At 68.9% G+C, this 53,916-nt stretch carries 55 protein-coding genes and 1 pseudogene (1 of these 56 running past the window's edge); 33 read left to right on the top strand and 23 right to left on the bottom strand.

The features are described from left to right. Window positions 1-741 carry the 5' portion of a hypothetical protein gene (locus A4F85_RS19375; RefSeq protein WP_063327473.1) on the bottom strand. Its footprint begins 705 nt before the window's first position, so only the first 741 of its 1,446 coding nucleotides appear in the window; the start codon lies at window positions 739-741; the stop codon falls past the left edge of the window. Between the two features lie 143 nt (window positions 742-884). Here A4F85_RS19375 and A4F85_RS19370 point away from each other — a divergent pair, with 143 nt between their 5' ends. The 9 genes from A4F85_RS19370 to A4F85_RS19330 all read left to right on the top strand — a co-directional run bounded on the left by A4F85_RS19370 (window position 885) and on the right by A4F85_RS19330 (window position 8,558). Next, complete coding sequence (locus A4F85_RS19370) at window positions 885-1,376, top strand: Lrp/AsnC family transcriptional regulator (protein WP_016449824.1); 492 nt, start codon at window positions 885-887, stop codon at window positions 1,374-1,376. A gap of 81 nt (window positions 1,377-1,457) precedes the next feature. Further along, entirely contained in the window at window positions 1,458-2,048 is a 591-nt protein-coding gene (locus A4F85_RS19365) for a TetR/AcrR family transcriptional regulator (protein ID WP_013804518.1), read from the top strand. Between the two features lie 136 nt (window positions 2,049-2,184). Then, window positions 2,185-3,069, top strand: a complete 885-nt coding sequence (locus tag A4F85_RS19360) for an NAD(P)-dependent oxidoreductase (protein ID WP_016449823.1) — start codon at window positions 2,185-2,187, stop codon at window positions 3,067-3,069. A gap of 22 nt (window positions 3,070-3,091) precedes the next feature. Then, on the top strand, window positions 3,092-4,288 hold the full coding sequence (locus A4F85_RS19355) for an MFS transporter (protein ID WP_063328035.1): 1,197 nt from the start codon (window positions 3,092-3,094) through the stop codon (window positions 4,286-4,288). Window positions 4,289-4,469: 181 nt separating this feature from the next. Beyond that, entirely contained in the window at window positions 4,470-5,000 is a 531-nt protein-coding gene (locus A4F85_RS19350; protein WP_012202881.1) for a cupin domain-containing protein, read from the top strand. Between the two features lie 173 nt (window positions 5,001-5,173). Further along, a complete protein-coding gene (locus tag A4F85_RS19345) occupies window positions 5,174-6,004 on the top strand; it encodes an alpha/beta fold hydrolase (RefSeq protein ID WP_231890581.1) in 831 nt (276 codons plus the stop codon). A gap of 22 nt (window positions 6,005-6,026) precedes the next feature. After that, window positions 6,027-6,833 (top strand): IclR family transcriptional regulator, encoded by an 807-nt coding sequence (locus A4F85_RS19340; protein WP_012202883.1) that lies wholly within the window; start codon window positions 6,027-6,029, stop codon window positions 6,831-6,833. Window positions 6,834-6,887: 54 nt separating this feature from the next. Then, window positions 6,888-7,685 carry an aspartate dehydrogenase gene (locus A4F85_RS19335; RefSeq protein ID WP_043825460.1) on the top strand — a complete coding sequence of 266 codons (798 nt, stop codon included), beginning with the start codon at window positions 6,888-6,890 and terminating at the stop codon, window positions 7,683-7,685. A gap of 111 nt (window positions 7,686-7,796) precedes the next feature. Next, complete coding sequence (locus A4F85_RS19330) at window positions 7,797-8,558, top strand: 5'-methylthioadenosine/adenosylhomocysteine nucleosidase (protein ID WP_063327471.1); 762 nt, start codon at window positions 7,797-7,799, stop codon at window positions 8,556-8,558. Window positions 8,559-8,570: 12 nt separating this feature from the next. Here A4F85_RS19330 and A4F85_RS19325 read toward each other — a convergent pair whose 3' ends face one another. Together A4F85_RS19325 and A4F85_RS19320 are read right to left on the bottom strand one after the other, a co-directional pair. Next, the gene (locus tag A4F85_RS19325; protein ID WP_013804512.1) at window positions 8,571-8,879 is read right to left on the bottom strand and encodes an XRE family transcriptional regulator; all 309 of its coding nucleotides are present in this window, start codon (window positions 8,877-8,879) and stop codon (window positions 8,571-8,573) included. Then, the gene (locus tag A4F85_RS19320; protein ID WP_063327470.1) at window positions 8,876-9,223 is read right to left on the bottom strand and encodes a type II toxin-antitoxin system RelE/ParE family toxin; all 348 of its coding nucleotides are present in this window, start codon (window positions 9,221-9,223) and stop codon (window positions 8,876-8,878) included. Before A4F85_RS19320 ends, A4F85_RS19325 begins: the two co-directional genes overlap by 4 nt. A 309-nt stretch (window positions 9,224-9,532) precedes the next feature. Between A4F85_RS19320 and A4F85_RS19315 the strand changes: the two genes are divergently transcribed. Further along, the gene (locus A4F85_RS19315; protein WP_063327469.1) at window positions 9,533-10,720 is read left to right on the top strand and encodes an IS481 family transposase; all 1,188 of its coding nucleotides are present in this window, start codon (window positions 9,533-9,535) and stop codon (window positions 10,718-10,720) included. Window positions 10,721-10,882: 162 nt separating this feature from the next. On the opposite strand, the gene A4F85_RS29800 is transcribed toward A4F85_RS19315, so the two are convergent. Beyond that, window positions 10,883-11,158: a hypothetical protein gene (locus A4F85_RS29800; protein ID WP_082848235.1), complete on the bottom strand. Its 276-nt coding sequence runs from the start codon at window positions 11,156-11,158 to the stop codon at window positions 10,883-10,885. Between the two features lie 654 nt (window positions 11,159-11,812). Here A4F85_RS29800 and A4F85_RS19310 point away from each other — a divergent pair. The 12 genes from A4F85_RS19310 (at window position 11,813) to A4F85_RS19255 (ending at window position 24,277) form a co-directional block, all read left to right on the top strand. Continuing rightward, complete coding sequence (locus tag A4F85_RS19310) at window positions 11,813-12,583, top strand: SDR family oxidoreductase (protein WP_012202888.1); 771 nt, start codon at window positions 11,813-11,815, stop codon at window positions 12,581-12,583. Window positions 12,584-12,594: 11 nt separating this feature from the next. Next, window positions 12,595-13,494 carry an IclR family transcriptional regulator gene (locus tag A4F85_RS19305; protein ID WP_063327468.1) on the top strand — a complete coding sequence of 300 codons (900 nt, stop codon included), beginning with the start codon at window positions 12,595-12,597 and terminating at the stop codon, window positions 13,492-13,494. Then, window positions 13,487-14,284 carry an SDR family oxidoreductase gene (locus A4F85_RS19300; protein WP_063327467.1) on the top strand — a complete coding sequence of 266 codons (798 nt, stop codon included), beginning with the start codon at window positions 13,487-13,489 and terminating at the stop codon, window positions 14,282-14,284. Before A4F85_RS19305 ends, A4F85_RS19300 begins: the two co-directional genes overlap by 8 nt. Before the next feature lie 34 nt (window positions 14,285-14,318). After that, entirely contained in the window at window positions 14,319-16,025 is a 1,707-nt protein-coding gene (locus A4F85_RS19295; protein WP_063327466.1) for a thiamine pyrophosphate-binding protein, read from the top strand. A 35-nt stretch (window positions 16,026-16,060) separates the two neighbouring features. Beyond that, entirely contained in the window at window positions 16,061-17,536 is a 1,476-nt protein-coding gene (locus tag A4F85_RS19290; protein WP_063327465.1) for an aldehyde dehydrogenase, read from the top strand. 12 nt (window positions 17,537-17,548) lie between these two features. Next, window positions 17,549-18,511, top strand: coding sequence for a VOC family protein (locus A4F85_RS19285; protein WP_013804506.1), 963 nt, complete (start codon window positions 17,549-17,551; stop codon window positions 18,509-18,511). Window positions 18,512-18,563: 52 nt separating this feature from the next. Further along, window positions 18,564-19,541 (top strand): Bug family tripartite tricarboxylate transporter substrate binding protein, encoded by a 978-nt coding sequence (locus A4F85_RS19280; RefSeq protein WP_013804505.1) that lies wholly within the window; start codon window positions 18,564-18,566, stop codon window positions 19,539-19,541. Between the two features lie 38 nt (window positions 19,542-19,579). Further along, window positions 19,580-19,801 (top strand): recombinase-like helix-turn-helix domain-containing protein, encoded by a 222-nt coding sequence (locus A4F85_RS19275; RefSeq protein WP_063327464.1) that lies wholly within the window; start codon window positions 19,580-19,582, stop codon window positions 19,799-19,801. A 24-nt stretch (window positions 19,802-19,825) separates the two neighbouring features. After that, entirely contained in the window at window positions 19,826-20,851 is a 1,026-nt protein-coding gene (locus A4F85_RS19270) for an aromatic ring-hydroxylating oxygenase subunit alpha (protein ID WP_063327463.1), read from the top strand. After that, the gene (locus A4F85_RS19265; RefSeq protein WP_063327462.1) at window positions 20,848-21,807 is read left to right on the top strand and encodes a PDR/VanB family oxidoreductase; all 960 of its coding nucleotides are present in this window, start codon (window positions 20,848-20,850) and stop codon (window positions 21,805-21,807) included. The genes A4F85_RS19270 and A4F85_RS19265 overlap by 4 nt, the downstream gene beginning before the upstream one ends. A gap of 77 nt (window positions 21,808-21,884) precedes the next feature. Further along, a complete protein-coding gene (locus A4F85_RS19260) occupies window positions 21,885-22,952 on the top strand; it encodes a porin (RefSeq protein WP_013804504.1) in 1,068 nt (355 codons plus the stop codon). Window positions 22,953-22,981: 29 nt separating this feature from the next. After that, window positions 22,982-24,277 (top strand): MFS transporter, encoded by a 1,296-nt coding sequence (locus A4F85_RS19255; RefSeq protein ID WP_026062203.1) that lies wholly within the window; start codon window positions 22,982-22,984, stop codon window positions 24,275-24,277. 6 nt (window positions 24,278-24,283) lie between these two features. Here the strand turns inward: A4F85_RS19255 and A4F85_RS19250 are convergent, their stop codons facing one another. Then, on the bottom strand, window positions 24,284-25,192 hold the full coding sequence (locus A4F85_RS19250; protein ID WP_063327461.1) for a LysR family transcriptional regulator: 909 nt from the start codon (window positions 25,190-25,192) through the stop codon (window positions 24,284-24,286). 72 nt (window positions 25,193-25,264) lie between these two features. On the opposite strand from A4F85_RS19250, the gene A4F85_RS19245 reads away from it, so the two are divergent. From A4F85_RS19245 to A4F85_RS19235, 3 genes are read left to right on the top strand one after another with little or no spacing between them, the layout of a single operon-like run. After that, window positions 25,265-25,939, top strand: a complete 675-nt coding sequence (locus A4F85_RS19245) for an HAD-IA family hydrolase (RefSeq protein WP_063327460.1) — start codon at window positions 25,265-25,267, stop codon at window positions 25,937-25,939. A gap of 28 nt (window positions 25,940-25,967) precedes the next feature. Next, window positions 25,968-27,110, top strand: a complete 1,143-nt coding sequence (locus tag A4F85_RS19240; protein WP_063327459.1) for a DSD1 family PLP-dependent enzyme — start codon at window positions 25,968-25,970, stop codon at window positions 27,108-27,110. Then, window positions 27,100-27,495 (top strand): RidA family protein, encoded by a 396-nt coding sequence (locus tag A4F85_RS19235; protein WP_012202904.1) that lies wholly within the window; start codon window positions 27,100-27,102, stop codon window positions 27,493-27,495. Before A4F85_RS19240 ends, A4F85_RS19235 begins: the two co-directional genes overlap by 11 nt. 31 nt (window positions 27,496-27,526) lie before the next feature. Here A4F85_RS19235 and corA read toward each other — a convergent pair whose 3' ends face one another. From corA to tsaB, 4 genes are all read right to left on the bottom strand, one after another. After that, window positions 27,527-28,513 (bottom strand): magnesium/cobalt transporter CorA, encoded by a 987-nt coding sequence (gene corA / locus A4F85_RS19230; RefSeq protein ID WP_013804498.1) that lies wholly within the window; start codon window positions 28,511-28,513, stop codon window positions 27,527-27,529. Between the two features lie 173 nt (window positions 28,514-28,686). After that, complete coding sequence (locus tag A4F85_RS19225; RefSeq protein ID WP_063327458.1) at window positions 28,687-29,601, bottom strand: uracil-DNA glycosylase family protein; 915 nt, start codon at window positions 29,599-29,601, stop codon at window positions 28,687-28,689. Further along, on the bottom strand, window positions 29,592-30,116 hold the full coding sequence (gene rimI / locus A4F85_RS19220; protein WP_013804496.1) for a ribosomal protein S18-alanine N-acetyltransferase: 525 nt from the start codon (window positions 30,114-30,116) through the stop codon (window positions 29,592-29,594). Before rimI ends, A4F85_RS19225 begins: the two co-directional genes overlap by 10 nt. Beyond that, entirely contained in the window at window positions 30,113-30,853 is a 741-nt protein-coding gene (tsaB, locus tag A4F85_RS19215; RefSeq protein ID WP_063328034.1) for a tRNA (adenosine(37)-N6)-threonylcarbamoyltransferase complex dimerization subunit type 1 TsaB, read from the bottom strand. Before tsaB ends, rimI begins: the two co-directional genes overlap by 4 nt. A 102-nt stretch (window positions 30,854-30,955) precedes the next feature. On the opposite strand from tsaB, the gene dacB reads away from it, so the two are divergent. The 3 genes from dacB (at window position 30,956) to A4F85_RS19200 (ending at window position 34,580) form a co-directional block, all read left to right on the top strand. Further along, complete coding sequence (gene dacB, locus A4F85_RS19210; protein WP_231890579.1) at window positions 30,956-32,491, top strand: D-alanyl-D-alanine carboxypeptidase/D-alanyl-D-alanine endopeptidase; 1,536 nt, start codon at window positions 30,956-30,958, stop codon at window positions 32,489-32,491. A gap of 252 nt (window positions 32,492-32,743) precedes the next feature. Beyond that, the gene (locus A4F85_RS19205) at window positions 32,744-33,877 is read left to right on the top strand and encodes an SGNH/GDSL hydrolase family protein (protein ID WP_063327456.1); all 1,134 of its coding nucleotides are present in this window, start codon (window positions 32,744-32,746) and stop codon (window positions 33,875-33,877) included. A 31-nt stretch (window positions 33,878-33,908) separates the two neighbouring features. Next, entirely contained in the window at window positions 33,909-34,580 is a 672-nt protein-coding gene (locus A4F85_RS19200; RefSeq protein ID WP_013804492.1) for an OmpW/AlkL family protein, read from the top strand. Window positions 34,581-34,644: 64 nt separating this feature from the next. On the opposite strand, the gene A4F85_RS19195 is transcribed toward A4F85_RS19200, so the two are convergent. Continuing rightward, window positions 34,645-36,183, bottom strand: a complete 1,539-nt coding sequence (locus A4F85_RS19195; protein WP_063327455.1) for a CoA-acylating methylmalonate-semialdehyde dehydrogenase — start codon at window positions 36,181-36,183, stop codon at window positions 34,645-34,647. Between the two features lie 82 nt (window positions 36,184-36,265). Between A4F85_RS19195 and A4F85_RS19190 the strand changes: the two genes are divergently transcribed. Beyond that, window positions 36,266-37,240 carry a LysR family transcriptional regulator gene (locus A4F85_RS19190; protein WP_063328033.1) on the top strand — a complete coding sequence of 325 codons (975 nt, stop codon included), beginning with the start codon at window positions 36,266-36,268 and terminating at the stop codon, window positions 37,238-37,240. A 10-nt stretch (window positions 37,241-37,250) separates the two neighbouring features. Here A4F85_RS19190 and A4F85_RS19185 read toward each other — a convergent pair whose 3' ends face one another. The 4 genes from A4F85_RS19185 to A4F85_RS19170 are packed head-to-tail and all read right to left on the bottom strand — an operon-like array spanning window position 37,251 to window position 42,111. Next, window positions 37,251-38,231 (bottom strand): tripartite tricarboxylate transporter substrate binding protein, encoded by a 981-nt coding sequence (locus A4F85_RS19185; protein WP_043822529.1) that lies wholly within the window; start codon window positions 38,229-38,231, stop codon window positions 37,251-37,253. A 42-nt stretch (window positions 38,232-38,273) separates the two neighbouring features. Further along, window positions 38,274-39,293: a Bug family tripartite tricarboxylate transporter substrate binding protein gene (locus tag A4F85_RS19180; RefSeq protein ID WP_081816209.1), complete on the bottom strand. Its 1,020-nt coding sequence runs from the start codon at window positions 39,291-39,293 to the stop codon at window positions 38,274-38,276. A gap of 44 nt (window positions 39,294-39,337) precedes the next feature. Next, window positions 39,338-40,141 (bottom strand): 5-deoxy-glucuronate isomerase, encoded by an 804-nt coding sequence (gene iolB, locus A4F85_RS19175; protein WP_063327454.1) that lies wholly within the window; start codon window positions 40,139-40,141, stop codon window positions 39,338-39,340. Beyond that, a complete protein-coding gene (locus A4F85_RS19170) occupies window positions 40,138-42,111 on the bottom strand; it encodes a bifunctional 5-dehydro-2-deoxygluconokinase/5-dehydro-2-deoxyphosphogluconate aldolase (RefSeq protein WP_063327453.1) in 1,974 nt (657 codons plus the stop codon). Before A4F85_RS19170 ends, iolB begins: the two co-directional genes overlap by 4 nt. Window positions 42,112-42,211: 100 nt before the next feature. On the opposite strand from A4F85_RS19170, the gene A4F85_RS19165 reads away from it, so the two are divergent. Beyond that, the gene (locus tag A4F85_RS19165; RefSeq protein WP_063327452.1) at window positions 42,212-43,108 is read left to right on the top strand and encodes a MurR/RpiR family transcriptional regulator; all 897 of its coding nucleotides are present in this window, start codon (window positions 42,212-42,214) and stop codon (window positions 43,106-43,108) included. A gap of 15 nt (window positions 43,109-43,123) precedes the next feature. Here A4F85_RS19165 and A4F85_RS19160 read toward each other — a convergent pair whose 3' ends face one another. From A4F85_RS19160 to A4F85_RS31440, 6 genes and pseudogenes are all read right to left on the bottom strand, one after another. Then, complete coding sequence (locus A4F85_RS19160) at window positions 43,124-44,122, bottom strand: L-threonylcarbamoyladenylate synthase (protein ID WP_063327451.1); 999 nt, start codon at window positions 44,120-44,122, stop codon at window positions 43,124-43,126. 11 nt (window positions 44,123-44,133) lie between these two features. Beyond that, window positions 44,134-45,297, bottom strand: a complete 1,164-nt coding sequence (locus tag A4F85_RS19155) for a 5-(carboxyamino)imidazole ribonucleotide synthase (RefSeq protein ID WP_013804484.1) — start codon at window positions 45,295-45,297, stop codon at window positions 44,134-44,136. Further along, complete coding sequence (gene purE / locus A4F85_RS19150; protein WP_012202922.1) at window positions 45,294-45,791, bottom strand: 5-(carboxyamino)imidazole ribonucleotide mutase; 498 nt, start codon at window positions 45,789-45,791, stop codon at window positions 45,294-45,296. The genes A4F85_RS19155 and purE overlap by 4 nt, the downstream gene beginning before the upstream one ends. A gap of 83 nt (window positions 45,792-45,874) precedes the next feature. Next, window positions 45,875-47,263 (bottom strand): hypothetical protein, encoded by a 1,389-nt coding sequence (locus tag A4F85_RS19145; protein ID WP_063327450.1) that lies wholly within the window; start codon window positions 47,261-47,263, stop codon window positions 45,875-45,877. Then, complete coding sequence (locus A4F85_RS31445) at window positions 47,260-47,826, bottom strand: AAA family ATPase (RefSeq protein WP_442856618.1); 567 nt, start codon at window positions 47,824-47,826, stop codon at window positions 47,260-47,262. The genes A4F85_RS19145 and A4F85_RS31445 overlap by 4 nt, the downstream gene beginning before the upstream one ends. Further along, a pseudogene (locus A4F85_RS31440) lies at window positions 47,827-48,180 on the bottom strand (ATP-binding cassette domain-containing protein); the annotation flags it as partial. Between the two features lie 341 nt (window positions 48,181-48,521). On the opposite strand from A4F85_RS31440, the gene trxA reads away from it, so the two are divergent. Next, the gene (gene trxA / locus A4F85_RS19135; protein ID WP_012202925.1) at window positions 48,522-49,478 is read left to right on the top strand and encodes a thioredoxin; all 957 of its coding nucleotides are present in this window, start codon (window positions 48,522-48,524) and stop codon (window positions 49,476-49,478) included. A gap of 64 nt (window positions 49,479-49,542) precedes the next feature. Here trxA and A4F85_RS19130 read toward each other — a convergent pair whose 3' ends face one another. Then, window positions 49,543-50,349: an aminotransferase class IV family protein gene (locus A4F85_RS19130; RefSeq protein WP_063328032.1), complete on the bottom strand. Its 807-nt coding sequence runs from the start codon at window positions 50,347-50,349 to the stop codon at window positions 49,543-49,545. Window positions 50,350-50,445: 96 nt separating this feature from the next. On the opposite strand from A4F85_RS19130, the gene A4F85_RS19125 reads away from it, so the two are divergent. Next, a complete protein-coding gene (locus tag A4F85_RS19125; protein ID WP_063327448.1) occupies window positions 50,446-51,357 on the top strand; it encodes a LysR substrate-binding domain-containing protein in 912 nt (303 codons plus the stop codon). Between the two features lie 3 nt (window positions 51,358-51,360). Here A4F85_RS19125 and A4F85_RS19120 read toward each other — a convergent pair whose 3' ends face one another. Then, entirely contained in the window at window positions 51,361-52,257 is an 897-nt protein-coding gene (locus A4F85_RS19120; RefSeq protein WP_063327447.1) for a LysR family transcriptional regulator, read from the bottom strand. Window positions 52,258-52,351: 94 nt separating this feature from the next. Between A4F85_RS19120 and A4F85_RS19115 the strand changes: the two genes are divergently transcribed. Then, window positions 52,352-53,212: a DMT family transporter gene (locus A4F85_RS19115; RefSeq protein WP_012202929.1), complete on the top strand. Its 861-nt coding sequence runs from the start codon at window positions 52,352-52,354 to the stop codon at window positions 53,210-53,212. Window positions 53,213-53,241: 29 nt separating this feature from the next. Here A4F85_RS19115 and A4F85_RS19110 read toward each other — a convergent pair whose 3' ends face one another. Beyond that, a complete protein-coding gene (locus A4F85_RS19110) occupies window positions 53,242-53,826 on the bottom strand; it encodes a DJ-1/PfpI family protein (protein WP_012202930.1) in 585 nt (194 codons plus the stop codon). Between the last annotated feature and the right edge of the window lie 90 nt (window positions 53,827-53,916).

The raw sequence follows: 53,916 nt of genomic DNA, 5'->3' as shown, positions 1-53,916 counted from the left end.
CATGCCCAGCGCCACCGCAAAGCCTGCGCCCACGCCCGCCACCTCGGGGCCCAGCCAGCGGCTGATGCCATGCAGCACGCCCACGAACAGCAGGCCAAAGCCGCCCAGCAGCAGCCAGGCCCGCGCACCGCGCTCTCCGGCCAGCTGCAGGGACAGAGCGCCCAGCACCAGGAACACCGGCGCGCTGGTCAGCGAGGACACAGCGGCCAGCGCTGCCGCGTCCACATGGGCCAGCGAGGCACCGATCACCGTGGCCAAGCCCAGCGTGCCCCAGGGCATGATGGCCATGCCCGCCAGCGCCATGCGCAGTGCGGCGCGCCGCTCGAACAGGCTCAGCAGCAGCGGCACGGTGGCGATCAGCGACACGCCAAAGCCCGTCATCGCCTCCAGCAGCGGCGCCAGGCCCAGCACGATGAACACCACCTGATCGGCCGGCCCCAGGCCCAGCGAGCGCACCCACTGGCTCAGCGCCTGGTTGACACCCATGCGTTCGATGAGGATCACGAAACCCAGGCCCGGCACGATCACGAAGGCCGTGCTCAGGAACAGCACGCCCGTGTCGCGCGCTGCGGCCAGGGCGGCGCCGGAAGCGGCGGTGCCCGTCGCCATCCAGGCATCGACCAGCCACAGCAGGGCGACCAGCGCCGCCCCGGCCATGGCCGCCTGCACAGGCGGGCGGCGCAAAACCATGAGCATGGATATCACAAGAAACACGGGAGACAGGTGGAGCAGGGTGGCCATAGGATGGGCTTTCTCGGCAGGCAGGTCCGCATGCGTTGGATGCGGAAAACGACGAAATACTATTTCGCGGCACCTGTTTTTTGGTCTCTGAATTGGGGGTGTTTGCGAGAAAATTTCTCACCCTCCAAAAGTCCTCGCTTCCCATGACCAAGCACACCGCCCACCCTGCTCACCTGGCCGACCTGGACGGCTTCGACCGCGCCATCCTGGCCATCGTCCAGCGCGACAGCACGGTGCCGCTGCGCCTGCTGGCCGAGCAGGTCAACCTGTCCACGGCCGCCGTGCAGCGCCGCCTCAAGCGCATGCAGGCCGAAGGCGTGATCACCGGCCAGGCCGCCACCGTGGACCCCACGCGCGTGGGCCGGCCCATCACCATCATCGTGGAGGTCATGACCGAGCGCACCAGCATCGACGCGCTCAACGCCATGAAGTCGCACTTCGCCGTGCCCGAGGTCCAGCAGTGCTACTACGTCACGGGCGAGGTGGACTTCGTGCTCGTCCTCACCGTGGCCACCATGCAGGAGTACGAGGCCCTGGCGCGGCGCCTTTTCGCCGAGAACCCCAACGTCAAATGGTTCAAGACCATCGTGGCGCTGGACCGCGTGAAGGTCGGGCTGGAAATTCCCTGCGAGTGAAGGCTCTTTGGCGCAATCTTGACAGCCGTGAAACGGCCGCCTACATTGAGTGGAATGATCGTTCCAATTCAATGAACCACCATGCGCACCAAGGACTTCGACCCCGATGACATCGCAGACGCCGCCATGCAGGTGTTCTGGCAGCGCGGCTACGCGGCCACCTCGGTGCAGGACCTGGTGGACGGCACGGGCCTGTCGCGCAGCAGCCTGTACGGCACCTTCGAGAACAAGCAGGGGCTGTTCCAGCATGCGCTGCGCCGCTATGAGGCCGTGACCACCTCCAACGTGGAACTGTTGTCCGGCCCGGGACGCGCCCGGGACCTGGTGCGGCAGCTGCTGCTGCGCATCGTGCAGGACGAATTGAGCGATGCCGGGCGCCGTGGCTGCCTGGTCGCCAATGCCGCGCTGGAGCTGGCCGGCCATGACGAGGCCGTGGCCGAGAGGGTGGCCGGCAACTTCCAGCGCCTGCAAAAGGCGCTGGAAAAGCTCATCCTGCGCGGCCAGCAGGAAGGCGACATCACCGACAGCAAAAAGCCGCGCGCCCTGGCGCGCTTCGTCCTGAACACCGTACAGGGCCTGCGCGTGCTGGGCAAGGGCAGCAGCGCGCCGCAGCGCCGCCAGTGCCTGATGGACGTGGTCGACGTGGTCGACATGGCGCTGCAGGCGCAATAGCCGGCCACCCGCCAACCGCCGCGCGCATGTCGTGCCGTTGCGGGTTTTTATTTTCCTTGAATTGGAATGATCGTTCCAGTAATCCGGCTTTCGGTTTTCCGTGTCTGTTTCACTCTCTCATCACCCTGGAGTTCCCATGCATTCAAACCTTCAAACCACCATTGCCGTGCTCGGCACGGGCCTGATCGGTGCGCCCGTCGCGCGCAACCTGCAACGCAAGGGCTTCACCGTCCGCGCCTGGAACCGGACGGCCGCCAAGGCCCAGGCCCTTGCGGCCGACGGCGTTCAGGCCTGTGGCGATGCGGCCGACGCCGTGCGTGGCGCCCGCATCGTCGTCACTGTGCTCAAGGACGGGCCGGCCGTGCTGCAGGCCATGCAGGCTGCAGCGCCCGCATTGCAGCCGGGCACACTGTGGCTGCAACTGAGCACGGTGGGTGTGGACGCCATCGCGCCGCTGGCGCAGTTCGCCGATCGGCATGGCCTGGTGTTCTACGACTGCCCCGTGCAGGGCACGCGCCAGCCGGCCGAGCAGGGCCAGCTGGTCATCCTGGCCGCAGGCCCGCTGGCGCAGCGCGGCCAGGTGCAGCCGGTGTTCGATGCCATTGGCAAACGCAGCCTGTGGATTGCGCAGCAGGCAGGCGCCGCCAGCCGGCTCAAGCTGGCGCTCAACCACTGGGCCTTCGCACTCACGCATGGCCTGGCCGAAAGCCTGGCGTTGGCCAAGGGGCTGGACATAGAACCGGCCCTGGTGGTCGATGCCGTCACGGGCGGGCCCATGGACAGCGGCTTCTTCCAGGCCAAGGCCGCTGCCATGCTGTCAGGCCGCTACGACGCCAGCTTCACCGTGGCCAATGCCGTCAAGGACGCTCAACTGGTTGCCGATGCCGCAGCCGGCGCAGGCCTGCTGCTGGATGGCGCCCAGGCCGGGCTGCGCCGCTTCGAGCGCGCGCTGGCCGCCGGGCATGGCGACAAGGACATGGCGGCATCCCACCTGGCATCCCATCCAGCCTCCCATGCCTGAGATGCGCAGCAAGGAAAAGGCAATGAACCAGCCCATGGACACCTCCGGCGACACGGGCCTGCCGCTGGGCAGGCTGCTGGCCCTGGCGATGGCAGGCTTTCTGGCCATCATGACCGAGACCCTGCCGGCCGGCCTGCTGCCCCAGATCGGCACGGGACTGGCAGTGTCCGAAGCCATGGCCGGCCAGATGGTCACGCTGTACGCGCTGGGTTCGGTACTGGCCGCCATTCCCGTCGTGGCCGCCACGCGCGGCCTCAGGCGCCGGCCGCTGTTCATGGCGGCGGTGGGCGGGCTGCTGCTGTTCAACAGCCTCACCGCGCTGTCCGGCCACTACGGCCTGACCCTGGTCGCCCGCTTTGCCGCAGGCATGGCTGCGGGCGTGATCTGGGGGCTGGTGGCCGGCTATGCGCGGCGCATGGTGCCGCCGCATCTGCAGGGGCGCGCACTGGCCTTGGCGGGCGTGGGCCAGCCGTTGGCCCTGGCGGCCGGCGTGCCGCTGGGCGCCTGGCTGGGCAGCCTGTTCGACTGGCGCGGCGTGTTCTGGGCGCTGTCGGCGCTGTGCCTGCTGCTGCTGGCCTGGGTGCGGCTGGGTGTGCCGGATTACGCCGGGCAGACGGCGCACCAACGCCAGCCCGTGGCGCGCATCCTGCTCGTGCCCGGCGTGCGTCCCGTGCTGCTGGCGCTGTTCGGCTGGATGCTGGCCCACAACATGCTCTACACCTTCATCGCGCCTTTCCTGGTCTCTGCAGGGCTGGGGCAAAGGGTGGATGTGGTGCTGCTGCTGTTCGGCCTTGCGGCCATTGCCGGCATCTGGCTCACGGGCCTGCTGGTGGACCGCTGGTTGCGCGCGCTCACCGTGCTGAGCCTGGCCTTGTTCGCCGTGTCTGCGCTCGTGCTCGGCCTGGCCGGGCAGTCGGCCGTGGCCGTTCTGATCGGGGTTGCGGCCTGGGGCCTGAGCTTTGGCGGCGCACCCACGCTGCTTCAGACCGCGCTGGCCGACGCGGCAGGCGAGGGCGCCGACGTGGCCCAGTCCATGCTGGTGACAGTCTTCAACCTGGCCGTGGCGAGCGGCGGCGTGGCCGGCGGACTGCTGCTGGGCTGGCGGGGTGCCTCCGCCTTGCCCTGGGCTCTGGTGGTGTTGGCGCTGGCCTGCCTGTCCGTGGTCTGGCCGGCCAGCCAGGCGGGCTTTCGGCCTGGGCGGCGCAGCATGGCTGCCTGAGGCACGGCCATCGCTGTTCCTCAACAGACGGGCAGCAAAGGGGCCACATGCCGCTGCGCATGTGGCCCTTGTTGCGTGCGATCAATCTTCCTATAATTGTTTTACCCCATGAACTGTGATTCATGGATAAAACAAATGGCGCCTTCCCCGCCATGATCCACCGACGTTGATGGAGAGACACATGTCCGAATCCGCTCAGAACACGCCCCGCACCTGGGACCAGCCCGAAGGCTCCAGCTTCGAACAATGGATGGAGTCGCGCGTGGCGCGGTTTTCCACGCGCAAGTACGACTTCGACGCGCTGAAGTTCCAGGCCGACTTCGACCCCAAGTACCGCCGTGGCCAGATGCGCTACATCGGCACGGGCGGCACGGGCGTGGCTGCGGACAGCAACACCATCCCGTCCGAGAACTTCACCTTCTCCACCATGGTCATCCCGGCCGGCAATGAAGGCCCCTCGCACCTGCACACCGATGTGGAGGAAGTCTTCTTCCTGATCCGCGGCAAGCTCAAGCTCGTGCTGGAGAAGGACGGCCAGCGCTTCGAGACCATCCTCACCGACCGCGACGTGGTCTCCGTGCCGCCCGGCGTGTACCGCGAGGAAATCAACATCGGCGACGAAGACGCGCTGATGTGCGTGATGCTGGGCGCCAAGAAGCCCATCACGCCCACATACCCGCCCGAGCACCCTCTGGCAAAAATCAAACGTTAGAAATGGAGCACCCCCTGAGGCGCTTCGCGCCTTCCCCCTTGAAAGGGGGACGACAGCCTCGCGGCGGGGCGGCCCTTGCTTGCTGTCCCTAGCTTGGATCGTGCCAGTCTCATGGCTGAAGGGCCATGCCATCGCCATGGATAACTGAAATGACCCCCTCGGTAACAGCATGCATGGAGCAGCGCCTTCAGGCGCAGTTCCCCGAACACCTCATCGCCCTGCCCGGTGGCGCTCAGGCCGCCTGGCGCGAGGCCGGCGACACGGCCTCGGACTTTGCCGTGGTGATGCTGCATGGCATCAGCTCGGGCGCCGCCTCCTGGCTGGACGTGGCCCTGGAGCTGGCGCCGCGCACGCGCGTGCTGGCCTGGGACGCGCCCGGCTATGGCCGCTCCACGCCGCTGGCACCCGACGCGCCCACGGGCGCCGACTACGCCCGCGTGCTGGAGCAGTCGCTGCAGGCGCTGGGCGTGCGCCGCTGCATGCTGGTGGGTCACTCGCTGGGTGCGCTCATGGGCACGCCCTGGGCGGTGCAGGCCGGTGCCGGGCGCGTGCAGCAACTGGTGCTGATCAGCCCCGCTGGCGGCTATGGCGCACCCGGCATGGGCGAGCAGCAGGCCAAGGTACGCCAGGGCCGTCTTGCGGCCCTGCAGGAAAAAGGCATCGAAGGCCTGGCTGCCGCCATCGACCAGCGCCTGGTCTCGCCCGCCGCGCCCGAGCCCGTGCGCCAATGGGTGCGCTGGAACACGGCGCGCCTGCATGCTGCCGGCTACGCCCAGGCCGTGGAGCTGCTGTGCGGCAGCGACCTGGGGCAGGCGGCGGGGCAACTGGCCATGCCGGTCGAGGTCTGGGTGGGCGAGCACGACGTGGTCACGCCGCCCGCTGCCTGTGCGGCCTGGGCCGCAAGGCTGGGCGCCCGGTACGTTACGCTTGCGGCAGCCGGCCATGCCTCTGTCGTCGAACAACCTGCGGATGTCGCACAGAGGCTGGCCACCCTGCTGACCTGATGGCCTACCGGCCCGAATTGCGATGAGCGACACCTCAGAAACCCTCTCGAACGACAACGACCGCTACACCGTCCCCGCGCTGGAGCGCGGCCTGCGCCTGCTGGCCTGCTTCACGCCTTCGCAGCCCGTGTGGAGCGCGCCCGACCTGGCGCGCACCCTGGCGCTGCCGCGTTCCACGGTGTTCCGGATGCTGACGACGCTGGAGAACATGGGGTATCTGCAACGCTCGGGCACCGAGTACCGGCTGGGCCTGTCCGTGCTGCGCCTGGGCTACGACTACCTGTCCACCCAGCCGCTGGCCCAACTGGCCGAGCCCGTGCTGCAGGCGCTGTGCGAGCGCCTGGGCTTCACCACCAACCTGGCGCTGCTGGACGGCACCTCCGTGGTCTACGTGGCGCGCATTGCGCCGGCCGGCGCCTTCCAGGGCGCCGTGCGCGTGGGCTCGCGCCTGCCGGCCCATGCCACCGTGCTGGGCCGAGCCCTGCTGCAGGACATGGACGCAGACCAGCTGCGCGAACTCTTCGGCGGCAGCGAGCTGCCGCAATTCTCGGAAAGCACGCCGCGTGACGTGCAGCAACTGCAGCAGCTGCTGCTGCAGGACCGCGAGCGCGGCTACGCCATGGGCGAGGGCTTCTACGAGCCCGGCGTCTCCAGCATTGCCGCGCCCGTGCGCGATGCGCAGGGCCGCATCATCGCGGGCCTGGGCATGGCCGTGGCCTTTACCGAAATCGCACCCGGGCGCATGGCGCACTGGGTGGAACAGGTGCGCGAGGCCGCCGTCGAACTGACGGGCCACCTGCGCACCCAGCATCCTGGTTTTCTGCGCTGAGGAGGCGGTGCCCCCACCGGCCTTCAGCGCGTTCTTGCTCAGAAAGAAATGACGATGAATATTGCTGTGATTGGCTGCGGTGCGATTGGCGCCAGCGTGCTCGAACTGCTCAAGGGCCATGCCGCGGTGCAGGTGGGCTGGGTGCTTGTGCCCGAAGTGACGGACGCCGTGCGCGCCACCCTGGCCCGGCATGCGCCCCAGGCGCGCGCACTGCCTGCGCTGACGACTGAAGACCGGCCCGACCTCATCGTCGAATGCGCAGGCCATACCGCCATCGAAGAGCATGTGCTGCCCGCCCTGCAGCGGGGCATTCCTGCCGTCGTGGCCTCCATCGGCGCACTCAGCGCCCCCGGCATGGCCGAGGCCGTGCAGGCCGCGGCCGAGGCCGGAGGCACCCAGGTGCAATTGCTGTCGGGCGCCATCGGCGGCGTGGATGCGCTGGCCGCAGCCCGCATCGGCGGCCTGGACGAAGTGGTCTACACCGGCCGCAAGCCGCCCCTGGCCTGGACCGGCACGCCCGCAGAACAGCGCTGCGACCTCGCCAGCCTCAAGGAAGCCTTCTGCATCTTCGAAGGCAGCGCACGCGAGGCCGCCCAGCTCTACCCCAAGAACGCCAACGTGGCCGCCACACTGTCGCTGGCCGGCATGGGCCTGGACCGCACCACGGTGCGCCTGTACGCCGACCCGGCCGTGGACGAGAACGTGCACCATGTGGCCGCGCGCGGCGCCTTCGGGTCCATGGAATTGACCATGCGCGGCAAGCCGCTGGAGGCCAACCCCAAGACCTCGGCCCTCACCGTCTACAGCGTGGTGCGCGCCGTGCTCAACCAGGCCACGGCCATCGCCATCTGAGCCGCACCGGGCACAGGCTCGCGGCACAATGGGCGCTTTCGCCCCGCAGGCGGCCTCCGGGCCGCCTTTGCTTTTTGCCTGTGCCGTTGAAACGTTGAAAGAGAAGCCACCATGACCATCGCCATCCTCAGTGCCCTGCCGCAGGAACAGGAAGGCCTGGTCCATGCCATGTCCGACGCCCAGGGCACGGCCCACGCCGGCCGCATGTTCTGGCGCGGGCGCCTGCATGGGCACGACGTGGTCTGCGCGCTGTCGGGCATAGGCAAGGTGGCGGCGGCCACCACGGCCACGGCGCTGATCGAGCGCTTCGGCGTGCGCCGCATCGCCTTCACCGGCGTCGCCGGCGGCCTGGGCGAAGGCGTGCGCGTGGGCGATGTCGTCGTGGCCGACGAATACCTGCAGCACGACCTGGACGCCTCGCCCATCTTCCCGCGCTGGGAAATGCCCGGCTACGGCCGCACGCGCCTGCCCTGCGACCCCGAAATGACCGCCGCGCTGCTGGCGGCTGCCCAGGCCTGCGTGGCCGAGGCGGGCGAAGACCTGCGCGCCGCCCACGCCACCACGGCGCCGCGCGCGCACCAGGGGCTGATTGCCAGCGGTGACCAGTTCGTGGGCACGGCGGGCGCCTCTTCCGCGCTGGCGCAGGGCCTGCGTGCTGCAGGGCATGAGGTGCTGGCGGTGGAGATGGAAGGCGCCGCCGTGGCGCAGGCCTGCCTGGACTATGGCGTGCCGTTTGCTGCGATGCGGACTGTTTCCGATCGGGCGGATGACAGTGCGCATGTGGACTTTGCGGAGTTTGTGAGGGTGGTGGCGAGTCGGTATGCGTTGCGGGTGGTGGATGGATTTTTGCGGCGGCTGTCGGCGCAGCGCTGAGCGGTAGTGCTTTTATGCCGCTGATGCCTGGAGAACCGTCGCATCGTCCAGTTCAAAGTGCAAAGCCGTGCCAAGCGCCACGCTGGCGCGGGCCAACGTGGCCAGGGTGACGCCGGTGTCGTTTTCGTCCAGCAGGCGGTTCACCACCATGCGGCTGGTGCGCATGCGTGTCGCCATCTCGGTCTTGCTGACTTTCTGGGCTTTCATCGCCTGTGCGAATTGCCAGGAAATCACCCGCTTCACTGCGATAGCTGTGGCCTCTTCAAGCAGGCCTTCTTCTTCGAGGAAGTCATCGAAATTGCTGCCTAGATGTTTGTTCATGGGGTATTCCTCAGCTTCTTGAGCCGGTTTCTGGCAGTTGTCAGATCCGGCGCGGGGGTGTTGGCCGACTTTTTGATGAAGCCATGCAGCAGAACCATTTTTCCATTCTGGGCCGTGAATAGGACACGTGCGATGCCATCGGCAATGCTGCACCGCACCTCCCACAGTCCTGGCTCCATCTTGCGTACTACCGGCATGCCCAGAGGCCAGTTGTATTGGACGGTCTTGATATCGGCGCCGATGGCTTTGCGGTCTTCCACCGTAAGTTCACGAAGCCAGTCACGCACGGGCTCCTTGCCGGCATCGGATCGGTAGAAGACAACGGAAAGAATGGGCTCTTCCATCGGAAAAGTGTATCTAAAAAAGTACTATTTTGCTGCGTGTCGTTACTGATGACCGTGTAGCCCGTGTGTCATCGGAGGCCAAAGCCTTGACGCTGGACGCGAGGGGAATTCCTGCCACTGCGATTGCTTGGTTTTGATGCCTGGTTCCTGGCCCGGCAGCCGATGGCCCGTCTTGATTCGCCAAGAAAGGTCAGGTCAAAGACGGCAACCGGTACGACTCACACTCATAGGTGACACATCAGTACAAGGACATGGGTAACAGATCCAAGCTTGGCAGCTGGAGCCAACAGCAGCCAAGGAGCGATCACCATGCCCTGGAAGGAGTGCGCACCCATGGACGAGAAACTGCTCTTCATAGCCGACCATCTGCGCAGTGGCGTGCCGCTGAGCGAGCTGTGCAGGCGCTACGGCATCAGCCGCAAGACGGCCTACAAGTGGGTTGAGCGTTACCGCCAACTGGGCATGGATGGATTGCAAGAGCGCAGTCGCAGGCCCCACGGGAATAATCAGGCGATCAGCTATGCACAGCGCCGGGCCATCATTGAGCTGCGCACGCAGCAAAGGTCACAGATGGGGCCCAAGAAGCTGCACGCTTTGCTCCTGCAGCGTTGGGGCCCACAGGAGACACCCAGCAAAACCACCATCTACAACGTGCTGAAGGCTGAGGGGCTTGTTTGCAGCAGGCGTGTACGCAGACGCTCGGTGCCTACGGCCCAGCCCTTGCGAACGAGCAAGCAGCCCAATGGGGTGTGGAGTGCAGACTACAAAGGCCAGTTCAAGACAGCCGATGGTCACTGGTGCTATCCATTGACCATCATGGACCACGCCAGCCGCTATTTGCTGGCCGTGCATGTCTACGACAGCCCCCACTACGAGGATGCCAAACGCAGCTTTGAACAGGTGTTTCGGCAATACGGACTGCCCGAGCGCATACGCAGTGACAACGGTCCGCCGTTCGCGACTACTGGCGTGGCGGGCCTGTCACGCCTGGCGATATGGTGGATAAGGCTGGGCATCAGGCCGGAGCGCATCGAGAGGGGCAAGCCACAGCAAAACGGTCGCCACGAGCGGATGCACCGCACGCTCAAGCATGCCCTGGGCAAAGAGCCTGCGGCGGACAAAGCGGCATTGCAGATGCAGCTCGATGCCTTTGTGGAGCACTACAACCAGCAGCGCCCGCATGAGGCCTTGCAGCAAAGCATGCCGGCCCAGCACTACAGCGACTCGGCCAGGCCATACCCCTCAAAGCTACCCGAGCTGCAGTACCCGAAGCATTGGGAACGAGTTCGAGTCAGCCACAACGGCTTGATCTACTGGCGAGCGCTGCGGATCTACATCGGCTACCTGCTGGCGGGGCAGTGGATCGGGATGCAGGAGGTGGCCGCTGGCCAGTGGGATGTGTATCTAGGGCCGGTGCGACTGGGCTGCTTCAACGAAGAGGATGTGCGAGGACCTCAGAAGGACTATGTGAGCTTGAGGTGTTACCCATGTCTGTGAGCTGAGTTGTTACCCATGTCCTTGACACGTACAAACCCGAATGCCCGCGACCCCTTCGCTGCGCTGCCGGTCAACCCCGCAGGCGGCCCGACGCAGGCGCTGACATACGGGGAGTTTGCTCGGGCCTTCGCTGCGCTCGGCCGGATGTGGCCGCACTCGTGGCTATGGGCTTTGAGTGTGGTCGCAACCTACGCTTCTGGCTTCGCCTTGCACATAGTCGGCCAGTGACTCAGCGCCATCGCGGATGGCGCGCAGTGCGTGAGCCATGGCTTGCGGACGTCGCAAGTCTTCTGGTGCATTGAGGCTGGCCAACACAAGTTGGGCCAGGGCCCGTATTTCGTTGCAGCCTTCCTGTACCCATCCATTGGTTTCGGTGATGGTGCGAGCCAGTTGCTCGAAGCTGGCGCGCGTGGGAAGAGCGGTGCGCTGATCGTTCATGTTTTCGTACTCCTGTGCGAGACGGAAACACCCGACCTGCGTTTTCAAGCGCAGAAAGGGTGGATGGGATGTTGAAAACACGCACACAGACGTGCGGGCAGCCTTGCGGGTAGCCCCATCCCATCCAAAACCGTGTGGACGTGCGGGTGCGATGCCCACTGTCCAAGTGTTCAGACGTGACGAGGCCTCTCTTTCGGGGAGGCTCTGCCGCTGTGTGTTGATGGTGTTTTCAAGCACCAGCCCCGGAACAGGGGGCTACCGAAATCATAGAGGCATTCCACAACCCCGCCTCAAACCCCAGGCCGAGCGAAGCGACGGCCCGCACCCACTCCCCGTATGAACGCGCCTGCGGCGTGGTGGTTGCGGGGTTGCAGTCCTGCCCAAGGACAGGACTGCTTCGTCATCCGGCTCGCTGCGGTCGGCCGCCGGGCCGAAACCCGGCTCTCGCCCGCAGGGCGGGCATGTCCTCACAAGCCATAAAAAGCCCCCATCCAAAACACACCCAGACACACCTCTGTCATCCATTTCCCACACGCCTCCGTGTTTTCCCCAATCCCACCCCGAACCATCAGTCCTAAACTCACGCTTGTTTCAAGAAAAAAGTGTCATTTCAAATTTGAAACAGACACAAACCCCCTTCGATTGAGGTACGCCATGAACACCACGCCCTCCACAGGCCAGCTTGCCGGCCGCCGCATCCTCGTCACAGGCTCGGCGCGCGGCCTGGGCTTTGCGTTCGCCAAGGCCTTTTGCGAGCAGGGCGCGCGTGTCGCCATGGCCGATCTGCGCGAGGAGCTGCTGGCCGAGTCCGTGGCCCGGCTGCGTGCGCAGGGCTTCGAGGCCCATGGCTTCGGGCTGGATGCCGGCAATCCGGAGTCGATAGAGCGCTGCGCGCAGCAGGCCGTGCAGGCGCTGGGCGGGCTGGACGGCCTGGTGAACAACGCGGCCGTGACCGATTCGGGCGGCAAGGGCATGGACGACATCGATCTGGACAAGTGGGACCAGGTGATGAACGTGAACGTGCGCGGCGTGTGGCTGATGACGCGCGCCTGCCGCGCCGCGCTGCGCGACAGCGGCCGGGGCGCCATCGTCAACCTGGCGTCCGACACCGCGATGTGGGGCGCCCCCAACCTGATGGCCTATGTGGCCAGCAAGGGCGCGGTGATGGCCATGACGCGTTCCATGGCGCGCGAGCTGGGGGCCGACGGCATCACCATCAACGCCGTGGCGCCGGGCCTGGTGCTGGTGGAGGCCACGGAATACGTGCCCGAGCACCGCCACCGCCTGTACATCGACCAGCGCGCGCTGCAGCGCGAGCAGCGGCCCGAGGATGTGTCGGGCGCCGTGGCCTATGCGCTGTCCGATGGCGCGCGCTTCGTGACGGGGCAGGTGCTGCCCGTCAACGGCGGCTTCGTCATGAATTGAAGGGGTTCGCCATGAACGACACCACCTCTTCCGGGAATGCCGAGAGCGCCGAGAGCGCGGACAACGGCGCCGACAAGTACATGGTGCCCGCGCTGGAGCGCGGCCTGCGCCTGCTGCAGGAGTTCGGGCGCGGCAATGCCACGCTGGGCGCGCCCGAGCTGGCCCGCCGCCTGCAGCTGCCGCGCGCCACGATTTTCCGCATGCTCAACACGCTGGAGGCCATGGGCTTTCTGCAGCGTGCCGAGGGCAGCAATGACTACCGGCTGGGCCTGTCCGTGCTGCGCCTGGGCTTCGAGTTCCTGTCGTCCATGGACCTGACCGAACTGGGCCAGCCCGTGATCGCGCGGCTGTGCGGCGAGATCCGCTATCCCTGCAACATCGTGGTGCGTGATGGCCGCTCCATCGTCTACGTGGCCAAGGTCACGCCGCCCACGCCGCTGACCAGTTCGGTGCGCGTGGGCACGCGCCTGCCCGCCCATGCCACGGCCCTGGGCCGCGTGCTGCTGGCCGACCTGTCCCTGCCCGAGCTGCGCGCGCTCTACCCCGAGGAGCACCTGGAAGCGCACACGCCCAAGACGCCGCGCACGGTGCTGGACCTGTTCAACCTGGTCGAGGCCGACCGCGAGCGCGGCCATGTGTTCAGCGAAGGCTTCTACGAAAGCTCCATCTGCACCATCGCCGCGCCCGTGCGCGACCACAGCGGCCGCGTGGTGGCGGCGCTGGGCACGACGGTTCCCGCGCCCCATGTGGAGGAGGGCCGTGCCGAGACCCTGATCGCCGGCGTCTGCGACGCGGCGGCCGAGCTGTCCGAGCTGCTGAACTACCGACCGCAAGCGCAAACGCAAACGCAAACGCAGACGGCACAGCTGCTTTCCCTCAATTCCCGGCGCGCAGGAGGCGGCCATGTTTGATTCCCAACTCAAGGACACCACGGCCGTCGTCACCGGCGGCTCTTCGGGCATTGGCCTGGCCACGGTCGATCTGCTGCTGTCGCAGGGCGCGCGTGTCGCCCTGTGCGGGCGCAGCGCCGAACGCCTGGAGCAGGCCGTGCAGCAACTGCGCGGACGCCATCCCGAGGCCCGCCTGTTCGCCCAGGCCTGCGACGTGCTCGACGCCGCCCAGGTGCAGCAATTCGCGCGCGACAGCGAGGCTGCGCTGGGTCCGGCCTCCATCCTCGTGAACAACGCGGGCCGGGGCCGGGTCTCGACGTTTGCCAGCACCGACGATGCGGCCTGGACCGAGGAGCTGCACCTGAAGTTCTTCTCGGTGCTGCATCCCACGCGCGCCTTCCTGCCGCAGCTCGAGCGCACGGCGCAGCCGGCCATCGTCTGCGTCAATTCGCTGCTGGCCTCGCAGCCCGAGCCGCACATGGTGGCCACCTCGGCCGCGCGTGCCGGCCTCAAGAACCTGGTGCGCTCCATGGCCACCGAGTTCGCGCCCAAGGGTGTGCGCGTCAACGGCATCCTGGTCGGCCTGATCGAGTCCGGCCAGTGGCGCCGCCGCTTCGAGGCGCGCGAGGACCGCAGCCAGGACTGGAACGCCTGGAGCGCCGACCTCGCCCGCAAGAAGTCCATTCCGCTGGGCCGCCTGGGCTCGCCCGACGAGGCCGCGCGCGCCATCTTCTATCTCGCCACGCCCCTGTCCTCCTACACGACCGGCAGCCACATCGACGTCTCCGGTGGCCTTGCACGGCAAGCGTAGTGCTTCAGCCCCTTCACCCGATTCAAAGCAGAACATGACTTCTTCCGCATCCAAAATCACCGTCGGCGCCGTTGTGGCCCAGTTCCTCGAACACTGCGGCGTGCAGGCCGCGTTCGGGGTGATCTCCATCCACAACATGCCCATCCTGGACGCGATGAATGCGCGCGGCCATGTCCGCTTCGTGATGGCGCGCGGCGAGGCCGGCGCCGGCAACATGGCCGATGCCTGCGCGCGTTCCACGTCCAGCCTGGGCGTGTGCATCACCAGCACCGGCCCGGCCGCAGGCAACATCGCCGGCAGCCTGGTGGAGGCCTATACGGCCGGCACGCCGCTGCTGCACATCACGGGCCAGATCGAGACGCAGTACCTGGACCAGAAGCTGTCGTACATCCACGAGGCGCCCGACCAGCTGACCATGCTGGGCGCTGTGTCCAAGGCGGCGTTCCGCGTGCGCAGCGCCGAGACCTGCCTGTCCACCTTGAAGGCCGCCGTGCAGGCCGCCATGACCGCGCCCACGGGGCCGGTGAGCGTGGAGATTCCCATCGACATCCAGCAGACCGTGATCGACATGCCGGCCGACCTGTCGCCGCTGCCGGTGGCCGTGCTGGCCCCCAGCGAGACATCGCTGGATGCGCTGGCCGACACGCTGGCCAAGGCACGCCGCCCGCTGCTGTGGCTGGGTGGCGGCGCACGCCACGCAGTCGCTGCCGTGCAGCGCCTGAAGGCGCTGGGCTTCGGCATCGTCAGCACGGGCCAGGGCCGCGGCATCGTGGCCGAGGACGATCCGGCCTCGCTGGGCGCCTACAACATCCAAAAGCCCGTGGAGGCCTTCTACCAGCGCTGCGACGCCATGCTGGCCGTGGGCACGCGCCTGCGCAGCAACGAGACGCTGAAGTACGAGCTGAAGCTGCCGCGCCCGTTGCTGCGCATCGATGTGGACGCCGCCCAGCAGGGCCGCTGCTATGCCGATGACGGCTTTGTCTGCGGCGACTCGGCCCTGGCGCTGACGGGCCTGGCCGACCGGCTGGAGGCACGCGGCTACAAGGCCGACCCCGAGCTGCTGGCCGACCTGCGCCAGGTGCACGACGAGGCCGTGGCCACCATGCGCGACGGCCTGGGCCCGTACAGCGTGCTGGTGCAGGAGCTGCAAAAGGCCGTGGGCCGCAACTTCAACTGGGTGCGCGACGTGACCGTCTCCAACAGCACCTGGGGCAACCGCGAGCTGCGCTTTTTCGAGCCCAACGCGGGCGTGCACGCCACGGGCGGCGGCATCGGCATGGGCATGCCCATGGCCATCGGCGCGGCCGTGGGCGCGGCGGTCAGCGGCTCGGGCCGCAAGACGCTGGGCCTGGCGGGTGATGGCGGCTTCATCCTGAACCTGGGCGAGCTGGCCACGCTGGTGCAGGAAGAGTGCGACACCCTGATCGTGCTGATGAACGACCAGCGCTACGGCGTGATCCAGAACATCCAGGACGCCTCCTACGGCGGCCGCCGCTGCTATGTGGAGCTGCACACGCCCGACTACGCGCAGCTGTGCGCCTCCATCCAGCTGCCCCATGCCCGCGTGCAGAACCTTGACGAGCTGCCCGCCGTGCTGGCCTCGGCCTGGCCGAAGAAGGGCCCCTTCCTGCTGGAGATCGACATGCGCGCCATCGGCAATTTCAAGGCCACGTTCTCGGGCCCGCCCGTGAACAAGCTGGACCAGATCCCGGCCACCACCACGGCGTCCAAGGCCGCCTGAGGCGGCTGGATTCGAACGAACGAGAGAGGCTCACCATGTCGAACCTGGAACTGCTCCCCATCAATATCGCCGGCGAATGGCGCCTGGGCGGCGGTGGCGAATCCACCACGCTCTACCCCGCCACCGGCGAAGTGGTGGGCCGCCTGCGCGCGCCCAGCCTGGAGGATGTGGAGGAGGCCATCCAGAAGGCCGACCACGCCTTCCGCACCAGCGGCTGGGCCCAGAAAAAGCCCCATGAGCGCGCGGCCGTGCTGCACCGCGTGGCCCAGCTGATCCGCGAGCGCGCCGAGCCCATGGCCCAGCTGCAGCGCCTGGACAACGGCAAGCCCATCAAGGAAACACGCATGCTGGTGGCCAGCGCCGCCGCCACCTTCCAGTTCTTTGCAGCGGCCTGCGAGACCATGGAGGAAACCATCACGCCCTCGCGCGGCGACTTCATGACCATGAGCGTGTACGAGCCCATGGGCGTGGTGGCGGCCATCACGCCGTGGAACTCGCCGATTGCCAGCGAGGCGCAAAAGCTGGCGCCCGCGCTGGCCGCCGGCAACGCCGTGGTCGTCAAGCCCGCCGAGGCCACGCCGCTGCTGGCGCTGGAGCTGGCCAGGATCTGCGAAGAGGCCGGCGTGCCCAAGGGCCTGGTCAGCGTGCTGCCGGGCCGTGGCTCGGTGATTGGCGACGCCATCACCAAGCACCCGCTGGTCAAGCGCGTGTCGTTCACCGGCGGCACGTCCACGGGCAAGCACATCGCCCACATCGCGGCCGACAAGATGATGCCGGTCTCGCTGGAGCTGGGCGGCAAGTCGGCCACCATGGTGCTGGCCGATGCCGACATCGACCATGCCGTCAACGGCGTGCTCTACGGCATCTTCAGCTCCTCGGGCGAGTCGTGCATTGCGGGCTCGCGCCTGTTCGTGGCGCGCAGCCTGCATGCCGAATTCATGCAGCGCCTCACGGCCAAGGCCGCCGCGCTGCAGGTGGGCGACCCGGCCGACGAGCGCACGCAGATGGGCCCGCTGATCACCGCCAAGCACCGCGAATCCATAGAGAGCTATGTGGCCCTGGGCCTGTCCGAGGGCGGCCGGCTGCTCACGGGCGGCCAGCGGCCCGAGGGCGCGCAGTTCGAGCGCGGCTACTACTACCGCCCGACCATCATCGACGGCGTGAAGAACGACTGGCAGATCTGCCAGCAGGAAATCTTCGGCCCCGTGCTCGTGGCCATGCCCTTCGACAACGAGGACGACCTGCTCGCCCAGGCCAACGACAGCGTCTACGCGCTGGCCGCCGGCATCTGGACGCGCGACTACAAGAGCGCCTGGCGCATTGGCCGCGCCGTGCAGGCCGGCACGGTCTGGATCAACACCTACAAGCAGTTCTCCATCTCCACGCCCTTCGGCGGCTGGCGCGACAGCGGCCTGGGCCGCGAGAAGGGACGGCTGGGCATACAGCAGTACATGGAGCAAAAGAGCATGTACTGGGGCTTGAACGACCAGCCTTTGGCCTGGGCGAACTGAAAGGGAATCGACATGAGCGTACTGGGCATAGACGAAATCACCTACGGCGCGGACGACCTGGCCACCTGCCGCCGCTTCTTCCTGGACTGGGGCCTGGCGCTGGTGCAGGAAGCGGACGACCGGCTGGTGTTCGAGACCCTCAACGGCTGCCGCGTGATCGTGGCCGCCGTGGACCATCCCGATCTGCCGCCCGCCATCGAGGCCGGCCCCACGCTGCGCGAAGTGGTCTGGGGTGTGGAAAGCGAGGCCGATCTGGCGCTGTACGCCGGTCGCATCGCCGCGCTGCCGGGCTTCACACAGGGCCAGGGGCGCATAGGCTGCACCGACCCCAACGGCCTGTCCGTGCGCCTGCAGGTCACGCAAAAGCGTGATGTGGATGTGCAAGGCGCCGCCTACAACACCTGGAACCGCAAGGACCGCGTCAACCAGGCCAGCCCGGCCTACGAACGCGCCCAGCCCATCGAGGTCGGCCATGTGGTGTTCTTCGTCAAGGACGTGCAGGCCTGCGAGCGCTTCTACGTGGACAACTTCGGCTTCGCGGCCTCGGACCGCTACCCCGAGCGCGGCGCCTTCCTGCGCTGCGCGCCTGACGGCGGCCACCACGACATCTTCCTGCTGCAGCGCCCGGCCAAGGACGCGGGCCTGAACCACGTGGCCTTCACGGTGCGCGACATCCACGAGGTCTTCGGCGGCGGCATGCACATCTCGCGCTGCGGCTGGGACACCCAGCTGGGCCCGGGCCGCCATCCCGTGTCCTCGGCCTATTTCTGGTACTTCCGCAATCCGGCCGGCGCCCTGGTCGAGTACTACGCCGACGAGGACCAGCTCACCGCCGACTGGCAGCCGCGCGAGTTCGAGCCCGGCCCCACGGTGTTTGCCGAATGGGCCATCGATGGCGGCATCGACGGCAACACCCGGCGCCAAAAGGGCGTGGGTACCAGCGACGGGAAATTCATCACCGACAAGCGGCATTGAGACCGCGCCTGACGGCCTACCCCCACAACCCAACCACCCCACGGCCCCCACCATGAACAAGACACGTCGCCAGGTTTCTCTTGCCGCTGCATTCCTGGCTGCAGCCACGCTGTCCGGCACCGCGATGGCCCAGGCCTATCCGGCCAAGCCCATCACCATCATCGTGGCCTATCCGGCCGGTGGCGACACCGATGCCATGGCGCGCCTGTATGCCGAGAAGCTGTCCACGCGCCTGGGCCAGCCCGTGCTGGTGGACAACCGCCCCGGTGCCAGCGGCACCATCGGCAGCGTGCATGTGGCCAAGGCCGCGCCGGACGGCTACACCCTGCTGCTGGCGCCCAATACCTTCGCCATTGCGCAGTTCGTGCTCAAGACGGCCTCGGGTTCCAGCTACGACGTGCTGCACGGCTTCACGCCCATCGTGCAGACCAGCGTGCAGCCCATGTTCGTGGCCACCAACCAGGCCTCGGGCATCAAGGACATGAAGACCCTGATCGCCCAGGGCAAGCGCGACGGCCTGACCTACGCCAGCCCCGGCAGCGGCTCGCCCATGCACATCCTGGGCGAGATGTTCAACCGCGCCGCCGGCACGCGCATCGCCCACATTCCCTACAAGGGCGTGGCGCCCGCCGTCAACGACCTGATCGGCGGCCATGTGCCCACGACCTTCATGACCTGGGGCCCGATTGCGCCCTACATCGGCGGCAAGGTCACCGCCCTGGCCGTGGCCGACAGCCAGCGCAGCGCGCTGGCCCCCAATGTGCCCACCCTGGCCGAGCTGGGCGTCAAGGACGTGGAAGTGTCCGCATGGCAGGGCCTGTTCGGCCCCAAGGGCATGTCGCCCGAGACCGTGAAGCTGCTGAACACGCACCTCAACGAGATCCTGAAGATGCCCGACGTGGTCTCCAAGATGGCCACCTTCGGCGCGCTGCCTGCAGGCGGCGAGCCCGCGAGGCTTGAGAAGACCAATGCAGCGGACTTCAACCGCTTCGGCAAGCTCATCAAAGACCTGGATATCAGGGCTGATTGAGCACCCCCCACACAAGACAGTTTTCGAAGGAGAGAACCATGGCCGCTGATCGCTATCTCGAGCCGCACCAGGCGCGCGAACGTGCCCCCACCCTGATGGAAGACCTGCTGGGCGATTCCATCGAACGCGCCTTCGGCGAAGGCGTGCAGACCCTGTCCGAACTGGTGGCCTATCTCAACCGCAGCGGCCCCGCCGGCGAAAACGGCCAGGCCTGGACCGAAGACAGCTTCCAGGCGCTGATGGCGCGGCTGGGCTATTGATACCGAGCAGGACTGGAGAGCCCCATGAACGTACAAACCATCACCATCGATCCGGTGGACGGCCTGCTCAACAAAGGCCTGAAGAACCTCTGGTACGCGGTCTGCCCCTCGGACTTCGTGAAGACCCAGCCCGTGTCGGTGCGCCGCTTCGGCCGCAAGATCGCGCTGTGGCGCGATGCCGCCGGCCAGGTCCACGCGCTGGAAGACCATTGCCCGCACCGGGGCGCGCCGCTGTCGCAGGGCGTCATCCTGGGCGACCGCCTGGCCTGCCCCTACCACGGCGTGGAAGTGCGCGGCGACGGCACGGTGACCAAGGTCCCCGGCAGCCCCGGCTGCAAGCTCGAGGGATCGCGCGCAGCGCTGGCCTTCCATGCGCGCGAGGCCCATGGCGCCATCTTTCTCTACAACAGCGACAAGGCCGTTGACGAGGCGCCCGAGTTCACGCTGCCCGAGGAGCTGACCTCGCCCGAGTACTCCAACTTCCTGTGCTATGCCGAGTGGCGCAGCGACTACCGCTATGCGCTGGACAACGTCATGGACCCCATGCACGGCACCTTCCTGCACAAGCAGTCGCACTCCATGGCCGAGGGCGACAGCAAGGCCACGTTCCAGGTGCGCGAGACCGATGACGGCTTCGTCTTCGAGAAGGTGGGCCAGCGCGGCGTGAACTTCGACTGGACCGAGTGGGGCAGCACGGGCGTGCACTGGATGCGCCTGGAGATCCCCTATCCCAAGACCGGCGGCCCCGGCGGCAACTTCGCCATCGTGGCCTGCGTCACGCCCATCAGCGCCGACCTGTGCGCCGTGTTCTTCTGGCGCTGCCGCAAGGTGCAGGGGTGGATGCGCGACACCTGGCGCTTTCTGTACCGCAACCGCCTGGAGGCGCGCCACTGGGCCGTGCTGGAGCAGGACCGGATCATGATGGAGCAGATGGAGCTGGACGCCAACGAGCGCGAGAACCTCTACCAGCACGACATCGGCCTGGTGCGCCTGCGCCGCCACCTGCGCCGCCTGGCCCAGGAGCAGATCGACGAAGGCGGCGCATCATGAGCACCAACCTCCAGGCCTTCGTGCACACGCTGCGCTTCGAGGCCCAGGACACCATCAGCGTGGACCTGCGGCCCGTGGCGGGCGGGGAGCTTCCCGCTTTCACGCCGGGCTCGCACATCGATCTGCACCTGCCCAACGGCCTGGTGCGCAGCTACTCGCTGAGCAACCCCAGCGAGGAGCGCCACCGCTACGTGGTCGGCGTGCTGCGCGACCGCGCCAGCCGCGGTGGCTCGCGCTGCGTGCACGAGTCGCTGCGCGTGGGAATGCCCATCACCATCTCCGAGCCGCGCAACCATTTCGCGCTGGACGAAAGCGCCGCGCACACCGTGCTGGTGGCCGGCGGCATCGGCATCACGCCGCTGCTGTGCATGGCGCGCCGGCTCAAGGGCCAGGGCCGCTCGTTCGAGATGCTGTACTTCGCCCGCGAGCGCAAGGGTGCGGCCTTCCTGGAAGAGCTGCAGGCGCTGGGCATGCAGCTGCACCTGCACTTCGACAGCGAGGCCGGCGGCCCGCCCGACCTGCGCGCGCTGCTGGCCCAACGGCAGCCGGACGCTGGCACGCACCACTACGCCTGCGGCCCCACGCCCATGCTGGACGCCTTCGAGAAGTTCTGCGCCGAGCTGAGCCACGCCAACGCCCACGTCGAGCGCTTCACGCCCGTGGAGGTCAAGGCCGCCGACGACGCGCGCAGCAACTACACGGTGGAGCTCAAGCGCAGCGGCCGCTTCATCGAGATCACGCCCGAGAAGTCGCTGCTCGACACCCTGCTGGATGCCGGCATCCAGATGGACCACAGCTGCTGCGAAGGCGTCTGCGGCTCCTGCGAGACGCGCGTGCTCGAAGGCATTCCGGACCACCGCGACTCGGTGCTCAGCCCCAAGGAAAAGGCCAGCAACAAAGTGATGATGGTCTGCGTTTCCGGCTGCAAGAGCGAACGTTTAGTGCTCGATATCTGAGCAGGCAATCAGACCTGCACGGCAACAACCCACCACCCCCAAGCCCCCCAAGCCACCACCCCAGAGGAGACAACCCCATGAAAACCATCCATACGCCCATGCTGGGCGTGGCGCTAGCCTGCCTGGCGTCCTTGCCCGGTGCCGCTTCGGCGCAGTCCAAGGTCGAGATCTTCGGCGTCGTCGATGTCGGCGTCACGCACCTGAACGGCTCCGGCCCCTCCAAGACCGGCCTGTCCACGGGCGGCGCCAACATCAGCCGCCTCGGCTTTCGCGGCACGGAAGAGCTGGGCGGCGGCCTGCGTGCGGGCTTCTGGCTGGAGGCGGGCATGGACGTGGACAGCGGCTCTGGCAAGGCCAGCGGTGGCGGCCTGAGCTTCAACCGCCGCTCCACCGTGAGCCTGTCGGGCGACTTCGGCGAAGTGCGCCTGGGCCGCGATGACTCGGCCACCTTCCTGAGCACGCTGATCTTCGACCCCTTCCTCACCAACGGCGTGGGCGGCACCATGGGCTTCACCATGCTGGGCATTCCCGGCACGGGCACGGCCACGGGCGGCGCGCCCATCCAGATCAGCAACGCGGTCAGCTACTTCCTGCCGCAGAACCTGGGCGGCTTCTACGGCCAGGTGCAGGTGGCCATGGGCGAGCAGGCGCGCAGCGCGCCCAACAAGAACCAGGGCGACTACCGCGGCCTGCGCTTTGGCTACCGCCAGGGCCCCTTCAACGGCGCGCTGGCCACGGGCAAGTTCTATGGCGACAGCGATGCGACCAACCTCACGGCCAGCAACGTGGGCCTGAGCTGGGACTTCGGCGTGGCCAAGCCCATGCTGCTGTGGGCCAGCGAAAAGCGCGGCGCCCTCAAGGTCACCGCCCTGCAGCTGGGCGTGACCGCGCCCGTGGGCATGGGCGAGTTCAAGGCTTCCTACGGCCACTACAACACCGACGGCAGCAATGCCGACTGGAACAAGATCAGCGTGGGCTACGGGCACAACCTGTCCAAGCGCACCCAGGTCTACGGCACGGTGGCCTTCCTCAAGAACAAGGACGGCGCGGCCAAGTCCATCGGCGTGCAGGGCCTGTCGGCCCCGGGCACCACGCTGGGCGGCCGCTCCTCCGGCTTCGAGGTGGGCGTGCGCCACTTCTTCTGATACAGCCCATCGGGCGATAGAGACTTGCCATGAAAGATATGCGTGCGGCCCGCTGGTGGGGGGTGATCAGCCTCTTCATCATCGTCGCCATCTCCTATGTGGACCGGATCAACCTTTCGATCCTCATCCTCGACCAGGGATTTCTGGACCACATCGGGCTGACGCACGACGACCGCACGCGCCAGGGCCTGCTGGCCACGGCCTTCATGGTGGGCTACGGCGTTTCTTCCTTCGTGTTGACGCCGTTTTGCGCGGCGCTCTTCGGCGTGCGCCGAAGCCTGGTGGTCGGCCTGCTGCTGTGGGGCGCCGTGTCCTTTCTGTCCCCGGCCATGAACAGCTACGGCCTGCTGCTGGCCTCGCGAATCCTGCTGGGCATCTCCGAAGGGCCGCTGTACTCGCTGGCGGGCAGCTACATCAAGGCGCATTTCCAGAGCCACGAGAACGGCCTGCCCAACTCCTTCGTGAACATGGGCACGGGCCTGGGGCTGGCGGTGGGCTACCCGCTGATCGGCTACCTGGTGGCCGGCCATGACTGGCAGACCTCGTTCCACGTGCTGGGCCTGATCAATGTGGCCATCGGCATCCCGCTGGTGCTGGCCTTCATCCGCATGCCCCGCGTGGACACCGGCATGCCGCGCCCGCGCTCGCTGGGCGAGGCGGTGGGCCAGGTCGGCCAGATCGTGCGCGGCGCCATGCACACGCGCTATCTGGTGCTGGTGGCCGTGCTGTCGGCGGCCTTCTTCTCCTACCTCTGGGGCAGCAGCAACTGGCTGCCGGCCTATCTGGAGTCGCGCGGCTTTTCGCTGCGCGAGATGGGCTGGCTGGCCTCGCTGCCGCAGTACGCCACGGTATTGGCCGTGCTGGTCGGCGGCATCGTCATCGACCGCCTGCCGCGCCGCCAGGTGCCGCTGATCTTCGTCGGCGGCAGCCTGGGCCTGGCGCTGGCCATCTGGCTGGCCATCCACATGGAAGACCGCTACGCGGCGGCCTACTGCCTGATCGCCGCCAACTTCTGCTGGGGCCTGATGAGCCCGGCCATTCCCAGCACCGTGCAGTACTGCGCGCGGCCCGAGCATGTGGCCAGCGCCTATGGCGTCGTCAACGGCACGGCGACCCTGGTGGCGGGCTTCATGCCTGCGCTCATGGGGGCCGTCATCGGCTGGACCTCGCATTCGGCCGGTGGCGGGTTCGTCGCAGGCTTCAGCCTGCTGGTGGGCACGCAGCTGGTGGTCATGGTCTGCGGCCTGGTGCTGTGGCTGCGCGAGCGCGGCCAGGGCACCGACGGTGCCAGCGATGCCCGGGACAGGTCCGCGCGCACGGCCTGATCTGCACTACAGCGCGCCCGCTGCGGCGCACTGCTCCAGAAACGTCACCAGGGCCTGCACGCGCGCCGTGCGGCCCTTGCGCGTGGGCACCAGCAGGGTGACGGGCGCGCTGCCGAAATGCCAGTCGGGCAGCACGCGCACCAGCCGGCCCTCGGCAACGGCCTGCTCCATGTCCCATTGCGAACGCAGCACCAGGCCCAGGCCCTGCTCGGCCCAGTGGCGGGCCACGCCGCCATCGTTGGTGACGTAGGACGGCGTCACGCGCAGGGTCTGGCCATCCGCGGCGCGCCGGCTGGCGGCCGGGCGCAGGTGCCACAGCGTCACGTCCTCCTCGTTCTCGCGGATGCAAATGCAGGCGTGCTCCAGCAGCTCGCGCGGCATGGCGGGCGTGCCGTGGCGGCGCAGGTAGTCGGGGCTGGCGCACAGCCAGCGGTCATTGGCGGCCAGTTCGCGCGCCACCCAGGAGGAGTCGCGCACCGCGCCGATGTGGACCACGGCATCGGCATCGTGGCGGTCGGGGAAGGGCGTTTCGCGCAGGTCCAGCTGCAGTTTCAGTTGCGGGTGCTGGCGCGTGAAGGGCACCAGGGCCGGGGCCAGCCGGCTGCGCCCGTAGCCAAAGGGCGCGGCAATGCGCAGCGTGCCGCCCAGCTGGCGGGCATCGCCGTGCAGCGAGTCGCGCAGCTCCTCGATCTGGCCCAGCAGCCGCACGGCCTCGCGGGCGAAGCGCTCGCCCTCGGGCGTCAGCGCCAGGCGCCGCGCGCTGCGGTTGGCCAGGGACAGGCCCAGTTCGGCCTCCAGCCGGCGCAGCCGCATGGACAGGGCAGGCGGCGTCACATCGAGCGCACGGGCGGCGGCGCTCAGCGAGCTTTCGCGCAGCAGGGCGGCGGCAAGCTGCAGGTCTTCGATGGCAATCATTCAATTTGCCTTAACGATTGATGACGGCGGATTTAACCACGGGCACAGGTTCCATCCGTACAGTTCCAGGCCATGAACACCCCAGCCCCACTGACGGAACCGACCGCCGCCGCCTGGCCCCGTGCCGTGCTTTTCGACCTGCTGACCGCCTTGCTCGACTCCTGGACGGTATGGAACAGCGCTGCCGGCAGCGAGGCCGCCGGGCGCGACTGGCGCGCCGAGTACCTGCGCCTGACCTATGGCTGCGGCGCCTACCAGCCCTATGAAGACCTGGTGCGCGACGCGGCCCGCAACCGGGGCCTGCCCGCCTCGGCCGCCGACCGGCTGGAGGCGCAATGGGACCAGCTGCAGCCCTGGGATGGCGCGCGCGAGCTGCTGGCCGCCCTGCGCCCGCACTGCCGCCTGGCCGTGGTGACCAATTGCTCCGAGCGCCTGGGCCTGCGCGCCGCCGCGCTGCTGGGCGTGGATTGGGATGTGGTGGTGACCTCGGAAGCAGCGGGCTTCTACAAGCCCGACCCCCGGCCTTACCAGCTGGCGCTGGACCGGCTGGGGCTGCCTGCGGACCAGGCCGCCTTCGTGGCCGGTTCGGGCTATGACCTGTTCGGCACCTCGGCCGTGGGCCTGCGCACCTTCTGGCACAACCGCGTGGGCCTGTCTCGGCCTGCGGGCGCGCCCGCCGCCGAGGGGGAAGCCGCCACCCTGGCCCCCGCCTTGCCCTGGCTGCGCGGCTTTGCCGCAGGCCGCTGACTGTGCTAAGCCTTTTTCAGGAGCCCCCATGCAAGACACTCTTTTGACGCTGGACACGCCCGCTGCCGTGATCGACCTCGACCGCATGCAGCGCAACATCGCCCGCATGCAGCAGCGCATGGACGCGCAGGGCGTGCGCCTGCGCCCCCATGTGAAGACCAGCAAGAGCGTGCCCGTGGCCGCCGCGCAGCGTGCGGCCGGGGCCTCGGGCATCACGGTCTCCACCCTGAAGGAGGCCGAGCAGTTCTTTGCGGCAGGCACCACCGACATCCTCTATGCAGTCAGCATGGCGCCGCACCGCCTGCCGCAGGCCCTGCAACTGCGCCGGCGCGGCTGCGATCTCAAGCTCATCGTGGACAGCGTGGCGGCGGCCCAGGCCATTGCCGCGTTCGGCCGCGAGCAGGGCGAGGCCTTCGAGGTGTGGATAGAGATCGATACCGACGGCCACCGCTCCGGCGTGGGCGCAGACGATACGCCGCTGCTGCTGGCCATTGGCCGCACGCTGCACGACGGCGGCATGCGCCTGGGCGGCGTGCTCACGCATGCGGGCTCCAGCTACGAGCTGGACACGCCCGAGGCGCTGCAGGCCCTGGCCGAGCGCGAGCGCGCCGGCTGCGTGCAGGCTGCCGAGGCCCTGCGCGCGGCCGGCCTGCCGTGCCCCGTGGTCAGCGTGGGCTCCACGCCCACGGCGCTGGCGGCCAGCCGGCTGGACGGTGTGACCGAGGTGCGCGCAGGCGTCTACGTGTTCTTCGACCTGGTGATGCGCAACATCGGCGTGTGCACGGCCGAGGACGTGGCGCTGTCGGTGCTGGCCACCGTGATCGGCCACCAGGCCGACAAGGGCTGGGCCATCGTGGATGCGGGCTGGATGGCCATGAGCCGCGACCGCGGAACGGCCCGGCAGAAACAGGATTTCGGCTACGGCCAAGTCTGCGACCTGCAGGGGCGGGTGATGCCGGGCTTCGTGCTCACGGGCGCCAACCAGGAGCACGGCATCCTGGCCCGGGCCGATGGCACGGCGGAGGCCGACATCGCCACGCGCTTTCCCCTGGGCACGCGGCTGCGCATCCTGCCCAACCATGCCTGCGCCACGGGCGCGCAGTTCCCGGCCTACCAGGCGCTGGCGGCAGATGGCTCGGTGCAAGCCTGGGAGCGGCTCCATGGCTGGTGAAAACGGGATCGATCTGCGCCATGCATCGCCGAACCTGCCTGCGCCGGGCGGCCACTACAGCCACACGGCCACGGGCCAGGGGCTGGTCTTCGTGTCAGGGCAGTTGCCCATACGGCCCGACGGCACGCGCCTGGTGGATGCCGGTTTCGAGGACCAGGCCCGGCAGGCGCTGGCCAACCTGGCAGCGGCGCTGGAGCTGGCCGGCAGCGGCGTGCCGCGGCTGCTGCAGGTGCGCGTGTACCTGGACGACATGGCGCACTGGCCGGCCTTCGACCGCATCTACGCAGACTGGGCCGGCACGCACCGGCCCGCGCGCGCCGTGGTGCCCACGGGGGCGCTGCATTTCGGGTTGAAGGTGGAGATCGAGGCCGTGGCGCTGGCCTGAAGAAAGCCCGGCCCGAGGGGGCCGGCTGCCGCTACTTCAGCCAGCCGCGCTTGCGGAAGTAGAGCATGGGCCCCACGGCGCTGAGCACCATGAGCCCGATGACGTAGACGTAGCCGAACTCCCATTCCAGCTCGGGCATGAACTTGAAGTTCATGCCGTAGACGCTGGCGATCAGCGTGGGCGGCAGCAGGGCCACGCTGGCCACCGAGAAGATCTTGATGATCTTGTTCTGGTTGATGTTGATGAAGCCGACCGTGGCATCCATCAGGAAGTTGATCTTGTCGAAGAGGAAGGCCGTGTGGCTGTCCAGCGATTCGATGTCGCGCAGGATCTGGCGCGCTTCCTCGAACTGCTCGGCATTGAGCATCTTGGAACGCATCATGAAGCTGACGGCGCGGCGCGTGTCCATGACGTTGCGGCGGATGCGGCCGTTCAAGTCTTCCTGGCGCGCAATGGCGCCCAGCACCTCGCGGGCCACGTCGTCGGTCACGTCGCCGGACAGCACCATCTGGCTGGCTTTTTCGAGGTCGTCGTAGATGCGCTCCAGCGTGTCGGCCGAGTATTCGGCGTCGGCGTCGAAGAGCTTGAGCAGCACGTCCTTGGCCTCGTCGATCAGGCCCGGCGCGCGGCGTGCGCGCATGCGCAGCAGACGAAAGACCGGCACGTCCTCGTCGTGGATGGAGAAAAGCACGCCGCAGCTGCGCAGGTTCTTGTTGTGCTCGTTGACGATGAAGGCCACGCGCACCGAACGCGGGTCCTCGTCATCGTCGATCAGGAAGTCGCTGCGGATGTGCAGCTCGCCGTTGTCTTCTTCGTAGAAGCGGGCCGATTCCTCGATGTCGTCGTCCATCGCATCCTCGGGGATGGACAGCTCGTAGTGCTGCTTGATCCAGCGCTTTTCCTCGACCGTGGGCGACTCCAGGTCCACCCAGATCGGCTTGAAGCGGGACAGCTCCTCCAGCGACTCGATCTCTTCTTGAACCAGGCGGCCATTGGCCAGCGTAAAGATGTTGAGCATAGGCTCACTCCAGGTGTTCTTCTCAGGCGTGCGGGGTATCGGAGGTGCTTTCAACCCCACAGGCCAACCGGGAGTTGAAAGCTACCAACTGGGGTAGGTTTCCACGGAGCTTTCTCCAAGATGCAAAGCGTTGGATTATGCAGCGTTGCGCTGCAACATGCGGGCCGGCTGCGCTATTCGGAAGCGGCTCCAGGGGGCATCTGGCGGCCTGTCACAAAAGCCTGCGCATGGCACAGGTCGGCCCAGGCGCCGGCCTTGGCCTGGGGGGCGCGCAGCAGGTAGTTGGGGTCGTAGCTGACCACGGCCGGCACGCCCGCAATGCGGTGCGGCTCGGCACGCAGGCGGCCCAGCGCCTCCTGGCGCTGCAGCACGGCGCGCGCCGTGGCCAGGCCCAGCACCAGCACGCAGGCCGGGCGCAGATCGCGCAGCAGCGCCTCCAGCGATGGCTGCAGCGCCGGGACCTCGGGCGCCTCCTGTCCTTCGGCCGCAGGCTGCACGCGGTGCAGGGCGGCGCTGTACAGGCGCGGATGGTCCTGCAGGTTCAGCGCGCGCAGCATGTTGTCCAGCAGCCGGGCCGCGTCGCCTTCCAGCGCGGTGCGCGCGCAGTCGGGGCCGGGACGCTGGGCGGGTGGCAGGGGCAGGGAGTTGGCGGGCGGCTCCAGCAGGATCAGCCAGCCGCCTTCGCCGCCATCACCGGCAGGCGGCGTTGCCGCATACACGGGCCGCACGGGGCCCAGGCGCCAGCCCAGGCCCGGGGCGCCGGCCACAGGCTGCTGCACGTAGCGGCGCGGCGGGCGTTCGCGTTCGGGAATGATGGGTGCGGGAGGCGGCGGCGCCTGAACGCGTGCGGGCGCTGGCGCGGCGACAGGCGCCGGTGCATCAGGCGCCGGGGGGGGCGCCTCCTGCACGGGCGGCGGCACGGGGCGGGCTGCCGGCGGATCCGCCAGGGGCGCCGCTGCAGGCGCATCGGCGGGCGCAGCCAGGGCCTCGGACAGCACGGCGGGTGCGGTCTCGGGCTCGGGCAGCCAGACGGTGATGCCCATGGCGTGCAGCATGGCCCGCTGGCGGGTGTCTAGATTCAGGGCCATAGCTTGAGGCTCATGAGCACGGCATGCTCGCGCGGGCCGTCGTGCATGGGGTAGTAGTTTTTGCGCAGGCCCACCTCCTGGTAGCCATGCGCGGCGTAGATGCTGCGTGCGCGGACATTGCTCTCGCGCACTTCCAGCCAGATCCATTGGGCCTTGCGCTGGCGCGCCCACAGGGCCAGCGCGTCCAGCAGGATGCGGGCCCAGCCCTGGCGCTGGCGCGACGGGGCCACGGTGATGTTGAGCAGGTGGACCTCGTCGAGCACGATCATGGCGACGAAGTAGCCCACCAGTTCGCCCCGGGCATCGACCAGCAGCTGCGCTTCATTGCCGGCCGCCATGGCATCGATGAAGTTGCCACGGGACCAGGGATGCGAGTAGGCCTGCTGCTCCACGGGCAGCAGCATGTCGAGCGACAGCACGTTCAGCGGCTCGAAGCGCACGCTGTCCCGCTCCGGCGCCGGAGCGTCGGTCAGAGGCGGCTGCGGCCGCGAGGGCTGTGGCGTGTGCGTGCTCATGGTGCGGGTGGGGCGGCCTCTGGAGTGGGCGTGGCCAGGGCCAGCGCGGCGGCCGCCTTGGCAGCCTCCCGCTCGGCCGTGGTCTGCGCGACTTTATCGCGGATGTAGCGCGGCAGGGCCTGGTCGGCCGGCAAGGCGCGGTCGGCCGCCAGCAGGGCCGGGGCCAGGCGCAGCATGGCGGCGGCGGTGGGCAGGGCGGCCAGGTGGCTGGCCTGGGGCGCCAGGCGCTCGCCGTAGGCGGCCAGGGCGTTGCCGGCCACCACGGTGCCGGGCGGCAGTTGCAGGGCCTCGGGCGCGCACAGGCCGAAGTCACCGCTTTGCTCGCCAATGTCGTTCCAGCGGCCGTCGCTCCAGTGATAGGCGGCGTGATAGACCTCGTTCATGCGCGCATCGATCACGGCGATGAGGTCGGTGCAGCCGTATTGCACGCGCGCCTGCTCGGCCACGGCCAGCAGGCTGTCCATGGGCAGCACGGGCACGCGGGCGGCAAAGGCCAGCCCCTGGGCCACGGAGCAGGCCGTGCGCAGGCCCGTGAACGAGCCCGGACCCCGGCCGAAGACGATGGCCTGCAGCTCGGCGAATTCCAGGCCGGCCTGGGCCATCAGCGCCAGGATGGCGGGGATCAGCTCGGTCGAGGTCTGCGGGCCGCCGGGGCCGCTGTGCTCCCAGACGGCATCGCCGCGCTGCACGGCGATGGAGAGGGTGTCGGTACTGGTGTCTAGGGCAAGAAGATTCATGGCTTGGGGCAGGCGGCGGTGCCGCAGCAAGTGCAGGATTATCGGTGCCCCGCCCGTCCCGCGCCCGGCAGGGCTGCAATGACCGGCGTAGACTTGCCGGCCATGTTGCATCTTTCGCCGTCTTCTTCCCTTATTTCCTCGATTTCCTCCGCCTTCTCTCTCGGATTGCCGCTTTCCCGCCAGTGCCTGGCGGCCGCGCTGCTGGCGGCGTCTGTCCTGCCCGGCGTGGCAAGCGCCCAGGCAGACGCGCCCACCTCGCCGGCCTCGCTGTCCACCAAGACTGCACGCGAAAGCCGGCTGCCCCCGGCCGTGGAGGCGGCGCTTGCGCGCGCCAAGCTGCCGCGCGACGCGGTCTCGGCCCTGGTGGTCGAGGTCGATGGCCGGGCCGCCCCGCGCCTGGACTGGCAAAGCCACGTGGCCATGAACCCCGCCTCGGTCATGAAGCTGGTCACCACCTATGCGGCGCTGGACCAGCTGGGTCCCGCACATGTCTGGCGCACGCCCGTCTTCCTGGGCGGGCCGGTCCAGGACGGCGTGCTGCGCGGGCCGCTGTACATCCAGGGCCAGGGCGACCCCAAGCTCGTGATGGAGCGGCTGTGGCTGATGCTGCGCCGCCTGCAGGGCATGGGCATCAAGGTCATCGTGGGCGACATCGTGCTGGACCGCAGCGCGTTTTCCGTGAGCGGCCATGACGCGGCCACCTTCGACAACGAACCCTGGCGCCCCTACAACGTGGCGCCCGACGCGCTGCTGGTCAACTACAAGGCCGTGACCGTGGGCTTCACGCCCGACGCGGCGGCGGGCGTGGCGCGGCTGCAATACGATCCGCCGCTGGCCGGCATCCAGCAGCAGGAAACCGTGCCGCTGGCGCCGGCCGGCAGCGAATGCGGCGACTGGCGCGCCCGTCTGCAGCTGGACATGGCCGACCCGCTGCGCATCGCCTTTGCCGGCCCGTTCCCGGCCAGTTGCGGCGACAAGAGCTGGTCGCTGGCGCCGGCCCAGCCCGAGGCCTTCGCGGCCCGCGCCATCGAGGGCATGTGGCGCGAGCTGGGCGGCAAGCTCACCGGCACCGTGCACGACGGCCGCGTGCCGGCCGGGCTGCAGCCAGCGTTCCAGAGCGAATCGCCTTCGCTGGCCGAGGTGGTGCGCGACATCAACAAGTACAGCAACAACGTCATGGCCCAGCAGGTGTTCCTGACCATGGGCATGCAGCGCACGGGCGTGGCCAGCTTCGAGTCCTCGCGCCAGGCCCTGGGCCAGTGGTGGCAGGCGCGCTGGGGCGCGGCCGAGCAGCCCGTGGCCGACAACGGCGCCGGCCTGAGCCGCGAGGCGCGTATCACCGCCTCGGGCCTGGGCCGCATGCTGCAGCAGGCCTGGGCCTCGCCGGTGATGCCGGAGTTCGTGGCCTCGATGCCCATCGTCGGCGTGGATGGCACGCTGCGCCGCAGCCTCAGCCGGGCCCAGGGCATGGCGCATCTGAAGACCGGCACGCTGCGCGATGCCTCGGCCCTGGCCGGCTATGTGGACGGGGCCAGCGGCCGCCGCTACGTGCTGGTGGCCATGGCCAACCACACCAACGCCCCGGCCGCGCGCGCGGCCTGGGATGCGCTGGTGGACTGGACGGCGCGCGACCGCTGATCGGGCGCCTTCGCGTCTTGTGCAGGGCCTGCTTTCGCAGGCCCTTTTTCATTGTTTTTCCAGCAAGGACGTTGTCCTACCCACGGGCCATGCGGCGATCCTTATCGTCTGTTCGCCCGCGTGCGAATTGCCTTGTCGGCGTGCGATTTCTATCCGTAGTTGCCCGGTGTCGCCAATGCGCAAGTGTCGTTACGATGGCTTTAGCAAAAAAGCACGGTCGTGCTATTCATAATACTTCACGGAGATTCCATCTTGGCAAATCGTTATCGAATCCTCGCGGCCGCTCTGGCCACGGCCGGCCTGCTGGTCGCTTGCGGCGGCGGCAGCGGCGCTGACACCACTCCCCGCGCCAAGATCACTTCCGTCAAGGTGATGGGCGACAGCCTCTCCGACAGCGGCACCTTCGGCTACAAGTTCACCGTGCAGAACGCCACGCTGACGGGCGCAGGCTCCAACCAGGTCTGGGCCGAGCGCGTGGCGGGCCTGTACAACATCTCCCTGTGCCCGCGCTTCAACGGCACGGCCTTCACGCCCAACACCTCGTGCAACAACTACGCCGTGGGCGGCGGCCGCATCAACTACACCAGCGCGCCCACGGCGCCTATCTCCATCACGCAGCAGATCCTGCTGGCGGGTGCGGCGGGCTTCACGGCCGATGACCTGGCGGTGATCGACGGTGGCGCCAATGACGCGGCCGATGTGATCGGCGCCTTCCTGGCCGCTTCCAGGGACCAGGGTGCGAGCTTCAAGGCTCTGCTGTCCACCAAGATCGACGCGGCCACGCTGGGCGCGCTGCTGCAGCAGGGCCAGGCCGGCATGGCCCAGGCCGGTGGCCTGTACATGCAGAACCTGGCCAAGGGCTTCGTCTCCAGCATCCAGACCAATGTGCTGGGCAAGGGCGCCACGCGCGTGGCCATCCTCAACGTGCCCGCCATCACGCTGACGCCGCGCTTCCAGCTGGTGCTGCAGTCCGTGGCCCAGCAGCAGGGCTCGGCCGCCGCCGCGCAGCTGGAGACCGTGTTCGACGGCTGGGTCAAGGCCTTCAACCAGCAGGTCGCGGCTGGTTTCACGGGCGAGAGCCGCGTGGCCATCATCGACTTCTACAGCGAGTTCCGCCAGCAGATGGCCGACCCCGCCCAGTACGCCTACACCAACGTGAAAAAGGCGGCCTGCCCTGTCACCGGCGTGGGCGCCGACGGCCTGCCCACCTACAGCTTCCCGACCTGCACCGAGGCCGCGCTGTCCGCCTCCATTCCCGTGGGCGAGACCAGCGCCAACTGGTGGAAGAGCTATGCCTTTGCCGACAGCTTCCACCCCACGCCCTATGGCCACCAGCAGATGAGCCAGCTGGCCTCCCGCACCCTGGCCCGCGCCGGCTGGCTGTGATAGCAGACACGCAGCACGAGGAGACACATCCATGAAGACATTCCTGCGTATCACCGCCGCCGTGGCCATGGCCACGGCCTGCATGGCCGCCACCGCCCAGTCCGCCGGCACCTGGAGCGTGCGCCTGGGCGCCACGCGCATCGATCCCCAGACCAGCAGCGGCTGGCTGAGCACGCCCAGCTTCCCCGACACCCGCGTGGACGTGAAGGCCAACAGCCAGCTCACGGGCGGCGTGACCTACATGGTCACCAACAACTGGGCCATCGACGTGCCCATGGGCCTGCCGTTCAAGCACGACTTCGTGGGCGATGGCGCCATCTCCGGCACGGGCAAGCTCGGCCGCACCAAGGTGCTGCCCGCCACCGTGTTCGCGCAGTACCGCTTCGGCGAGGCCAACTCCGCCTTCCGCCCCTACCTGGGCCTGGGCGTGACCTATGCCAAGTTCTTCGGCGAGCGCACCACGGCCTCCCTCAACGGCCTGACCGGCGGCACGCTGGCCAACCCCACCACGGCCTCGGTGGACAGCAAGTGGGGCCTGACGCCGCAGATCGGCTTCGTCTACAACTTCAACGAGCGCTGGTTCCTGGACGTGGCCTACTACAAGAGCTTCCTGAAGACCACGGCACACCTGTCCTCGGGCCAGAGCGTGTCGCTCAAGCTCAACCCGAACGTCTACGCCATCGGCATCGGATACCGCTTCTGACAGGTCGCAGTCCCCAAAGAAAAACCAGCCCGCGGGCTGGTTTTTTCATGGAGCGGGCCTGCGCCTACTTGGCCGTGGGCATGACGAATTCCGCGCCCTTGGGCGTGCTCTCGGGCCAGCGCTGCATGATGCTCTTTTGGCGGGTGTAGAAGCGCACGCCTTCCTCGCCGTAGGCATGCATGTCGCCGAACAGGCTGCGTTTCCAGCCGCCGAAGCCGTGCCAGGCCATGGGAACGGGAATCGGCACGTTGATGCCGACCATGCCGACCTCGATGCGGCGGCCGAACTCGCGCGCCACGTTGCCGTCGCGTGTGAAGCAGGCCACGCCGTTGCCGAACTCATGGTCGTTGACCAGCTGCACGGCCTCGGCGAAGTCCTTGGCACGCACCACGGCCAGCACGGGGCCGAAGATCTCTTCCTTGTAGATGCGCATGTCGGGCGTGACGTGGTCGAACAGCGTGCCGCCCAGCCAGAAGCCGCCCGAGGTGTCGGTGCCCGTGGCGGCGCCGGCCGCCTTGCCGTCGAAGCCCCGGCCATCGACCAGCAGCTGCGCGCCTTCCTTGATACCCAGATCGATGTAGCCGCTGATGCGATCGTGCGCGGCGCGGGTCACGATGGGGCCCATTTCCGCGGCCAGGTCCTCGCCGTCCAGCACCTTCAGGGCCTTGGTGCGCTCGATCAGGCGCGGCAGCAGCTGGTCGGCCACGTCGCCCACCAGCACGGCCACGCTGATGGCCATGCAGCGCTCGCCGGCCGAGCCGTAGCCGGCGCCGATCAGTGCGTCCACGGCCTGTTCGATATCGGCGTCAGGCATGACCACCATGTGGTTCTTGGCGCCGCCCAGGGCCTGCACGCGCTTGCCGTGGCGCGCGCCCGTCTCATAGATGTAGTTGGCAATCGGCGTGGAGCCGACAAAGCTCACGGCCTTCACCTGGGGATGCTCGATCAGCGCATCCACGGCTTCCTTGTCGCCCTGGACCACGTTGAACACGCCGTCGGGCAGGCCGGCCTGCTTGAGCAGGTCGGCGATCAGCAGCGAGGGCGTGGGATCGATGGGGCTGGGCTTGAGCACGAAGGTGTTGCCCGCCGCAATGGCCACCGGGAACATCCACATCGGCACCATTACGGGGAAGTTGAACGGCGTCACGCCCGCCACCACGCCCAGCGGCTGGCGCAGCGTCCAGTTGTCGATGCCGGTGGAGACCTGGTCGGTGAAATCGCCCTTGAGCAGCTGCGGGATGCCGCAGGCGAACTCCACGATGTCGATGCCGCGGCTGACCTCGCCCTGCGCATCGGTGAAGACCTTGCCGTGCTCGGCCGTGATGGCGTGGGCCAGTTCGTCCTTGTGCTGGTTGAGCAGCTCGAGGAAGCGGAACATCACGCGCGCCCGGCGCAGCGGCGGCGTGTCGGCCCACTTGGGGAAGGCCGCCTGGGCGGCCGCCACGGCGGCATCGACATCGGCGCGCGAGGCCAGGGCCACGCGGCCCGTGACCTGGCCGGTGGCCGGGTTGGTCACGTCCTGCTCGCGGCCGCTGGCACCTGCCGTGCGCTGGCCGTTGACGTAATGGACGATGGAAGCGAAGGAGGTGTTTGCGGTGTTCATGCCGGCCAGTCTAGGAGTGCGCCTTCGGCCTGCCTAGGCGCTGCGCTTGAATTGATTGTTCATTTTGCTGAACAATCCCTGCATGGCAAATGAAAAACCCGATGCCAAGGCCGAGGCCTTGTGGAGCCACCTGCACTGGCTGGTCGTGCTGGAGCAGCAAGGCAGTTTCACCTCGGCCGCCGCGCGCCTGGGCGTGAGCAAGGCGGCCATGAGCCAGCGCGTGGCCGAGCTGGAGCGCTCGGCCGGCGTGGCCCTGGTCACACGCACCACGCGCAGCGTGCGCCTGACCGAAGCGGGCCAGCGCCTGGTGGACGAGACGCGCGGCGCCTTCGAGCACATCGCCGACAGCTTTGCGGGCGTGCGCGACCTGGCGGCCGAGCCGCGCGGCCTGCTGCGCGTGACCGCGCCCGTGGCCTTCTCGCGCCAGCAGCTCATGCCCCGGCTGCCGGCCTTCCTGCGCGCCCATCCGCAGATCCGGCTGGAGCTGGACCTGTCTGACCACCTGCGCTCGCTGGCGATGGAGGGCTTCGACATCGCCGTGCGCCATGCCTCCACCCCGCCCGAAACCCATGTGGCCTGGGCGCTGGCGCCCACGCGCTCGCTGCTGGTGGCCAGCACGGACTACCTGGCCGCGCACGGCACCCCGGCCACCCCGCAGGACCTGGCCGCGCACCAGTGCCTGCACTACCCGCGCACCCAGGGCGCCATGGCCTGGAGCTTCGTGCCCGCCGATGCCGGTGCGGACGCCGGTGCAGACGCCAGTGCAGACGCAGTACGCACCGTCGTGCCCGTGGCCGGCGGTTTTGCCGCCAACAACAGCGAAATGCTGCGCGACGCCGCCATGGCAGGCCTGGGCATCGCCCTGGTGCCCGACTTCAGCGCCCAGTCGGGCCTGGCCTCCGGCCATCTGCGCGAGGTCCTGCCCGGCTGGCGGCCCGTCGATGCCTTCGGCGAACACCTGTTCGCGATACGCCCCTACGCCAGCCACGTGCCGCGCGCGGTGGCGGTGTTCGTGGAGTTCCTGCGGGCGTCGTTTGCGGCGGGGTTCATCCGCTGAGGGCGAGCCCTCAGGCCTTGATCCCCAGCTTGTCCACCAATTGCTTGAACACCGCGTTGTCGCGGTCGATCACGGCCTTGAATTCGGGCTGGTCCAGGTAGCCCTCGCCCATGTTCTGCTTGGCCATGGTCTCGCGCAGGACGGGGTCCTTGAGGGTCAGGGCCATGGCCTTGCGCAGGGTCTGGACCACGGCGTCGGGCGTGTTGCGGGGCACGGCCAGGCCGCGCCAGCCGCCGATGAGCAGGTCGATGCCGCGCTCCTTGAGCGTGGGCACGGCTTCCCAGCCGGCCTGTATGCGCTGCTCGGCCATGATGGCCAGCGGGCGGATCTTGCCGGCCGCCACATAGGTGGCCACCTCCACGGGCGTGACGGCCACGGCCTCGATGTGGCCGCCCAGCAGGTCGAGCACGGCAGGGTTGGCGCCGCGGTAGGGCGCGTGGTTGAACTTCACGCCCGCCTTGTCCTGCAGCGCGGCGGCGGCCAGGTGGCCCAGCGAGCCCGGGCCGGCATTGCCGATGCGCACGGCGGCCTCGTCCTTGCGCGCGGCGGCGATCAGTTCCTCAATGCTGCGATAGGGCGAGTCGGCACGCACGGCGATGGTGGCGGGGTCGGCGTTCAGGCGGGCCACGGGCAGCAGGGCGTCGGAGCTGATCTTGGTCAGCCCCATGTGCGGGATCATGGTCAGCTCGACGGTGATGATGCCGATCTTGTAGCCGTCCGGCCGGGCATTGGCCAGCTCGGTCCAGCCCACGGCGCCGCTGGCGCCTGCGCGGTTGAGCACGATCAGGTCCTGCGGCAGGTGCTTGCGCGCCACCTCGGCCAGCGCGCGTGCGAGCACGTCGGTGCCGCCGCCAGCGGCAAAGGGCACGATGAGTTCAATGGGGCGTTGGGGCCAGGCGCCGGCCGGTGCCTGCGCCATGGCGGGCAGGGCCGGCGTTGCGGCCAGGGCGGCCAGCGAGTGGATGAATTGGCGGCGGGATGCGAGGGTCATGGCTTGTCTCCGGGATCTTTTTTATGTGGCGATGTCTGCGCTTCAATCCATTTTGATGTTGGCGGCCTTGATCACGCCGCTCCACAGCGCCTGTTCCGAGCGCACGAAGCCTGCGAACTGCTGCGGCGTCATCTCCATGGGCTGTATGCCGATCTCTTCGAGCTTGGCACGCGTTTCGGGGTGGCGCAGGGCGGTGGCCAGGCTTTTGTTCAGGCGCTCGGTGAGCGCAGGGCTCAGGTGGGCGGGGCCGACGAAGCCCTGCCAGGCATAGGCTTCGAAGCCGGGCACGCCGGCCTCGGCCATGGTGGGCACGTCGGGCAGGATGGGCAGGCGCTGGGGCGTGGCCACGGCCAGCACGCGCAGCTTGCCCGCGCGGATGGCCGAGATGCTGGGCGGCAGGTCCACGAACATGGACTGGATCTGGCCGGCCATGAGGTCCTGCAGCGCCGGGGCCGAGCCCTTGTAGGCCACGTGCAGGATCTGGGTGCCCGTGCGCTGCTTGAACAGCTCCAGCGCCACGTGCAGCGGCGAGCCCGGCCCCGACGAGGCCGAGGAGATGCCGCCCGGCTCCTTGCGCGCCATGGCCAGGAATTCCTGCACGTTCTTCGCCGGGAAGGACGGGTGCACGGCCAGCACCAGCGGCATGCGGCCCAGGCCGCCGATGTAGCTGAAGTCCTTGCCCGCGTCATAGCTCAGGCGCGCATACATGGCGGGGTTGAAGGCCAGCGTGCCCGAGTCGGCCGTGCCCAGCGTGTAGCCATCGGCCGGGGCGCGTGCGATCAGCGTGGCGCCGATGATGCTGGCCGCGCCGGGACGGTTGTCCACCACCACGGGCTGGCCCAGGTCCTTGCCCATCTGCACGGCCAGCTGGCGCGCGATCACGTCGGTGGTGCCGCCCGGTGCGTAGGGCACCACCCATTTGACGGGCTGGGTGGGCCAGGCTGGCGCACTCTGGGAGGACGGGGCTGGGGCGGATTGCCCCTGGGCGGTGCCCATGCCCAGCGTCAGCAGGGCGCAGGAAAGCCAGGCCTTGCGGTGCAGGGCCATTGGGTTGAACAGCATTTTTTGTCTCCGGTGGTTTTTATGGGTGTCTGTTGCGCCGTGCGTCAGCGCGGCCGCAGCATCCATTCGTGCGCGGGGTCGTTGCGGAAGGCCCAGCGCCGCTCGGGCCCGGCCATGGTGTTGAGGTAGTAGAGGTCGTAGCCGTGCGGGGCCACGCAGGGGTGGTAGCCGCGCGGCACCATCACGGTGTCGCGGTGCTCCACCGCCATGGCTTCGTCGATGCTGCGGTCATCGGTGTAGACGCGCTGGAAGGCGAAGCCCTGGCTGGGGTTGAGCAGATGGAAGTAGGTCTCCTCCAGCACGGTCTCGGCGTCCGGCGCGGCGGGGTCGGCGCTGTCGTGCTTGTGCGGCGGATAGCTGGACGAGTTGCCTGCGGGCGTGATGACCTCGACCACCAGCAGGGACTCGGCCGCCTCGGTCTCGGGCAGGATGTCGCAGACATGGCGCGTGTTGCTGCCCTGGCCGCGCACGCTGCGGCGCATGCTTTCGGGCGCGATCACGCGCGTGGCGTGGCGGCCCGTGGCGGGTGCGGCGCTCAAGGCAATGTCGGCCGGGCCGCGCGCCGTGATGCGCAGGCTTTGGCCGGGCGGCACGTAGACGGCCGTGGGCGCACTCTCCTCGAACACGCTGGCGCGGCTGCCCAGGGCGCTGAACGCCTGGCTGCCGACCTGCACATCCACCTGGCCGGTGAGCACGGTGATGCAGTATTCAAGCGGTCCCGTGGACAGCTCCTCCTGCTCGCCCGCCTGCAGCCTCAGGGCCTTGAAGTGGATGTGCTTCCAGCCCGCGCTGGCGGGCGTGATGTCGGTGACGATGCGGCCGGGCGCGGCCTTGACGAGAAGGCTCATGCCACGGCTCCTTCGGTGATGTCCTGGCGCGCGTCCACGCGGCTGGCATCCCAGCCCGCGATCAGCGCGCGGAAGTTGGCGGCGACGGCATCGCGCAGCGCGGCGTCGTCCAGCTCGTTGCGCAGCCACTGCAGCGCGGGTCCGGCCCAGACGCTGCGGCCGATCATGAAACCCTTGACCACGGGCGCCCGCGCCTGGGCAAAGCCCTGCACCAGTTGCTCCACGGGCTGGGACAGCCCCAGGATCACGGCGCCCCGGCACCAGGGGTCGCGTTCGTTCACCAGGGTGTCCAGCGCCTCCCAGTTCTCGCGCGCCATGGTGCCGACCTTCCACCATTCGGGCTTGAGGCCCAGGTCGTAGAAATGGCGTATGGCGCGCAGCACGGCCTCGCCCCGGTCGTCGGGCGCCAGCGTGTCCTTTGGCGGGATCACTTCCAGCAGCAGCTCATGGCCGCTGGCGCGCGTGGCGGTCCAGACCTGCTGCAGCCAGGCATCCTGCTCGGCGCGCAGTGCGGGCGTATCGTCGGGGTGGTAGAAGACCAGGCATTTGACGGTATGGCTTTGCGGCCAGTGCAGCAGCTCGGAAGCCAGCGAGTCCGTGCCGTCAAAGCGCAGCGGGCGCGAGCCCGGCAGCTCGATGGGCCGGCCTATCCACCAGCCGCGTCCCGTGGCGTCGTGCAGCGCGGCCTCGCCCAGGTGATGGCGGCCGTCGATCAGCACGCCCATGCGGCCCGCGTTGCCCGGATCGCGCTCGACCTGGGCGACCACCTCGTTGATCAGCCGCTTGAGCGGGCGCAGCCGCGCGGGCGCTGCGCCGGCCTCGCGCGCCAGATCGTCGAACTGGCTGCGGTGGTCATAGGCCAGCACGCACAGCGCGGGCCACTGCGGCCGCGCGCGGCTGACGCGGTGCAGGTGGGACAGCTCGGGGTCCTGGTCGGGACGCGGATGGCGGTGGCCCGAGAACCAGTGCGCCAGCTCGGCCTGCGTGGGCATGGCCGGCGCGCAGCCATGGCGCGAGACCACGATGGCGCCGCAGGCGTTGGCAATCGCCGCAGATTCCTCCAGGCTCTTGCCGCGCAGCAGACCCGACAGCAGGCCCGAGGCAAAGGCATCGCCCGCGCCCAGCACATTGAGCACTTCCACGCGCTCGCCCAGCACCGTGGGCGCATCGGCGATCGCATCGGGCACCTCGCCCTCGATCAGCGAGCAGCCCAGCGGCCCGCGCTTGACCACGAAGACGGCGCGGCTGCATTCGCGCACGCGGCGCAGGCTGGCGATCAGGTCGCCCTCCACGCCGCCGGCGATCAGCCATTCCTCCTCGGTGCCGATGATGAGTTCGAACTGGCCCAGCTCGGCCTGCAGCCTGCGGCTGACCTCGGCGCTGGCCACATAGCGCGTCTCGCCGTCGCCGCGCGAGGCCAAGCCCCACAGCACGGGCCGGTAGTCGATGTCCAGCACGCGCACCAGGCCGTGGCGGCCTGCCATCTCCAGTGCCTTGCGGCTGGCGGCCAGCACGCCGGGTGCGCTCAGGTGGGTGCCCGTGATGGCCAGGCAGCGGCAGCGGGCCAGGAACGCCTCGCTGATGGCCTCGGCGTCCAGGGCCATGTCGGCGCAGTTCTCGCGGGCGAAGAGCAGGGGGAAGGTCTCCTGGTCCTTGATGCCCAGCAGCACCATGCCGGTCAGGCGCTGGGCATCGACCTGCACCTGGCTGGTGTCGCAGCCCTCGCGGCGCAGCGTCTCGACCAGGAAGCGGCCATTTTGTTCATCGCCCACGCGCGAAATCATGGCCGAGCGCAGCCCCAGGCGCGCCGTGCCGAAAGCCATGTTGCCGGAGGAGCCGCCCAGGTACTTGGCAAAGCTGCTGGCCTCCTCCAGGCTGCAGCCGATCTGCTGCGCGTAAAGGTCCACGGCCAGTCGGCCCAGGCAGGCCACGTCCAGCGGCCGGTCGGAGGGAAAGTTCAGCATGCTCATCGTCATAGGCCTGTGCGTTGCGGACACCCGCGTGCGGGCCTGTCCATAATCGTTGCGTGCATGCGATCATAGATCGAAATAGAAAAAGTTTTCCATATATATGAAAAATAGAAAAACCCTTGGCGATGCAGGCGCCCCTTCGCTGGCCGGCCCCTACGCCGACCGCGCCGCCTTCCTCACCGTGCTGCGCGAAGGCTTCGAGGCCCTGAGCCGCCAGCTCAAGGCCATCGGCCGCCATGTGGAAATGCAGGGCGATCGCCTGGCCTTCGACGGCATCCAGGCCACGGCCGAGCAATGTGGCGTGCAGCCTTCGGCCGTGGTGCGCTTTGCCAAGCATTTCGGGTTCTCGGGGTACTCGGAACTGCAGGCGCTGTTCCGCGCCGATGCGGCGCGCCAGCTCTCGGCCCAGCATGACTACCAGGACCGCATCCGGGGCCTGATCGCCTCGGGCAACGAGCCTCGCAGCAGCGCGCGCCTGGCGCACGAGGTCATCGAAGGCAGCATCGAAAGCCTGCAGGCCCTGCAGCGCGGCCTGCCGCCCGAGCAGTTCGAGGCGGCGGTGGACCTCATGCTGGATGCCCCCTCGCTGTGGCTGGCCGCCTCGCGCCGGGCCTTCCCCGTGGGCGCCTACCTGGCCTATGCGCTGCAGCACACCGAAAAGCCCGTGCACTGGCTGCACGGCCTGGGCGCCATGCAAAAGGGCGAGCTGCGCGCGCTGGCGCCCGGCGACGTGATGCTGGCCGTCTCCTTCGAGCCCTATGCGCCCGAAACGCTGGAGGTGGTGGATGCGGCCCTGGCACGCGGCGCGCGCCTGCTGGCGCTGACCGACAGCCAGCTCAGCCCCCTGGCATCCCGCGCCACCGTCACCCTGCTGGCCCAGGACGCAGCCACTTTCGGCTTTCGCTCCCTGACCAGCACGCTGACCCTGGCGCAGTCGCTGTTCCTGGCGCTGGCCTACCGGATGGAGCTGGCGTACGAGCCGTCCCGCAAGCCTTAGAAGAGGGTGTAGGTGTTATCCGGCCGCCGCCGCGCGCAGCAGCCGGTCGCGCACGCCTTCCCAGTCCGGCGTGTCGGGCGGGGTCTCGATCCAGATCAGCCTGGCGCCGACTTCATCGAAGTCGCGCAGGGCGCCGAACAGCTCGCGCGCGGTGGCGGCGGCGTCGGCGGGCATGGCGCGCAGCGTGACGGCGCGCGAGGCGGTGCGCAGCGGTGTGCGGTGGTAGACGGCCAGGTTCCTGGCGTCGGCGCCCAGCACGTCCAGCCCGGCCTGCAGCTGCTTTGCGTCCATGAGGCGCACCTGGGCGTTGGGCGCGTAGTGGGCCAGCAGGGTGCCGGAGGCGCGTGGCGTGTTCTCCTGCAGCTCTTCCTTGGACAGGGGGCGCTGGCCGCAGGCGCGCTCGATATCGTCGCGCGTGATGGCGCCGGGGCGCAGCAGCACGGGCACGCCGCGCGTGCAGTCCACGATGGTCGATTCAATCCCCACTTCGCAGGCGCCGCCGTCCAGCACCAGCAGCGTGTCGCCGAACTCGCCGGCCACATGGGCTGCCGTGGTGGGGCTGACGCGGCCGAACTTGTTGGCGCTGGGCGCCGACACGCCCCAGACGGGCGGCTGCAGCTGCTGGCAGGCGGCCAGCACGGCATGGGCGACGGGGTGGGAGGGGCAGCGCAGGCCCACGCTGTCCTGGCCGCCGGTCGAGGCCCGGGCGGCCTGGGGCAGGCGCGGCAGGATCAGGGTCAGCGGGCCGGGCCAGAAGGCGTCGATCAGCTGCTGCGCGAACAGCGGCACTTCACGCGCATAGCGCGTGATGGTGCCGCTGTCGGCCACATGCACGATGAGCGGATGGTTGGGCGGCCTGCCCTTGGCGGTGAAGATCTGCGCGACGGCCGCGTCGTTGTCGGCATCGGCCGCCAGGCCGTAGACGGTTTCCGTGGGCAGGCCCAGCAGTTCGCCGCGCTGCAGCGCCTGTGCGGCGGCCTGGACAGAGGCCGCCAGCGTTCCATCGAGAATCATCGCGCGGGCCTTCAGAACGGCTCTATACCCAGGATGGCAGCGGCCTGCAGGGCGGTGGAGCGCACGGCCTCGGGCGAGGGGCCGGTGACGTTCAGGTGGCCCATCTTGCGGCCGCGCTTGGCGTCGTGCTTGCCGTACAGGTGCAGGTGGCAGCCGGGCAGGGCCAGGACCTGGTCCCAGGCCGGCGCCTTGGCCTGTTCGCCGTCCTTGAACCACAGGTCGCCCAGCAGGTTCAGCATGATGGACGGGCTGTGCTGGCGCGGCTGCGTCAGCGGCAGGCCGGTCATGCAGCGCACCTGCAGCTCGAACTGCGAGACATCGCAGGCGTTCTGGCTGTAGTGGCCGCTGTTGTGCGGGCGCGGCGCGATCTCGTTGACCACGAGCATGCCGTCCTGCAGCACGAAGAATTCGACGCAGAGCACGCCCACGTAGTCCAGGCCATCGGCCACGGAACGTGCGGCGGCCAGCGCCTGCTCGACCTGGGCCTGCGGCAGGTTGCCTTCGTAGACCTCGGTGACGGAGAGGATGCCTTCGCGGTGCAGATTGCGCTGCACGGGCAGGTTGACCATGGAGCCGTCACGGCCGCGCGCCACGATGACCGAGCATTCATGGGCCAGCGGCAGCATTTTTTCCAGTACGCAGGCCACGCGGCCCAGTTGCTCCCAGGCGGTGGCCAGCTCGGCGGCGTTCTTCACGCGCACCTGGCCCTTGCCGTCGTAGCCCATGCGCGCGGTCTTGAGGATGCCGGGCAGCAGGCTGGCGTGCACGGCCGCAAGCTGGGCGGGCGTCTCGATCACCGCATAGGGCGCGCAGGGCACGCCGCAGCGCACGAAGTGGGCCTTCTCCTGGGCGCGGTCCTGGGCAATGGCCACGGACGAGCCGGCCGGCGAGACCGGCCGCTGGGCGGCCAGCAGGTTCAGCGCCGCGGCGGGCACGTTCTCGAATTCGGTGGTGACGGCGGCCGACAGGCGCGCCAGTTCGGCCAGGCCCTGCGGGTCTTCGTAGCCGGTACGGATGTGGTGGTGGCTGACCAGGCCGGCAGGGCTGGTCGGGTCGGCGTCGAGCACGGCCGTGAAATAGCCCATGGCCTGGGCCGATTGAACGAACATGCGGCCCAATTGGCCGCCACCCAGCACGCCCAGCGTGGCGCCCGGCAGGATCACATCTGCGCTCATACGGCCACCGGGGGAAGCGTCATCGCGCGCGCTGCGGCGGTCTGCTCGGCGCGGAAGGCTTCGAGCCTGGTGCGCAGGGCCGGGTCCTCATTGGCCAGCAGGGCCACGGCGAAGAGGGCCGCATTGGCCGCACCGGCCGCGCCGATGGCAAAGGTGGCCACGGGCACGCCCTTGGGCATCTGCACGATGGAGTGCAGCGAGTCCACGCCCTGCAGGTGGCGGCTGGCCACCGGCACGCCGAGCACGGGCACCACGGTCTTGGCGGCGATCATGCCGGGCAGGTGGGCAGCGCCCCCCGCACCCGCGATGATGGCCTTCAGGCCCCGGCCGGCAGCGGCCTCGGCGTAGGCGAACATGTCGTCGGGCATGCGGTGGGCCGAGACGACCTGGGCTTCATGGGCGATGCCAAATTGCTGAAGAATGGCAACTGCGTGCTGCATGGTCTCCCAGTCGCTGCTGGAGCCCATGACCACACCGATCTGGATGGAGTTCATGTCGTGAGGGCGCCTGCGGCCCGGCCTAGTGGAACCCGCGATTTTACTTTTTTAGTCCGGATCGGCCCGCATCCCCCTGCAAATCACCGCACAGCCGTGTGCTGCTCGCGCGCAAAACCCAGCACGCGCTGGCGAAACACATGGGCCAGCCAGGCCAGGGCCAGCCCCACCTGCACGGCCAGCGACAGCCACATTCCGCTGGTGACGGGCTTTGTCAGGCCGGCTGCCAGCGGCTGGGCCAGCACGGCGGCATCGGCCCCGGCCAGGCCAAAGGCCAGCAGCGGCAGCACGATGTTGACCAGCAGCCAGGTGACGGCAAACGCGGCCAGCGGCGACTTGATGCGCCCGGCCAGCAGGGAAAAGCCCGTGGCCAGCGCGGCATCGCGCAGCAACTGCGCCGTGGCCAGCGCCGCCATTTGGGCCGCGCCCGGCACGATGGGCTGGCCGCCCGCGGGCCACAGCAGCCACAGCGCGCAGGCCAGCACGGCCAGCAGCCAGCTCACGGGCCACAGCGGCAGCGCTTCGAGCGCGCCACGCCAGCGCCCCTGCAGCACGCACCACTGCACCTGGCGCCAGCTGCGCAGGCCCTCGTCCATGCCGTGCAGGCAGACATAGGCCGTGCCCGCCAGCGCCAGCCCGGTGGTCCAAGCGAAGAAAGAGGCCGGGCCGGGGCCCTGCAACTGCATTGCATCGAGGTGCATGCCTCCAAAGGCCAGGCCCGCCACGCACAGGCCCAGCGGCCAGGCCCAGGGCAGGGTGCGCACATCCAGCCGCGTGCACAGCAGCCGCCACAGGGCCAGCAGGCCCAGCCCCAGCGCGATGGCGCCGAACAGGTAGATGGCGCCGCGCCCGTGCAGCGGCACGGACCACCACAGCACAGGGCGGCCTTCTTCGCGGCCCAGCTGCTCGGTCAACCGGCCCAGGATGGGGCCGGGCAGCACCATCACGAACAGCAGCGGCACCAGCACGAAGCGGATGCGGCGCGCGGGCTGCTCCTTCGGTCCCCAGCCCATGAGCACGGAGTGCATGCTCCAGGCCTGCAGGGCCAGGCCCCACAGCACGGCCTGCAGCACGGCGTGCACGCCCCAGGCCAGCCCGCCCGGCTGGCCCGCCGAGGTGGCCAGCACGGCCAGCGCGCACCACAGCATGTACAGCCAGGCCGCCAGCGGGGCGCCCAGCAGCTTGCCCCAGGCCATCTGCCAGGGCGTCAGGGCCGACAGGCGCTGCCAGTCCCAGGTGTGCTGGTGCGCCTCTTCGTTGAGGCCGCGCCCGGCCAGCACGCTGCCCAGGCCGGCCGCGGCGATCCACATGCCGATCAGGGCGGCGACCAGCAGGGCATGCAGGCGATCGTTGGGCTGGACCAGGACCATTGGCGTGGCCAGCAGCAAGGCGGTGAGCAGCAGGCTCCAGCCCAGTTGGGCGGGCCGCCAGTTGAGCCAGAGCTGGCGCTGGAATTCGGGGTTGTGCGTCATGGCTGCTCCGCAGGGGTGAGGGGGGCTGCGGCCTGCAGGCCGCGCGCGTAGCGGTCCTGCAGGCGCTCGCGCACAGGCGCCAGGCTGGCCACGGGCAGGCCGGCGCCAACCAGGCGTGCCAGCAGGTCGGCGCGTTCGCGCGGCAGGGTGGGCAGCCACAGCTGCAGATGCACCAGGCCCTGGTCATCGGGCGGCGGCACAGGGGTGTCGGGAAGGACCAGATGCAGCTGCCGCGCCAGCGACTCGGCCGAGGCACCCGGGGGCGGTGCCAGCTCCAGCGCGTACAGCGCCAGCGGGGCATCGCCGCCGGCGGCAGGTGCCTTGATGCCGCCGTGCAGGGCCTCGTGGCTTTCCACGCGGCCGCCGCGCAGGCTCAGGATGTGGGTGCAGTACTCGTCGAGTTCGCTGAGGATGTGGCTGGAGACGATCAGGGTCATGCCCTGGGCCTGCAGCGCCCGCATCAGCTGGGACAGGCTGGCGCGGGCCTCGGGGTCCAGGCCGCTGGCCGGCTCGTCCAGCAGCAGCACGCGCGGCTGGTGGACGATGGCCTGGCCGATGGCCACGCGCTGGCGCTGGCCGCGAGACAGCTCGGTGGGCAGGCGCTCCAGCAGATCGGCCAGGCCCAGCTGCCCGGCCACGTGCGCCACGCGCTGCGGCGCCTGGGACGGGGGCACGCCCATGGACAGGGCCGCGTACTGCAGGCAGCGCCGCACGCTCAGGCGGTCATAGAGGCCGAAGAAATCCGACAGATAGCCCAGGTGCCGGTGCACTTCGCGGGGCTGCTCCTGCACGGCAATGCCATGCACCTCGACCTGCCCCGACAGCGGCTGGTCAAGCCCGGCGATGCAGCGCATCAGCGTGGATTTGCCGGCGCCGTTGGGCCCCACCAGGGCCGTGACGGTGCCTGCGGCGATATGGACGCTGACGCCATCGAGCGCGCGGTGGCCGGGGTACTCGAACACCAGCTGCGAAACCTTGATCAAGGCGAGCCCTCCCTCATTGCGTTGATGGCAGGCCGCAATGGCGGCACAGCGCGCCAATATAGCCCAGCGCTGCCGCGCCGCGCCCTCGGCCGGGTGGCTTGAAATGCGCGCAGCCTGCTCCCATCTGGGGTGGCTGCCGCCCATGGCGTTCACGCCCTGGGCCTTGGAATTGCTGGAGAATCACACGGTCCGCATCGGAGGCATTCGGCCGCCGAACTCCGAACCGCCACAGTCCGCGCGCCCTGGCCGCGCGCCTTGCCACAGGGTCTGATCACATGATTGATGTCACCATTGAGAATTTCGAAGCCGAAGTCGTCGCCGCCTCCATGCAGGTGCCGGTGCTCGTCGACTTCTGGGCGCCCTGGTGCGGCCCGTGCAAGACGCTGGGCCCCATCCTGGAAAAGCTCGAAGTGGCCTACGAAGGCCGCTTCAAGCTGGTCAAGATCGACTCCGACCAGGAGCAGCAACTGGCCGGCATGTTCGGCATCCGCTCCATTCCGACCTGCATTCTGATGATGGGCGGCCGCCCCGTGGACGGCTTCATGGGCGCGCAGCCCGAAGGCAAGCTGCGCGAGTTCCTTGACAAGCACCTGCCCTCCGAAGGCGAGCTGGCCGCCGAGGCCGAAGCCGACGAGGCCCACCAGTTGCTGGAAGCCGGCGACACCCAGGCCGCCCTGCAAAAGCTGGCCGACGCCCTGGCCGCCGACCCGGCCAACGACGATGCGCGCTTCGACTACGTGCGCCTGCTGATCGCCACGGGCGGCTACGAAGAGGCCGGCGCCCTGCTGGCCGAGCCGCTCAAGCGCATTCCCCAGGCCACGCGCTTCGAGGCGCTCAACCAGTGGCTGCAATGCATGCTGTTCGTGCACAACGACGAGCGTGGCAACTGGGAGTTTGCGCAGTTCGACGCCGTCATCGCGCAGAACAAGCGCGACTTCGACACCCGCTTCGGCAAGGCCCGGGCCCTGGCCGCCGAAGGCCAATGGGCAGCCAGCATGGACGAACTGCTGGAAATCATCATGCGCGACAAGGATTGGAACGGCCAGGCCGCGCGCAAGCTCTACGTGGGCATCCTGGAGCTGCTCACGCCCCCGAAGCCCAAGAAGCAGGACGCCATCCCCGGCAAGAGCAGCGGCGGCATCGAGCTGCTGGGCAAGGCTGGCGCCGAGCAGGACGAAGCCACGCAACTGGTCAACAGCTACCGCCGCAAGCTCAGCATGGCGCTGAACTGAGACCGGCGCTGCACGGGGGAAGAGACGGGGGAGCCTTGCGGCTCCCTTTTTTCATGGCGAGGGCTCAGGGCGCAACCGGTTCCTCGGCCGCATGCGCGCGGTGCAGCAACTGCACGAAGCCGGGCGCATCGGGCAGATGCACATCGGCCAGGCGCCTGACCGGAATGCCCGGGGACCACGAATTCATCACCACGGCGCCGGCCAGGGATGGCAGGTCGGCCCGTGTCAGCACGGCCTGGCGCTGCGCCACGCCCAGGCGCTGCAACTGGCGCCGCAGCATGGACTCGGTCGTGCCCGGCAGCACCTGGGCGCGCGGCCAGACCACGGCATCTCCATCCCAGAAGGCCAGGTTCCAGATGGTGGCCTCGCCAATGCGGCCGTGGCGGTCGGCAAAGGCGGCGTCGTCAAAGCCCTGGGCCACGGCGCGGCGCAGCAGATGCGTCTTGGCCACCTCGCCCACATGCTTGAGGTGGGGCAGCATGCGCTCATGCTCGAACAGCGCCAGGCTCAAGGGCCCGGCGGGGCCCGAGGCGGGTGCCGAGGTGCGCACCAGCATGCGCGGCCGCGCATCGGCGGCCGTGAATTCCCCGGCAGGCGAGTACACCGTGGCGGTCAGCGACACATCCTGCGGGCCGTTAGCAAGCGCCGCCCGCAGCTGTGCCTGGACATGGTCATCGGACAAGGCCTGGCCGTACAGCTCCAGCGAGGCCTGGCGCAGGCGCTGCAGATGCAGGTCCAGCCCGCGCAGCCTGCCGCCGCGCACCTGCATGGCCGTGAAATGGGCATGGCCGGCAAAGGCCAGGGCGGCGAGTTCGGCCGCCGTAGCGGGCTGCCCATCGATAAGGCTGGTGAAGAAGGAGGCGGTTTTCATGGGTTCATCCATCAAGTTTTCTTGATTGTTCGATGGCAGTCCCAAAAGAGGAAGCAAGTAGTATTCGGGGCTTCATCAAGAAAAATTTGAAGATTCATGCGCCAGCTTCCACCCGGCACGCGCGCCCTGCGCAGCTTCGAGGCTGCAGGGCGCCACCTGAACTTCACGCGCGCGGCCGACGAACTGGGGCTGACCCCGGCGGCGGTCAGCCACCAGATCAAGGAGATGGAGGAACAGCTGGGCCTCGTCCTCTTCACGCGCAACAGCCGCAGCATGCAGCTCACGCCCGCAGGCAGCGTGCTGCTGGAGGCCACGGCCGAGGCGCTGGGCCTGCTGCGGCGCGCCACCGGCCGGGCGCGCCAGCTGGCCCGGGGCGAGACGCGGCTGCGCCTGTCGCTGGGCGCGCGCTTTGCCACGCAGTGGCTGCTGCCCCGGCTGCCGCGCTTTCGCGCCGCGCATCCGCAGATCGAACTGAGCTTCGACATCTGCGACGAGGTGCGCGACTTCGACGCCGATGACATCGACGCCGCCATCCGCTTCGGCACCGGCCATGATCCGCACACCCTTGCGGTGCGCCTGTTCGATGCCAGGGTGATCCCCGTCTGCAGCCCGTCCCTGCTGCAGTCCGGCCCGCCGCTGGCCCGGCCCGTTGATCTGCTGGCGCACACGCTGTGCCATGTCGATTGCCGGGTGGACGGCCAGGTCTGGCCGAACTGGCCGATGTGGATGGCGGCGGCCGGCGTGGAGGGCCTGGACGCAGGCCGCTGCATCGCCTTCACCGACTCCAGCCATGTCGTGCAGGCCGTGCTGGACGGCGGCGCCGTGGGCCTGGTCGAGCAGGACCTGGTGGCCGAAGACCTGGCCCGTGGCCGCCTGGTGCGCCTGTTCGACATCGCCGTGGGCCTGGGCCCGGCCTATGCCTACCACCTGCTTTACCCCCAACGCAGCCAGGGCCAGCCGGCCATCGAGGCGCTGCGTGCGTGGGTGCTGCAGGAGGCCGGGCTGTAGCGCCTACTGCCGTACGGGATCGGCAAATCGCATCAACCCGCGCACCACGGCCTGCACGGCCGGGTCTTGTTGCGCGGCGCTGCGGCAGGCCAGGCCCAGCGGGCGTGTCAGTGCGGGGCTGAGTCCGCGCTGCTGCAGCGTGCGGCTGACGGCGTCCATGGGCTCCTCGCGCGGCAGGACCGTGGGGCCGTGGCCTGCTGCGACCAGGGCGCGTATGCCTTCGGGAAAGCTCATTTCCATGCGTGGCTGGGGCAGCAGGCCCGCCTGGGCGAACCATTGGGACAGCAGGCGGTGCATCTGGGTGCCGGCGGCAAAGCCTATCCAGGGCTGGGCGTTGAGCCATTCGGGCGTGATCTGGTCGGGCAGCGGCATCTGCGGCGGGGCAAACAGCTCCATGGGGTCGTTGCGCCAGGCGCGCATTTCCAGGCCTGAAGGCACGGGCTGGGGCAGCCCGACCAGGGCCAGGTCCAGGTGGCCAGTTGCCAGGCGCTGCATGGCCTGGGCGGAACTCGCGACTTCCAGGCGCAGTTCCACGCCGGGCGCGTGCTCGGCCAGCCATTGCAGCAGTTCGGGCAAAAGCAAGGGGCTGACGCCGGCCGAGGCGCCTATCCGCACGCTGGCGCCAAAGCCCTCGGCACGCTTGCGCACCTGGCGCAGCAGGGCCTCGCTGTCGGCCAGCAGGCGGCGTCCGCCTTCGGCCAGCAGAGCGCCTGCGGGCGTCAGCTGTGCCTGGCGCTTGCCGCGCACCAGCAGGGGGGTGTCCAGGCGCGCTTCCAGCTCCTGGATGTGCAGGCTGACGGCGGGCGGCGACAGGTGAAGGGCCTGGGCGGCGGCAGCCAGCGTGCCCAGGTCGGCCACGGCCACCAGGGTCTGGAGCTGGTCAAGGTTCAGGCGTCGCATCAGGTTTCCTGAAGATGATGTTCCAAAGATTCGACTTTATCTAATCTGGGTGTGAATCCATCATCCCGTCCCGTATCAAGAACGAGGCCATGGAATGGAATTGAGCAATGCGGTGCTGGCCGCGGCCCTGGGGGCCGCGCTGATGAATGCGGGATGGAACAGCGCCATCAAGCTGGGCGGCGACAAGATGGTCGCCATGGCGCTGACCACGGGGCTGGCCAGCCTGTGGTCGCTGCTGGTGCTGCCCTGGCTGGACTGGCGCGCGGCGGGGTTGTGGGACGCATCGGTGTGGTGGTGGCTGGCGGCTTCGGTGGCCGTGCACACCGTCTATCACTTCGTGCTGCCGCGCGCCTACCAGCATGGCGAGTTCGGCGTGGTCTATCCGGTGGCACGCGGCAGTGCGCCGCTGTTCGTGACGCTGGGCGCGGCGCTGCTGGCCGGTGAGTGGCCGGGCGCGACCGGGTTGGCCGGCGTGCTGTGCCTGTCGCTGGGCGTGCTGGCGCTGTCGGTGCGCAGCGGCGCGGCCAGCGGTTATGGCGGTAGCGGCTATGCGCTGGCCACGGGCGCCATGATTGCCTGCTATACGGTCATCGACGGGCTGGGAGCGCGCGCATCCGGCTCCGCGCTGCTCTATGCGGCTCTGCTCACGCTGGGCGATGGCCTGGCCACGGTGCTGATCGTCGCCTGGCGGCGCGGCCCCGCCGTGCTGCGTGCCGATGCACGCACCTGGCGCCTGTGCGCCCTGGCCGCCGCCATGCAGCTGAGTGCCAGCTGGATGGCGACCTGGGCGCTGTCGCAGGCGCCCATGGGGCTGGTGTCTGCGCTGCGTGAAAGCAGCGTGCTGTTTGCGGGCTGGATTGCCGCCTGGCTGATGCGCGAGCGCCTGGGCCGCGTGCGCATGCTGGCCTCGGCCCTGGTCTTCGGCGGCATCGTGCTGGTGCGCTGGGGCGGTTGAGCCGCCCGGCGCCAACGTCCGCTGCGTGCTCAGCCGTGGCTGATGCGCGTGCCCAGGAGCGTCAGGAACTGGGCGATCCAGGCCGGGTGTGCGGGCCAGGCGGGGGCGCTGACCAGGTTGCCTTCGGTATGCGCCTGGTCCACGCCGATGTCGGCATAGGTGCCGCCGGCCAGCTCGACCTCGGCACGGCAGGCCGGGTAGGCCGAGCAGGTGCGGCCCTTGAGCACGCCGGCGCCGGCCAGCAGCTGGGCGCCATGGCAGACGGCGGCCACGGGCTTGTTGTTGTCGAAGAAGTGGCGCACGGCGGCGCGCACGGCGTCGTAGTTGCGAAGGTACTCGGGGCCGCGTCCACCGGGGATCACCAGAGCGTCGTACTGCTCGGGCTTGATGTCGGCGAAGCTGGCGTTGAGCGTGAAGTTGTGGCCGGGCTTTTCGCTGTAGGTCTGCGCGCCCTCGAAATCATGGATGGCCGTCTTGATGTGTTCCCCGGCCTTCTTGTCGGGGCAGACCGCATGCACCGTGTGTCCCACGGCCTGAAGGGCCTGGAAGGGGACCATGGTTTCGTAGTCCTCGCAGTAGTCGCCACAGATCATCAGAATCTTCTTGCCAGCCATGTGCTTGCTCCTTCAGAAAAAGTCAGAGGAAGCGAACATTGTGGCAGCGTCGGTGACGCAGGCATGACCGGCTGCAAAAACGCAGGCCCG

The sequence above is a fragment of the Delftia sp. GW456-R20 genome (assembly GCF_001622915.1).
Lineage (GTDB): Bacteria > Pseudomonadota > Gammaproteobacteria > Burkholderiales > Burkholderiaceae_C > Comamonas > Comamonas acidovorans.
This window is presented reverse-complemented; position numbering and strand designations above follow the sequence as displayed.

What these genes read in the sequence shown, in the direction of transcription:
- A4F85_RS19315 (WP_063327469.1), top strand. Translation starts at nt 9,533, where the DNA reads ATGCCCTGGAAGGAGTGCGCACCCATGGACGAGAAACTGCTCTTCATA.
- A4F85_RS19235 (WP_012202904.1), top strand. Translation starts at nt 27,100, where the DNA reads ATGGCTGGTGAAAACGGGATCGATCTGCGCCATGCATCGCCGAACCTG.
- corA (WP_013804498.1), bottom strand. Translation starts at nt 28,513, where the DNA reads ATGCTCAACATCTTTACGCTGGCCAATGGCCGCCTGGTTCAAGAAGAG.
- A4F85_RS19350 (WP_012202881.1), top strand. Translation starts at nt 4,470, where the DNA reads ATGTCCGAATCCGCTCAGAACACGCCCCGCACCTGGGACCAGCCCGAA.
- A4F85_RS29800 (WP_082848235.1), bottom strand. Translation starts at nt 11,158, where the DNA reads ATGAACGATCAGCGCACCGCTCTTCCCACGCGCGCCAGCTTCGAGCAA.
- A4F85_RS19320 (WP_063327470.1), bottom strand. Translation starts at nt 9,223, where the DNA reads ATGGAAGAGCCCATTCTTTCCGTTGTCTTCTACCGATCCGATGCCGGC.
- A4F85_RS19325 (WP_013804512.1), bottom strand. Translation starts at nt 8,879, where the DNA reads ATGAACAAACATCTAGGCAGCAATTTCGATGACTTCCTCGAAGAAGAA.
- A4F85_RS19260 (WP_013804504.1), top strand. Translation starts at nt 21,885, where the DNA reads ATGAAAACCATCCATACGCCCATGCTGGGCGTGGCGCTAGCCTGCCTG.
- iolB (WP_063327454.1), bottom strand. Translation starts at nt 40,141, where the DNA reads ATGAGCCTTCTCGTCAAGGCCGCGCCCGGCCGCATCGTCACCGACATC.
- purE (WP_012202922.1), bottom strand. Translation starts at nt 45,791, where the DNA reads ATGAACTCCATCCAGATCGGTGTGGTCATGGGCTCCAGCAGCGACTGG.
- A4F85_RS19360 (WP_016449823.1), top strand. Translation starts at nt 2,185, where the DNA reads ATGCATTCAAACCTTCAAACCACCATTGCCGTGCTCGGCACGGGCCTG.
- A4F85_RS19170 (WP_063327453.1), bottom strand. Translation starts at nt 42,111, where the DNA reads ATGAGCATGCTGAACTTTCCCTCCGACCGGCCGCTGGACGTGGCCTGC.
- A4F85_RS19180 (WP_081816209.1), bottom strand. Translation starts at nt 39,293, where the DNA reads ATGCTGTTCAACCCAATGGCCCTGCACCGCAAGGCCTGGCTTTCCTGC.
- A4F85_RS19345 (WP_231890581.1), top strand. Translation starts at nt 5,174, where the DNA reads ATGGAGCAGCGCCTTCAGGCGCAGTTCCCCGAACACCTCATCGCCCTG.
- A4F85_RS19245 (WP_063327460.1), top strand. Translation starts at nt 25,265, where the DNA reads ATGAACACCCCAGCCCCACTGACGGAACCGACCGCCGCCGCCTGGCCC.
- A4F85_RS19265 (WP_063327462.1), top strand. Translation starts at nt 20,848, where the DNA reads ATGAGCACCAACCTCCAGGCCTTCGTGCACACGCTGCGCTTCGAGGCC.
- A4F85_RS19110 (WP_012202930.1), bottom strand. Translation starts at nt 53,826, where the DNA reads ATGGCTGGCAAGAAGATTCTGATGATCTGTGGCGACTACTGCGAGGAC.
- A4F85_RS19270 (WP_063327463.1), top strand. Translation starts at nt 19,826, where the DNA reads ATGAACGTACAAACCATCACCATCGATCCGGTGGACGGCCTGCTCAAC.
- A4F85_RS19250 (WP_063327461.1), bottom strand. Translation starts at nt 25,192, where the DNA reads ATGATTGCCATCGAAGACCTGCAGCTTGCCGCCGCCCTGCTGCGCGAA.
- A4F85_RS19285 (WP_013804506.1), top strand. Translation starts at nt 17,549, where the DNA reads ATGAGCGTACTGGGCATAGACGAAATCACCTACGGCGCGGACGACCTG.
- A4F85_RS19195 (WP_063327455.1), bottom strand. Translation starts at nt 36,183, where the DNA reads ATGAACACCGCAAACACCTCCTTCGCTTCCATCGTCCATTACGTCAAC.
- A4F85_RS19275 (WP_063327464.1), top strand. Translation starts at nt 19,580, where the DNA reads ATGGCCGCTGATCGCTATCTCGAGCCGCACCAGGCGCGCGAACGTGCC.
- A4F85_RS19115 (WP_012202929.1), top strand. Translation starts at nt 52,352, where the DNA reads ATGGAATTGAGCAATGCGGTGCTGGCCGCGGCCCTGGGGGCCGCGCTG.
- rimI (WP_013804496.1), bottom strand. Translation starts at nt 30,116, where the DNA reads ATGAGCACGCACACGCCACAGCCCTCGCGGCCGCAGCCGCCTCTGACC.
- A4F85_RS19240 (WP_063327459.1), top strand. Translation starts at nt 25,968, where the DNA reads ATGCAAGACACTCTTTTGACGCTGGACACGCCCGCTGCCGTGATCGAC.
- A4F85_RS19365 (WP_013804518.1), top strand. Translation starts at nt 1,458, where the DNA reads ATGCGCACCAAGGACTTCGACCCCGATGACATCGCAGACGCCGCCATG.
- tsaB (WP_063328034.1), bottom strand. Translation starts at nt 30,853, where the DNA reads ATGAATCTTCTTGCCCTAGACACCAGTACCGACACCCTCTCCATCGCC.
- dacB (WP_231890579.1), top strand. Translation starts at nt 30,956, where the DNA reads ATGTTGCATCTTTCGCCGTCTTCTTCCCTTATTTCCTCGATTTCCTCC.
- A4F85_RS19330 (WP_063327471.1), top strand. Translation starts at nt 7,797, where the DNA reads ATGACCATCGCCATCCTCAGTGCCCTGCCGCAGGAACAGGAAGGCCTG.
- A4F85_RS19125 (WP_063327448.1), top strand. Translation starts at nt 50,446, where the DNA reads ATGCGCCAGCTTCCACCCGGCACGCGCGCCCTGCGCAGCTTCGAGGCT.
- A4F85_RS19130 (WP_063328032.1), bottom strand. Translation starts at nt 50,349, where the DNA reads ATGAAAACCGCCTCCTTCTTCACCAGCCTTATCGATGGGCAGCCCGCT.
- A4F85_RS19145 (WP_063327450.1), bottom strand. Translation starts at nt 47,263, where the DNA reads ATGACGCACAACCCCGAATTCCAGCGCCAGCTCTGGCTCAACTGGCGG.
- A4F85_RS19310 (WP_012202888.1), top strand. Translation starts at nt 11,813, where the DNA reads ATGAACACCACGCCCTCCACAGGCCAGCTTGCCGGCCGCCGCATCCTC.
- A4F85_RS19280 (WP_013804505.1), top strand. Translation starts at nt 18,564, where the DNA reads ATGAACAAGACACGTCGCCAGGTTTCTCTTGCCGCTGCATTCCTGGCT.
- A4F85_RS19335 (WP_043825460.1), top strand. Translation starts at nt 6,888, where the DNA reads ATGAATATTGCTGTGATTGGCTGCGGTGCGATTGGCGCCAGCGTGCTC.
- A4F85_RS19190 (WP_063328033.1), top strand. Translation starts at nt 36,266, where the DNA reads ATGGCAAATGAAAAACCCGATGCCAAGGCCGAGGCCTTGTGGAGCCAC.
- trxA (WP_012202925.1), top strand. Translation starts at nt 48,522, where the DNA reads ATGATTGATGTCACCATTGAGAATTTCGAAGCCGAAGTCGTCGCCGCC.
- A4F85_RS19185 (WP_043822529.1), bottom strand. Translation starts at nt 38,231, where the DNA reads ATGACCCTCGCATCCCGCCGCCAATTCATCCACTCGCTGGCCGCCCTG.
- A4F85_RS19305 (WP_063327468.1), top strand. Translation starts at nt 12,595, where the DNA reads ATGAACGACACCACCTCTTCCGGGAATGCCGAGAGCGCCGAGAGCGCG.
- A4F85_RS19340 (WP_012202883.1), top strand. Translation starts at nt 6,027, where the DNA reads ATGAGCGACACCTCAGAAACCCTCTCGAACGACAACGACCGCTACACC.
- A4F85_RS19255 (WP_026062203.1), top strand. Translation starts at nt 22,982, where the DNA reads ATGAAAGATATGCGTGCGGCCCGCTGGTGGGGGGTGATCAGCCTCTTC.
- A4F85_RS19165 (WP_063327452.1), top strand. Translation starts at nt 42,212, where the DNA reads ATGAAAAATAGAAAAACCCTTGGCGATGCAGGCGCCCCTTCGCTGGCC.
- A4F85_RS19200 (WP_013804492.1), top strand. Translation starts at nt 33,909, where the DNA reads ATGAAGACATTCCTGCGTATCACCGCCGCCGTGGCCATGGCCACGGCC.
- A4F85_RS19370 (WP_016449824.1), top strand. Translation starts at nt 885, where the DNA reads ATGACCAAGCACACCGCCCACCCTGCTCACCTGGCCGACCTGGACGGC.
- A4F85_RS19160 (WP_063327451.1), bottom strand. Translation starts at nt 44,122, where the DNA reads ATGATTCTCGATGGAACGCTGGCGGCCTCTGTCCAGGCCGCCGCACAG.
- A4F85_RS19120 (WP_063327447.1), bottom strand. Translation starts at nt 52,257, where the DNA reads ATGCGACGCCTGAACCTTGACCAGCTCCAGACCCTGGTGGCCGTGGCC.
- A4F85_RS19290 (WP_063327465.1), top strand. Translation starts at nt 16,061, where the DNA reads ATGTCGAACCTGGAACTGCTCCCCATCAATATCGCCGGCGAATGGCGC.
- A4F85_RS19155 (WP_013804484.1), bottom strand. Translation starts at nt 45,297, where the DNA reads ATGAGCGCAGATGTGATCCTGCCGGGCGCCACGCTGGGCGTGCTGGGT.
- A4F85_RS19295 (WP_063327466.1), top strand. Translation starts at nt 14,319, where the DNA reads ATGACTTCTTCCGCATCCAAAATCACCGTCGGCGCCGTTGTGGCCCAG.
- A4F85_RS19300 (WP_063327467.1), top strand. Translation starts at nt 13,487, where the DNA reads ATGTTTGATTCCCAACTCAAGGACACCACGGCCGTCGTCACCGGCGGC.
- A4F85_RS19355 (WP_063328035.1), top strand. Translation starts at nt 3,092, where the DNA reads ATGAACCAGCCCATGGACACCTCCGGCGACACGGGCCTGCCGCTGGGC.
- A4F85_RS19225 (WP_063327458.1), bottom strand. Translation starts at nt 29,601, where the DNA reads ATGGCCCTGAATCTAGACACCCGCCAGCGGGCCATGCTGCACGCCATG.